The following is a 55,824-nucleotide window of genomic DNA, read 5'->3' as shown; positions in this document are numbered from 1 at the left end:
GCCGGAAGTTATTGAGCGTCGTGTGAGCGTGGGGTTTTTCGGTAAAAGGACAGTGGAAAATCCAAATTTGTAAGCAAGAGTCATGGCTGTAACCTAAACGGCTGTTATTGTCGCGATTGTGTAATTTTTGATGGTTCGTAATCTGTTGCAAAGCCTATCGCACCAATCACTACCCACCCGGCTCAATCCTGAGTTAACATGTGTGCCACATCACAAAACCTGCTGGCCGACGTTGCCAGCAGGGTCATCCTCAGACAGGAGTTCCTAAATGTCCAAGCAACAAATCGGCGTTGTCGGCATGGCGGTAATGGGCCGCAACCTCGCGCTGAACATCGAGAGCCGTGGTTACACCGTTTCCATTTTCAACCGTTCTGGCGACAAGACTGACGAAGTAATCGCTGAGAATCCGGGCAAAAACCTGGCGCCGTATTACACCGTTGAAGAGTTTGTCGAATCGCTGGAAAAACCGCGCCGCATCCTGCTGATGGTGAAAGCGGGCGAAGCGACGGATAAAACCATTGCCTCGCTGACTCCGCATCTGGACAAGGGCGATATCCTGATCGATGGCGGCAACACCTACTATCAGGACACCATCCGTCGTAACCGCGAACTGTCCGATCAGGGCTTCAATTTCATCGGCACCGGCGTTTCCGGCGGTGAAGAGGGGGCGCTGAAAGGGCCTTCCATCATGCCTGGCGGCCAGAAAGAAGCTTACGAGCTGGTGGCGCCGATCCTGGAGAAAATCGCTGCGGTTGCGGAAGGCGAGCCTTGCGTGACTTACATCGGCGCTGACGGTGCAGGCCATTATGTGAAGATGGTGCACAACGGCATCGAATACGGCGACATGCAGCTGATTGCCGAAGCCTATTCTCTGCTGAAGCAGGCGCTGAACCTGAGCAACGAGCAGCTGGCCGAAACCTTCGCCGAGTGGAACAAGGGGGAGCTGAACAGCTACCTGATCGACATCACCAAAGACATCTTCACCAAGAAAGACGAAGAAGGTAAATACCTGGTCGATGTGATCCTGGACGAAGCCGCCAACAAAGGCACCGGCAAGTGGACCAGCCAGAGCTCGCTGGATCTGGGCGAACCGCTGTCGCTGATCACCGAATCGGTGTTCGCACGCTACCTGTCCTCGCTGAAAGATCAGCGCGTTGCCGCGTCTAAAGTGCTGACCGGGCCGAAAGTGGCACCGTTCACCGGCGACAAAGCCGAGTTCATCGAGAAAGTGCGTCGCGCGCTGTATCTGGGCAAGATCGTATCCTACGCGCAGGGCTTCTCTCAGCTGAAAGCCGCGTCCAAAGAAAACAACTGGGATCTGCACTACGGCGAAATCGCCAAGATCTTCCGTGCCGGCTGTATCATCCGTGCCCAGTTCCTGCAGAAGATCACCGACGCTTACGCGGCGGACGCCGATATCGCCAACCTGCTGCTGGCGCCATACTTCAAGCAAATCGCCGACGAGTACCAACAGGCGCTGCGTGATGTTGTGGCCTATGCCGTGCAGAACGGTATCCCTACGCCAACCTTCTCCGCCGCGATCGCCTACTACGATAGCTACCGTTCAGCGGTGCTGCCGGCTAACCTGATCCAGGCGCAGCGCGACTACTTCGGCGCTCATACTTACAAGCGTACGGATAAAGAAGGTGTATTCCACACCGAATGGTTAGACTAACGTACTGTAATCATTAAATATTTTAAACCACCATGCTACTGGCATGGTGGTTTTCTTGGCTTTCATTAATTATTCCTACTAGCCGTTTCTGCATTAATTGTTACTACTTCATTTGGCGTCATTCCCTCTGTCTTCAATATTGCGAAATTATCAAGACAGCATATATATGCTGACTCTTTACGACACTATTAGATAGAGAGAAAGGTTCATATTAAGGTTTTTATGAAAAAAATAACCTATCTTGAAGGTTTACGGGGTATATGCTGCTTTATTGTTATTATTGATCACTGCGTCAGTATCTATAAACCAGATATTAGATATACATCGTTTAGCGATATTGGAGGAATGCTGCGGCGGTTAATTGCATGGACACCATTAAATATAGTTTACAGTGGAATTGCACCTGTTTGCATTTTTTTCATTCTAAGCGGTTTTGTTCTTTCGATTAAGTTCAATAAAACCCACGAGGGTAGTGCCATATTCAATGGCGTTGTAAAGAGATACCCAAGGCTGGTTCTTCCTATTTTAGCCTCTATGCTGATGAGTGCATTGCTATATTATATATTGAAGTATACAACTGGCCATGTGATTGAACTCGGTTTTATTCCAGCGATTCTTGAAGCGGTGTATTTCGCGCCTTTCCAACATGTGCCTTTGCATAATTATGCTCTGTGGACTATATCTTTCGAGTTTTATGGATCTTTTATTGTTTTTGGTCTGCTTGCGTTCTTCGGTATGCACCGTAGGCGACTAATATTTTATGCATTGGTCTTCTCTTTCCTTTATGCATGGGGCTCCTTTTATTGTCTCTTCGTCTTTGGAATGATTTTAAACGATTTATATATCGACAATAAATTCAAAATCCATGGAGTGCTGCGTGCACTTATGTTTTTGATCGGCATTGTGCTGGCAACTTCGCCGTATGAACGGGATGGCGTGTATTTATATGGAGGTATCTATAAATACATTGAATACATTTCCGTTGGCTCATATCGAGATACTTATCAAATGCTTATGTTGACAGGAAGTATGCTGATTTTTATGTCGATTTTAGGCAGTAGTTTGAGTGAAAAGTTGCTCGAAAACAAGCTGGCGCAGTTTTTGGGACGTATCTCTTTCCCGTTATATGTCGTACATGTCTGTATACTTAATATTATTGCTGCAATAGCGAAGAGTTATTATGGTGACATACACATGTCTACGTTCATAATGCTATTGTTAGTTACCGTATCAGTGTGCCTGTTGCTTTCTTACTATTTTGAAAAGTATATTGACTTGCCATCAATTAAAATGGCAAATGTATTCGCTAAAAAAATAGCATGATTTTCGCAACCATCAAATATATGGCTGACATTTTTAAGTGGATTCAATGAATGAATAAGGATGCTATGATCGACGTTAATAGTAATACTTCCGCAGCAAGCGAAAGTGTTAAGATTTCGATAATAATCCCGGTATACAATGCTCAGAATTCCATTGTCGCAACCCTGGATTCTATTTTACGTGCGATTAAGAGTACACATGAAATCATCCTCGTCGATGATTGCTCTACTGATAATACTATCTCGGTGATCGAGGGTTATCTTGCTCAGAGAGGAAATATCAAGCTCATTAGGCAAGAGAAAAATCAGGGGCCGGGTGTTGCCAGAGATGTAGGCTTGGCGTCAGCGAGCGGTGAGTATACGATCTTCTTTGACAGCGATGACTTTATGCTGCCTAATGTGGCCGATAATGCCATCGCCAAGCTTGAAAAAGAAAAACTGGACGTTGCCGTAACTCAGTACAATATCGTTTATGGCAAAGCCAAAGAAAGTATTGGCATGTGGGAAGGCGATGAGAAGTTGTTTGAGGAAGTGCGAGTAAAATATGGTGATATCCTTTCTCTGCAAAAGCTACCCGATTTCCTGACGCTAACAAACTATCCTTGGAATAAAATCTGTAGAACACGGTTTTTAAAGGATAATGACATAAAGTTTGGCAGTTTACGTTTACATGAAGATATTTTTCCGCACTGGAAAATATTGATGAATGCAGAGAGAGTTGCCATTCTGAACGATGCAATATGTAATTATATGCTTTGTCCTGAAGGCAGTAATGTGACTAATAATAAAAGTCAGTTACGTATGCAGTGCGTAGATGCTATTGCTGAATTATATGACTATATTAAGTCAGATAAGCGCTATGATGTTTATACAACGAGTTTCTTCTTGTTTAGCGTAAATCTGATTGATTGGGCAAAAGAAAATATAGTTATTGACTTCAAATCAGCACTAGTCTCCAAAGTGAGAGACGTTTTCCTGCAGAGCAGTTACAGTGATCTGCAAAAGGTTTTCCACACAAATAAATATATTCATTCTAAAGTGTGTGAGTATTTAGTTAATAAAAAGGTTTTTTGAGATGACTGCAAAATTATCTATCATTGTCACGTCCTATAACATCGAAAAATACATTGGCGAATGTTTGGACAATGTTCTAGCTCAAACGCTAGAAGATATTGAAATCATTGTAGTGGATGATGGTTCTAAAGATAGCACGCCGAAAATTATCGAGTCTTATGCCGAGAAAGATAAGCGTATCATTCCTATTTTGATGAAAGAGAACTCACCTGGCGGGGTTGCTACCGTTGCTAATATTGGCATGGAAGCCGCTACGGGCGAATTTATTGGTTTTGCCGATGGTGACGATCTTTACGATCCGACAATGTTCGAGAAGCTTTATAACATTGCAGTGGCTGAAAATGCCGATGTCGCGATGTGTAACTTCCTCGAGTTTGAGACAGAAACCGGCATCGAGAATGCGCCGTATGAACCTGCCTGGGCAACATTAGCGAACAAACCCGTTTGGGATATTCGCAGCGTTGAGAACAAGAAGAAAGTTCTCGAATTGTTGCCTGTGCCATGGCGTAAAATTTACAAGCGGAAGCTCATTACCGACAATAATCTGAAATTCCCTGTTGGGAAATACTTCTTCGAAGATAATGGGTTCCATTGGTTTGTCACGTTAACGTCAGATAAAGTCTGCTTTATCGATGAAGTGCTCTGCTATCACCGCCGTAACCGTGCTGGCCAGACGATGATGGCCGGCGGGGATCGGTTACTCGGTGTTTTCCTGCAGCACCAGGTTATTTTTGACTATCTTGAAAAGTCAAAAATGCTGGCGCAATACCGCGAGTATTCACTCAACTGGCTGGTTGGCCATATTGCTTGGGTAAGCCAGGTTCTTACGCCTACGTTTTCCACAGAGTTCTACGAAACACTGTTGCCGCACGTAAAACGCTATCAGAAAGGTGAGATCCAGTCTTACTTGTCTACGCGCTTCTATGACAGAAAAACGGTTGGTCTCGTTATTGCACTGATGAAAGAAAGCAGTGCAGATTTTTCAAAAGTCATGAATGGTTGGGTAGCGAAAACGAAGGCTGAAAAATTACGCTTCAACTACGATAAACTGGGGCCTGGTGGGTTGCTGCATATGCTGGTGCGTATAGGCAAGCACAAGTTTATCGAACGCGGACTACATCGTAAGAGTACGCGGGCTTTGTTGATTGAAAATAATGCAAGATTGGACTCCATTCATTGGCGTTTGTCAGAGTTAGAGAGAATGATCGAGTCTGGGTTTATTCTGCAAGAGCAGAGAATTGCGGAAATAAAAAAGCAGGTTGAAGAGATTAAATAATCAGAAATAGGCCTTATGCGGTAGCATAAGGCTTTTTTCATTTAATCTCCTTCGATTATATGATTATAGGATCAAGCGCGGGAGGTTTCACTGGGGGCCAATGTCATTCTAAAAGTTGGCTTTATTACAATGAACATGGTGGAATAATAATGTCTGAAGTTAAAACGATACCCTATGTTTCGGTAGTTATGCCAGTTTTTAATGCCGAGATTTATATTTTTGATGTCATTGATAAAGTCAGAAAGCAAACGCTGAAAGAACTCGAGATTATTATCGTTGACGATAATTCTACGGATGGTACCAAGGCGATCCTGGAGCGTATTGCCGCCGAGGATGACAGGGTTATATTGCTTTCCGGCATTGAAGGTGGTGGGGCCGGTGCTGCACGCAATGTTGGTTTAAGCCATGCCCGAGGTGAGTTTGTTGTTTTCCTCGATGATGATGATTTCGTTGATGAAAACCTGATGGAAAAAGCCTATTCAATGGCGAAATCGCATGATGCCGATGTTGTCATTTATAGAAGCCAGTTTTACAACGTTCAGCAGGATAAGCATCTGTCGATTCCCTGGTCGATACGCACAGATCTGCTGCCACAAAAAAACGTGTTCTCTTCCATTGAGATCGAGAGGGATTTTTTCAACGCTTTTATTTGGTGGCCTTGGGACAAAATGTTGAAGCGTGAGAGGATATTAGCTGAAAATTTGCAATTTCAGCAAATAAGAACCTCAAACGATCTCTATTTTATTTGTGCGTTCGTTTTGTTATCTGAAAGAATATGTATTCTTGATGATGTATTAATTGATCACACGGTTTCCAGAGAGACATCTCTGTCTAATACCCGCGAAAAGTCCTACCACTGTGCAATTGATGCGTTGGAAGCATTGAGATCCTTAATGATTGAGAGAGGGATCTATGATGGACGAAAAACCGATTTTATCAACTATTCGGCTTCATTTCTCGAGTGGCATTTAAATACCTTGTACGGTAAGGCTTATTTCACATTATATGATGATGTCAGAAGTTATCTGAATAAGCTCGGTGCTAAGTTCGAGGATTTTTACGAAGAAAGAACACAAGTTTTTTTCGACAGTCTTTATCGTTTGTCAGCGGATGAGTACCTCTTTTATTTAAGCCGACGTTTGCAGAATGAAAACGATGAGTTGGTTTCTGCTAATTATGATCTCTCTTCTGCCAATCGTGAGGCCGAGTCGTCTTATCAGATGTTATCTACCTCTTACCAAGACGTTTGCGCCGAGTTCAAACGAAAAGAGGAAGCGGAACATAAGCTACATGCTGAACATCAAGCTATGGAGGCTAAGCTGAGTGCTCTGGAGGCTCGACTCAAAGCCCATGAAGGGGTGATTCTCGAGAAAGGCCACCAATTGAGAGCCGCTGAAAGCGAGATAGAGTCGCTTACGCATCAACTCAGAGAGTGCGAAATGCGCAATCGTGAGATAGTAAATTCTTGGCCATGGCGGCTGATGGCCCTGTTCCGGCCTTCGCGCAAAAACGGAAAAAATTAAGAATCACGTAGTGGGGGCTGGGCTTTGATTCTCTTCTGCTGCTGTTTTCGATGCTTGTGAACAAATAAAAAGCCGCCGAGGTTAACGCCCGGCGGCTTTTTTATTGCGCGTGATTCAGCGTCACGCTTTTTTCTGATGCCGCTCGCGCAGCCGGCCGATCACCGCGCTCAGATCCAAATCCTGGTCCTGCAGTAGCACCAGCAGGTGATAGATCAGATCCGAGGCCTCGTTGGTCAGCTCTTCGCGATCGTTGACCGTGGCGGCCAGCGCGGTTTCCACGCCTTCTTCCCCGACCTTCTGCGCGATGCGTTTGGTGCCGCTGGCGTACAGGCTGGCGGTGTATGAGCTGTCCGGGCTGGCATGCTTGCGCTCCGCCAACAGCTGTTCCAGCTGATAGAGGAACGTCCAGTCGCTGGCGGCCGGGTGGAAGCAGCTGCTGTTGCCCAGGTGGCAGGTCGGGCCGATCGGGTTGGCCAATACCAGCAGCGTGTCGTTATCGCAGTCCGGCGTGATGCTGACCACCTTGAGGAAGTGGCCGGAACTTTCGCCTTTGGTCCACAGGCGTTGCTTGGTGCGCGAGAAGAAGGTGACATTGCCGCTCTGCTCGGTGGTCGCCAGCGCTTCCGGCGTCATGTAACCCAGCATCAGCACTTCGCCGGAAACGGCGTGTTGCACGATGGCCGGCATCAGGCCGTCGGTTTTCTCCCAGTCCAGCTGGTTTCTCTGTTGTTCTGTCAGCACACGCGAATCTCCACGCCTTGTTCGACCAGGAACCTTTTCAGTTCGCCGATATTGATGATTTGTTTGTGGAACACCGATGCCGCCAGCGCGCCGTCGACGTCCGCATCGCGGAACGCTTCCAGGAAGTGCTCCATCGTGCCCGCACCGCCGGAGGCGATCAGCGGCACTTTGCAGACCTCGCGCACCCGACGCAGCTGCTGCAGATCGTAACCGTTGCGCACGCCGTCCTGGTTCATCATGTTCAGCACGATCTCACCGGCGCCGCGGCGCTGCACTTCCTGCACCCAGTCGAGGGTTTCCCACTGGGTGACGCGGGTGCGGCTCTCGTCGCCGGTATATTGATTGACGTGATACTTGCCGGTTTCACTGTCGAACCAGGTATCGATGCCCACCACGATGCACTGCACGCCAAAGCGATCCGCCAGGCGGCTAATCAGATCGGGATCGGCCAGCGCCGGTGAGTTGATGGAGATTTTGTCGGCGCCGAAAGACAGGATCTGGCTGGCGTCCTCGGCGCTTTTAATGCCGCCGGCGACGCAGAACGGAATATCAATCACCTCCGCCACGCGCGACACCCAGCTTTTGTCCACCACCCGGCCGTCGCTCGAGGCGGTGATATCGTAAAACACCAGCTCGTCCGCGCCTTCTTGCGCATAGCGCTGCGCCAGTGGCACGATGTCGCCGATGATTTCGTGGTTGCGGAACTGCACGCCTTTCACCACTTGCCCGTCTTTAACATCCAGACACGGGATTATCCGTTTTGCCAGCATGCAATCGCCTCCTCAACGCTAAATTTACCTTCCAGCAGGGCGCGCCCGACGATCACGCCGGCAACGCCGCTGCCGCGCAACTGGGCGATGTCGTCCAGATTGCCGATGCCGCCTGAGGCCTGGAAGGCCACTTGCGGATAGCGGCGGCTGATCTCCTGATACAGCGCCACGTTGGAACCGGCCAGCGTGCCGTCGCGCGAAATGTCGGTGCACAGCACGTGTTTCAGCCCGTAGGGCAGGAACTGCTCTACCACCTGTTCAAGCGTGGCGTCGGAGTCTTCCTGCCAGCCGCTGATGGCTACGCGCTTCACGCCCTGCGCGTCGATGCGCACATCCAACGCCAGTACCAGCGCGTCGGCGCCATAGCGTTCGAACCAGCTTTGCACCAACTGCGGCTGTTTCACCGCGGTGGAGCCGATCACCACGCGCGTGGCGCCGGCCTCCAGCAGGGCGCTGACGTCTTGCTCGTTGCGGATGCCGCCGCCGACCTGCACCGGCACGTTAACCCCCGCCAACAGCTTGCGCAGCAGCGGGATCTGGCGCGCCGCCGGATCTTTGGCGCCGGTCAGATCGACCAGGTGCAGCACCTGGGCGCCCTGTTGTTGATAGTCCTGCAGGCGCAGCAGCGGATCGTTGCCGTAGTCGCGCTGTTGGCCGTAATCGCCCTGATGCAAACGCACCACGTTGCCGTCGATCAAATCCAAAGCCGGAATAATCATGCTGCCTACATCTCCAGAAAGTTTTTCAACAGTTGCGCGCCGGCCGCTCCAGATCGTTCTGGATGAAACTGCACGCCGAAGAAGTTGTCTTTTTGCACGGCGGCGGTGAAGGGCTCGCCGTAGTTCGCCTGAGCGATGGTGCTGGGGCATATCGGCATCGCATAGCTGTGAACGAAATAGAAGTAGGCGCCGTCATCGATGCCGCGGAACAGATGGTGGCCCGCCTGCGCGGATACCTGGTTCCAACCCATGTGCGGCAGCGGCAGGCCGAAGTCTGTCATCTGCTTTACCGGCGTATCGATGAGGCCGAGCGTCGTTATGCCGCCGTTCTCTTCGCTGCTGGCCGCCAGCAGCTGCATACCGAGGCAGATGCCCAGTACCGGCTGAGTGCAGGCCCTGATCAGTTCGATCAGATCGCGTTCGCGCAGCTGATCCATCGCCGCCTGCGCGGTGCCGACGCCCGGCAGGAACAGCTTGTCGGCGCGCAGCACGATCTCCGGATCGCGGCTCACTTCCGGCTGATAGCCCAGGCGCCGCACCGCATAGGTGACGGAGGCCAGGTTGGCGCAGCCGGTATCCAAAATCACCACGTTCATCACAGCACTCCTTTCGAGCTCGGCAGGGTATTGCCCTCGACGCGGATCGCCTGGCGCAGCGTGCGGCCAAACACTTTGAACAGGCTTTCGACCCGGTGGTGGTCGTTTTTGCCTTTGGTCTTCAGGTGCAGCGTGCAACCCATGGTGTAGGAGAGCGAGCGGAAGAAGTGCTCGACCATTTCGGTGCTGAGATCGCCGACGCGCTGATAGTTGAACTCGGCCTTGTACTCCAGGTGCGGGCGGCCGGAGATATCCAGCGCGCAGCGCGCCAGACACTCGTCCATCGGCAGCACGAAGCCGAAGCGGGCAATGCCGCGCTTGTCGCCCAGCGCCTTGTTCAACGCTTCGCCCAGCGCCAGGCCGGTGTCCTCTACGGTGTGGTGATCGTCGATATACAGGTCGCCTTTGACATCGATCTCCATGCGGAAGCCGCCGTGGGTGGCGATCTGATCCAGCATGTGGTCGAAGAAGCCGACGCCGGTTTTGATTTTGCTGCCGCCTTCGCGATCCAGCCAGACGTTGACATCGATCTGCGTCTCTTTGGTCACGCGGTTAACCCGCGCATGACGGTCGCGCAGGGTCAGCTGACGCACGATCTCTTTCCAGCCCAGCACGCCGCGCTGGTAGCGCAGCCCCTGAATGCCCATGTTTTCCGCCAGCTGCACGTCGGTCGGCCGATCGCCGATCACGTAGCTGTGGGCGGTATCGAGCACGCCGGGTTCGAGGTAACCCTTCACCAGCGCGGTCTTCGGCTTGCGGCAGTCGCAGTTGTCCGCCGGCAGGTGCGGGCAGATCAACACGTCGGCGAACTGAATGCCCTGCGAGCTAAGGATCTGCATCATCAGGTTGTGCGGCGGATCGAAGGTTTCCTGCGGGAAACTGGCGGTGCCGAGCCCATCCTGATTGGTGATCATCACCAGCTGATACCCCGCCTGTTGCAGCGCCAGCAGGGAAGGGATCACGTCCGGCTCGAGCGCCAGCTTGTCCAGGCGGTCAACTTGGAAATCTTCCGGTGGCTCGGCGATCAGCGTGCCGTCACGATCGATAAAGAGGATTTTTTGGCTCACATTGGCTCCTGGCGAGTCTGGTTGGCGCCGGGCAGGGCGGACAAGGCGTCCACCACGCGTTGACATTCTTCGCGGGTGCCTATGGTGATGCGCAGGCAGCCGGACAACCCGGGCTGTTTGTTTTGGTCTCGTAAGATAATGCCCTGATCCCATAAGCTTTTAAACACATTACTTGAGGCGGTGAAGCGGGCCAGCAGGTAATTGCTGTCGCTGGCGAAAACCTGCTCGACGCAGGCGCATTTTTCCAGCTGTTGCTGCAGCCAGCGGCGGGTGGCGGCGATGTCGGTGACGCGCTGGCGCATGGTGCGGATGCCTTCTTCGCTCAGCGCCTGCGCGGCGATATCCGCCACCGGCGTCGAGAGCGGGTAAGGCGCGATCACCTTCAGCAGCAGGGCAATCAGATCTTCGTTGGCGAGCGTAAAGCCGCAGCGCAGGCCGGCCAGCGCAAAGGCCTTCGACAGCGTGCGCAGAATAGCCAGGTGCGGATAGTCGCTCAGCCACCCGGCCACCGAGGCCTGCGGGCAAAACTCGATATAGGCTTCGTCCACCGCGACGATCGCTTTGCCTTTGGCCAGCTCCAACAGGCTGCGTAGAGAGTCCGGGTCAATCAGGTTACCGGTCGGGTTGTTCGGGCTGCAGACGTAGATCAGTTTCACGTTGTCCAGGCTGTCCGCGATGGCCGGCAGATCCAGCTGCCAGTCCTCTTTGGCGGCCACGGTGCGGCGCTCCACGCCAAAGGTTTCGGCGCTGACGGCGTACATGCCGTAGGTCGGCGGGCAGAACAGAATGGCGTCTTTGCCCGGCTCACAGAAGGCGCGGATCAGCAGCTCGATGCCTTCATCGGCGCCGCGGCTGACCAGCACCTGCTCTTTCTTCACCCCGGCATAGGCGGCGTAGCGTTCGATCACCTGCGCCGGCTGGCACTCCGGATAGCGGTTGAAGGTTTGCGCGGTCAGCTGGAATTCCGGGGCGATCGGGTATTCGTTGGCGTTCAGCCATACGTCGCCCTTGCCGCCGAGGCGGCGCGCCGATTGATAAGGGGTCAGCTCGCGAACGTTGGCGCGCGCCAGTTTTTCGATGCTCATGCTTGCTCCTTCAGGGCGGCGACGCGCAGGGTCACGGCGTTCTTGTGGGCGATCAGCTGCTCGGCGGCAGCCAGCGTCTCGATGGTGGCGGCCAGGTTGCTGAAGCCCTGCGGCGTCAGCTCCTGCACCGTCATGCGTTTTTGGAAATCGGCCAGCCCGAGGCTTGAGCAGGTGGCGGTGTAGCCGTAGGTCGGCAGCACATGGTTGGTGCCGGAGGCGTAATCGCCGGCGGACTCCGGCGACCAGTCGCCGAGGAACACCGAACCGGCGCTGGTGATGCCGTCCACCAGATCGCGCGCATTGCGGGTCTGAATGATCAGGTGCTCCGGGCCGTAACGGTTGCTGATGGCCACGCACTCCGGCAGATCGCGCGCCACGATCAGGCGGCTGCTCGCCAGCGCCTGGCGGGCGGTGTCGGCGCGCGGCAGCTCGGCCAGCTGGCTTTCCACCGCGTCGGCCACCGCCTGCGCCATCGCCGCGTCCGGCGTCAGCAGGATCACCTGCGAATCCGGGCCGTGCTCGGCCTGCGACAGCAGATCGGAAGCGACAAACGCCGGGGTAGCGCCGGCGTCGGCGATCACCAGCACTTCCGAAGGACCGGCCGGCATGTCGATGGCCGCGCCGTCAAGGCGCTGGCTGACCTGCCGCTTGGCTTCGGTCACGAAGGCGTTGCCCGGCCCGAAGATCTTCGCCACGCGCGGCACGCTTTCGGTGCCGAACGCCAGGGCGGCGATCGCCTGCGCGCCCCCGACCTGAAACACTTCCTGCACGCCGCACAGCTGCGCCGCATACAGGATCTCATCGGCGATCGGCGGCGGCGAGCACAGCACTACCCGGCGGCAGCCGGCGATGCGCGCCGGCGTCGCCAGCATCAGCACGGTGGAGAACAGCGGCGCCGATCCGCCGGGAATATACAGGCCCACCGAGTCGATTGGGCGGGTCACCTGCTGGCAGCGCACGCCCGGTTGCGTTTCGACGTCCACCGGCGGCAGTCGCTGCGCGTTGTGGAAGGTTTCCACGTTGGCGACGGCCACCGCCATCGCCTGTTTGATGTCGTCGCCCAACCGCGCGGCGGCGGCGGCGATCTGCTCGGCGCTGACGCGCAGCGCCGAGACTTCCGCCTTGTCGAAACGGGCGCTGTAGTCGCGCAACGCCCGATCGCCGTTGGCCTTCACGTTGTCGAGGATCTCGTTCACCGTGCGGGTGATGCTGTCGGAAGCGGCGATCGCCGGACGCATCAGCAGCTCGGCCTGGCGTTCGGCGCTGCACGTCGCCCAATCGATCGGCGTGTTGAAGGTCGACATGGCGTTACTCCATCATCTTTTCAATCGGCAGCACCAGAATCGAGCTGGCGCCGAGCGCTTTCAGTTTTTCCATGGTTTCCCAGAACAGGGTTTCGCTGCTGACCATGTGCATCGCCACGCGGTTCTGCGCGCCGGCCAGCGGCAGAATGGTCGGGCGTTCGGCGCCCGGTAGCAGCGCGACGATCTCGTCCAGTTTCTCGCTCGGCGCGTGCAGCATGATGTATTTGGATTCGCGCGCCTGGATCACGCCCTGAATGCGGGTCATCAGGCGGTCAATCAGCTGCTGTTTGGCTTCAGGCATTTCGCCGTCGCGCTGGATCAGGCAAGCTTTGGAGCGGTAGATCACCTCCACTTCGCGCAGGCCGTTGGCCTCCAGCGTGGCGCCGGTAGAGACCAGATCGCAGATGGCGTCGGCCAGGCCGGCGCGCGGCGCCACTTCCACCGAGCCGTTCAGCAGGCAAGATTTGAAGCGCACGCCCTGTTTGTCGAGGTATTGCTTCAGCAGGTGCGGGTAAGAGGTGGCGATGCGGGCGTCCTGCAGGCTTTGCGGGCCAGCGTATTCGGCGTCGAGCGGGGTGGCCAGCGACAGGCGGCAGCCGCCGAAATCGAGGCGGCGCAGGGTGAAGTAGCGCGGGTCTTCACCCTGTGCGCGGCGGCTGAGCAGTTCTTCTTCCAGCACGTTCTCGCCGATGATGCCGAGATCGACCACGCCGTCCATCACCAGACCCGGAATGTCGTCGTCGCGCACGCGCAGGATATCGATCGGCATGTTTTCGGCGAAGGCGATCAGACGCTGCTGCTGCAGGTTGATCTTGATGCCGCAGCGCGCCAGCAGTTCCTGGGATTCATCGCTCAGGCGGCCCGACTTCTGCATTGCGATCCGTAAACGTGTCTTGTCCAGCATGGTAACCTCTGTTTAATCTGTAATTTTATGAATTTATTGTAAAAACTATTCTTTTCTGTCTGTCCGGAGCCAAAAAAAAACCCTCGGAAGAAATCTTCCGAGGGCTCTCTCTTGCGTTCTGCGCGCCACTGGAAGATTAACAAACCGTCTTCCAGCACACATCGCCTGAAAGACTAGTCAGGGTGATGGTGATGATGGTGGTTGAACTGAACGCGTGTCATGGTGTTTTCTCTCAGCAAAAGTCGGTAAAAAACCGTATGGCAATTAAGCTAAACTATCCGCTGTCCGCCGTGCAACTCTTTTTTATCGTCATAAATTTAATTTATTGAAACAGGTTGAGTTATTAGCCACACACGGCTTTACCTAACCTTAAGCCGGTCAGATTGTATCGCCGCGCGCAGTGGCGTAGCCTTAAGGGCAGGGCGCTGCGATCTTCAGGAGAGGAAGAGGATGAAAAAGGTAGCCATTATTGGTCTGGGTTGGTTGGGCATGCCGCTGGCGTTGTCGCTGATGGGCCGCGGGTACGACGTGGTCGGCAGCAAAACCACGCCGGACGGCGTCGAGGCCGCGCGGATGAGCGGCATCGAATGTTATCAGTTGGAGCTGACGCCGGAATTGATCTGCGATCCGGACGATCTGGCGTCGTTGCTGCGCGTGGATGCGCTGGTGGTCACGCTGCCCGCGCGCCGCACCGTCGAAGGCAGCGAGAACTATTTTAATGCGGTGCGCATGCTGGTGGACAGCGCAATGGCTTTCGGCGTGCCGCGGGTGATCTTCACCAGTTCCACCTCGGTGTATGGCGAAACCGCCGGCACGCTGCGCGAAGAGTCGCCGCTGCGGCCGGTCTCGCCGTCCGGCCGGGTATTGGCCGAGCTGGAGCGCTGGCTGCACGAGCTGCCGAATACCTCGGTGGACATTCTGCGCCTGGCGGGGCTGGTGGGCGCCGATCGCCACCCAGGCCGCTTCCTGGCGGGAAAACTCGATGTGAAGGGGGGCTCGCAGGGGGTGAATCTGGTGCATCAGGACGACGTCATCGCCGCCATCCAACTGCTGCTCAAGCTGCCGAAGGGCGGCCACGTGTACAACCTGTGCGCGCCGCGTCATCCGGCCAAGCGCGATTTCTATCCGGCCCTGGCCGAGCAGCTGCACCTGGAGCCGCCGCAGTTTGCCGACGAAGCGGAACAGGATGAGCGGCTGGTGGACGGCAACCGCATCTGCAACGAGCTGGGTTTTGAATACCAGTATCCCGATCCGGCGCGCATGCCGGTCAGTTAAGACGGTATATGTCGTTTAAAGCGGGAAAAGGTGGCTCGTCACAAAGTCGACGAATAACCTGATTTTGACTGACAGGTGGCGGCCCGACGGCCAGAGGACATGAAAAACCATGTTCTCGCGGTTGTAGTCATCCAAAACCGTTACCAGGCTGCCCTGTTCCAGCTGTCTGCGCACGGCGATCTCCGGCAGATAAGCGATGCCCAGCCCTTGTTCCGCGAAGCACACCTGCGGATCGAGGGTATTTGTCACCATGCTGGCTCGCCGTTCGGGGATCATCTCCGTCTTGTCTCCCAGCGGCCAGACATCCAGTTTGCCGGTGCTGGGAAAGCGATAATGCAAACGAGCATGGCTTGTCAGATCCTCGGGCTTGCGCGGCATACCCACTTTGCTGAAATAACCCGGCGCGCCAACGAAAACCTTGCGGCAGGTACCCAGCCGGCGGGCAACCAGCCGTGAGTCGCTCGGGGTTCCGCTGCGGATAACGGCATCGAAACCTTCCTCAATCACGTCAACCAGCCGATCCGAATAATCAATATCCAGCTCGATCTCAGGATAGCGGCGCTTGAAGTCTCCCAGTTTTGGCATGAAAAGCGTGCCCAGCGACGGGAGACTGATGCGCAGCTTGCCCTGAGGCGTTCCCCGCGTTTGCAACAGCTCGGCTTCAGCCTCTTTCACCTCACTCAAAATTCGTCGACACCTTTCCAGAAACAAGGCCCCTTCAGGCGTCAGGTTGACCGTGCGGGTAGAACGGTGAAACAGGCGCACGCTGAGCCGTTCCTCCAGCCGGGCAATGGTTTTGCTGACCGCCGAGGCGGAGATCCCCAGCTGTTGCCCGGCCGCCGTAAAACTACGGCTTTCACTGACCCGGACGAAAACGTCGAGAGAACCCAAGCTTTCCATAGGCTTCCATTTTATTGATGACTTTTTAGTCATGAGTGTTGTTCACTTTAGCCTATTTTTCTTTTATCGGCGAGTGGGCAGCATGATGCAACCGTCATCCGCGATGGGCGGAAACATCTTTGAATGGGGAGTGATTGATGAATCAAACGACGATATCTGCGCCTGCCGGGAGCATCGAGCGGTTGCCGCTGGGGGGCCTGTTGGCATTGGCAATGGCCGCTTTTATCACGCTGCTGACCGAGATCATGCCGGCGGGCGTGTTGTCTTCGATCGCGGGCGATTTGAACGTATCTGAAAGCCTGGCGGGGCAGTTCATCACCGCCTATGCCGTGGGCGCGTTGGTCGCCGCTATTCCGCTCACCGCATTGACGCAAGGCATGCGGCGCCGCCCCTTGCTCTTGAGCGCGATCTGCGGTTTTGCCATCGTTAACTTCGTCACGGCGCTGTCGAACGATTATCACGTCTCATTGGCGACGCGTTTCTTCGCCGGCGTTTTCGGCGGCATCGTTTGGTCTTTGCTGGCTGGTTATGCGGTACGCATGTCACCGGCCCACCTTGGCGGCCGCGCTATTGCGATCTCCGGCGCCGGCGCCACTCTGGCGCTGGTGCTTGGCGTACCGCTCGGCACGTTGCTTGGCCGAGCCATCGGCTGGCAGGGCGCTTTTGGTCTGATGACGTTGATGGCGCTCGTGCTCGTGGCGTGGATCATCGCCATCGTGCCGGATTTCCCCGGTCAGGCTAAGGCGCATCGGCCGTCTCTGAGCGGCGTATTCTTGCAACGGGGGATCCGCGCCGTGCTATTCGTGGTGTTCACCTTTATCGTTGCCCATAACATTCTGTATATCTACCTGGAGCCTTTTCTCAAACCGTCGGGGTTGTCCGAACGGGTCGATATCGTTCTGTTTATCTTCGGGCTGGGCGCGATTGCCGGATTGGGCGTCGCCGGGATGCTGGTCGATCGGCGAGTCCAATCTCTTACGGTGATGAGTATCGTCATCTTTGCTCTCGCTGCCGTGCTGCTGGAGAGTGGGGGACGGATGATCCCGATGGTCTATCTCTCTGTCGCTTGTTGGGGCTTGGCTTTCGGCGGCTTCGCCACCCTCACGCAGACGGCGTTGTCACGCCTTTCCGGCCGTGCGGCCGACGTTGCGCAGTCCATGTATACGACGGGCTGGAATACGGCCGTAGCCGCCGGTGGCGCGTTTGGCGGCATGTTGCTCGATAAGGGCGGGGCACCCTCTTTCGCCTGGGCCATCATCGGATTACTCGTCCTGTCTTTAACCGGCACGCTGTTTGCCATGAATCGGGCGCTGGCCTCTCAGCGATGAGGTGATGGGCGTGCGGCGCGCGCCAAATCCTCCAGCAGCGCGTTCAACGCCTCATCGGGCTGGACGGGGCGGCTGACCAGGCTGAGCGTGGCGCGGTAAGAGAGCGCTGCGCCGCCCAATTGCCGCAGCAGCCCTTGCTCCACCCAGCGCGCCGCATAGTGGGTGGGCAGATAACCGAGACAGGTGCCGCTCAGCACCAGATGGGCGACGCTCTCCATGTGGTGGGCCACCGCGGCCAGATGCGGCGGGGCGATCGGGCACAGCTGCTGCGCCAGCAGGTAGCCGCGTTTGACCCAGCGCGCGTTTTCAATCTGCTCGCGCTCGGGTTCTTCCACCGCGAACAGCGGGTGATCCTCACTGCAATAGATCGCCTGCGTCTCCTCCAGCCACGGCTGATAATGCAACGCCTCCAGCTGCTGGCCAAAGTAGCCGATGCCCAGATCGAGCTGCCGGTGCAGCAGCCCTTGTTCAATCTCGTTCGGTGAACAGATGCGGCACTGCAATTGCACGTCCTGGTGGCGCCGCTGAAAGTGCTTGATGGCCTGACTGAACGGGTTGCCCGGCAGTGAAACCAGATTATCCACCAGGCCGATTTGCAGATCGCCGGTCAGCAGGCCGTTCAGCGACTGGCTGACCCGGGTGAAGTCGCGGGCGGCGTTGAACAAGGAGCGGCAGGCGATCAGCATGCGTTCCCCTTTTGGCGTCAGCCGGAAGCCGGAGCGCCCGCGCTGGCACAGGCGAAAACCCAGTCGCGTTTCCAGCGAGGCCAGATGGGTGCTGATGGTGGATTGGTTCATCAGCAGCGTTTCCTGTGCGGCGCTGACGCCCTGGGCTTCCGCCACCGCGACGAACACCCGCAACAGCTTCAGATCGATATCGCTTAGGTTAGTGAGCATCGCCCCTCCGCAGAACGTCGGCCGCTTAACCCATTTTTAACATCAAAGAAATAGGTGCGGCGCTGAAGATATGGCCTTTCTTATGGCATGAGATTGAAATAAAAATCAACGCTTCAATGGGTTAGTTACATCGTGTTTTTCGATGTTTACATGCAAAAGCGGGAATGGTAGCCGGTGCGGTCAACGGGGTAGTCTGCGAATGTTGCTTAAATGTTTCAATTTATCGCAAGCCCAAGACAAGGAAACGCCATGCTGAACCAACCCCAAAGCGGCAACGACATGCCGCGCTTTGCCGGTCTCCCCACCATGATGCGCCTGCCCGCCGCCGATCAGGCGCGTGGTCTGGACGCCGCCTTTGTCGGCATTCCTCTGGATATCGGCACCTCCAATCGCAGCGGCACCCGCTATGGCCCGCGCCAGATCCGCCAGGAGTCGGTGATGATCCGCCCCTACAACATGGGCACCGGCTCCGCCCCATTCGAACGGCTGCAGGTGGCCGATCTGGGGGACGTCGCCATTAACCCCTACAGCCTGGCGGACAGCGTACGGCGCATCGAGGCGGCTTACCGCGAGATCCTGGCGCACGGCTGCACGCCGTTGACGCTCGGCGGCGACCACACCCTGACGCTGCCGGTGCTGCGCGCCATCGCCCATCGACATGGCCCGGTCGGGCTGATCCACGTCGATGCGCATTCTGACACCAACGAGGAGATGTTTGGCGAACAGCTGGCACACGGCACCACCTTCCGCCGCGCGTTTGAGGAGGGGCTGCTGGCACCGGAAAAAGTGGTGCAGATTGGTCTGCGCGGCAGCGGCTATGCGGCGGATGACTTCGATTGGTCACGGCGCCAGGGCTTCCGCGTGGTGCCGGCCGAAGCCTGCTGGCATCGGTCGCTGACGCCGCTGATGGCGGAGATCCGCGAGCAGATGGGCGATGCGCCGGTTTATCTCAGTTTCGATATCGACGGGCTGGATCCGGCCTTCGCGCCGGGCACCGGCACGCCGGAGGTCGGCGGACTGTCGGTTTGGCAAGGGCTGGAGATCGTGCGCGGCTGCCGTGGGCTGAACCTGATTGGCGGCGACGTGGTGGAGGTGTCGCCGCCTTACGATCGTTCCGGCAATACGGCGCTGCTGGCGGCCAATCTGCTGTTTGAAATGCTGTGCGTGCTGCCGGCCCGCTGAGGCCGGCGTACTGACCCTGCCGGCGGAGCGGTTGCGTCGGGCCCCCTGATAACAATAACAACGGAGTGGAGGTACCCATGAATCTCGATCTGCTGGTTGTGGTGATTTACTTTCTGGTGATAGGCGCGGTGGGGTGGATGGGCATTCGCCGCGCCAACTCCAAAGAGGCGTATCTGGTGGCCGGGCGCAACCTGGGGCCGGGGCTGTATCTGGGCACGCTGTCGGCGGTGGTGCTCGGCGGCGCGTCGACCATCGGCAGCGTCAAGCTCGGCTACACCTACGGCATCTCCGGCGTCTGGCTGTGCGGCGCGCTCGGGCTGGGCATTGTGGTGCTGAGTCTGGTGCTGGCCAAACCGCTGCTCAAACTGAAGCTGTATACCGTCAGCCAGGTGCTGTCGCGGCGGTATCACCCGGCGGCGCGGGTCACCAGCGGCGCGATCATGCTGGCGTATGACCTGATGGTGGCGGTGACCTCGATCATCGCCATCGGCAGCGTGATGCAGGTGATGTTCGGCCTGTCGTTCAGCGCGTCTATCCTGCTCGGCGGCGGGCTGGTGGTGCTGTATTCGACGCTGGGGGGCATGTGGTCGCTGACGCTGACCGACATCATTCAGTTCATCATCATGACCGTCGGCATGATGCTGGTGCTGATGCCGATGAGTATCGTCAAGGCCGGCGGCTGGGAGGCGTTCACCAGCCTGCTGCCCGCCGGTTACTACCAGCTGTCGTCGATCGGGCTGGATACTATTCTGGTATTTTTCCTGATCTACTTCTTCGGCATTTTGATCGGTCAGGACATCTGGCAGCGGGTGTTCACCGCCCGTAGCGCCAATGTGGCGCGCTTCGCCGGGCTGGGGGCGGGCGTCTATTGCGTGCTGTACGGCGTGACCGGCGCGCTGATCGGCATGGCCGGCAAGATCGTGCTGCCGTCGCTCAGTAATACCGACGGCGCCTTCGCCGCCATCGCGCAGGCGGTGTTGCCGGTTGGCGTCAGCGGGCTGGTGGCCGCGGCGGCCCTGGCGGCGCTGATGTCCACCGCCAGCGCCTGCCTGCTGGCGTCTTCGACCATCGCGCTGGAGGACGTGCTGCCGGTCATCCGCCGTAAACCTTCTGGCGGGCTGGCCGCCGGGCGCTTCACCACGCTTTTCATGGGCGCGGTCATGCTGGGGCTGGCGTTTGTGGTGCGCGACGTGCTGGCGGCGCTAACGCTGGCTTACAACCTGTTGGTGGGCGGCATGCTGATCCCGTTGGTGGGGGCTATTTTCTGGCCGCGCGCCACCAGCGCCGGCGCCATCGCCAGCATGCTGACCGGCAGCCTGTGCGTGGTGGGGCTGATGATCTGGCACGGCATCGACGCCAACAGCCCGATCTACGGCGGTCTGCTGGGCGGCGGCGTCGCCTTCGTGCTGGGCAGCCTGCTGAGCCGCCCGGCGCCGCAGCTGCAGACCCAAACCGAGCGTTGAAACGACGAGGTGGGACATGCACAATCGCAATGTGGCGCCACGCCCAAAAATTGAAGTGCGCTCGATAGACTATGTGCCCCGTCACGAGCGGCATGGCAAGGTTTGGCATCAGGCGCCGTTTTGGTTCACCGGTAATTTCGTTTTGACGACGATGGTGGTCGGTTTCACCGGCCCGGCGTTGGGGTTGGGCGCGCTTTATTCGATGCTGGCCATTGTCGTCGGCGTGGGGTTCGGCACGTTCTTCATGGCGTGTCATGCCAATCAGGGGCCGCGCATGGGGCTGCCACAGATGATCCAGTCACGGGCCCAATTCGGCCTGCGTGGCGCCATCGTTCCCTTTGCCGCCGTGGTGTTTGTTTACATCGGTTTCAACGTGTTCAACGTTATTCTCGCGACCGATGCGATCAACACGGTATTGCCGGGTCACCGTCCGCCTTGGTATGCGTTACTGATCGCGGTGGCCGTGCTGTTGGCGATCGTCGGCCACGATATGCTGCATGCGGTGCAGCGCTGGCTGACCTATGTGATGATGGCGGTGTTCGGCGTGTTGACGGTCGGCGCCGTGTTGTCGCTGCGGATGGACGCTGTCGTCGGCGCCGGGCATTTCTCGTGGGCGGCCTTTTTGATTCAGCTGTCGGCCGCCGCCGGCTACCAGATCAGCTACGCGGTGTACGTTTCCGACTACTCGCGCTATTTGCCGCATGAAACGCCGTCGGCCAACGTGATCTTTTGGACTTATCTGGGGGCGGCCGGATCGGCGCTTTGGCTGATGTCGCTGGGCGCGTTTCTGGCCTCAGCCTTACCGGCTCCCGATGCGATCGGCAGCGTACAGGCGGTGGGGAATGGCATCTATCCGGGGTTCGGCACGCTGGCTGTGCTTATCGCCGTGCCTTCGCTGGTCGGCATCATGGCGGTCAACTGTTATGGCGCAATGCTGACCAGCCTCAGCGCGATTGACGCGTTCCGTAAAGTGACGCCAACGTTGAAATTACGCATGGCCGGCATCGGCGTCGTCGCTCTGACGGTGTTCGCGGTGGCGTTGGCTATCCCGGCGAGCTATCTCGCCAGCTTCAATACCTTCGTGCTGCTGATGCTGTATTTCCTGGTGCCCTGGACGGCGGTGAATCTGATGGACTTTTACGTGGTGCGCGGCGGGCATTACGCGATCGGTGAAATCTTCAACCCGGCGGGGATCTACGGCCGTTGGGGCGGCTCCGGTCTGACGGCCTACGCGATCGGCCTGCTGGCGATGGTGCCGTTCATGACGTTGGGCTTTTACACCGGCCCCTTTGCTGTTTTACTGGGCGGCGCGGATATCGCTTTTCTGATCGGTCTGCTGGTGGCCGGGAGCGTTTATGTCGTCATGTGCCGAAAGCTCGATCTTGAGGCCGAACGGCGGGTGGCGTTGCGCTGCGAGGGGTTATTGGAAGGAGAACAGGAGTGAAGGAAAAAATCAGCGTCGCATGCTGCCAGTTGGCGCTGCGGGTAGGGGAAGCGGAACATAATCGGGCGCTGTCCGCCCAGGCGATCCGCCGGGCAACGCAGCGCGGTGCCAACGTCATCGTGTTGCCGGAGTTGGTGAACAGCGGCTATGTGCTGCGCGACAAGGCGGAGGCGCGGGCGTTGGCCGAAGCCGAAGATGGGCCCAGCCTCAGCCTGTGGTGTGCCCTGGCGCGCGAGCTGGATGTGGCGATCGTCGCCGGTTTTTGCGAGCGCCTGCCCGAGGGTGAGGTGGCCAACAGCGCGGCGTTGATCGATGCGCAGGGAGTGAGGGCGATTTATCGCAAAGCGCACCTGTGGCATGAAGAGAGTTCGATCTTTACCGCCGGCGATCGGCCGCCGCCGGTCGTCGAGACGCGCTTTGGCCGGTTGGCGGTGATGATCTGTTACGACCTCGAGTTTCCGGAGTGGGTGCGCTTGCCTGCGTTGGCCGGTGCTCAGCTGCTGTGCGCGCCGGTCAACTGGCCGCTGGCGCCGCGCCCGCAGGGCGAACGGCCGGCGGAGATGGTGAAGGCCCAGGCCAACGCCGCCGTCAATCGGCTGTTCATCGCGGTGTGCGATCGTTGCGAAACGGAGCGCGGCGTTGCGTGGATCGGCGGTTCGGTGATCGTCGACGCCGACGGCTATCCGTTGACGCAGAGCCTGACAGGCGAAGGCATGGTGCTGGCATCGATGGATATCGGCGCGGCCGATGACAAGCACATCGGCCGCCACAATCACGTGCATCGCGATCGGCGGCCGATGCTGTATTGAAGCGGCGGGGCGGCCGGTGATCCCAGCCGCCCCGCGATCGTTTTCGTCGGCGGGAAAAGCGCCGTTCAGGCGCTTACAGCCAGCCCGATTTCTTCAGTTTCTGATACAGGAAAATGCAGCCGACGGCGGTCACTCCCAGCGTGGCGTGATAGGCCCACGGGAACTTCAGTTCCGGCATGTCGGCGAAGTTCATCCCGTACAGGCTGAAGACCACCGTCGGGATGGCCAAGATTGCCCCCCAACCCGCCAGCCGTTTCACCACTTCGTTTTGTTTGACCGTCACCAGCGCCAGGTTGACGTGCATGGCGTTGGTCAGCATTTCGCGCATGTCGTCGATATTGCTGACCACCTGATGGGCGTGATCTTGCACGTCGCGCACGTAGGCGCGCAGCTCTTTCGGGATCACCTCTTCGTGCAGGCGGATCAGCTGGTTGCAGATTTCATCCATCGGCAGCGCGGCGTTGCGCAGCGCCAGCAGATGGCGGCGCAGGGTATAGACGTTCTCGATCGCCGCCTGATCGAATTCAGACTGAAACATGTTGGCTTCAATGTTCTCGATGGTGCTCTCGAAGCGTGCCACCACGCTGCGGTAGTTATCCACCACGAAGTCCAACACCGAATAGAGGGCGAAGCCCGGCCCGCGGCACATCTGCTTGTGGTTCTCTTCCGCCTTGGCGCGGATCGGCGCGTAACTGGGCGAAGCGCCGTGGCGCACCGTCACCAGAAAGTTTTTGCCGACGAAGAAGTGGGTTTCGCCATATTCGATTTCGTCGTGCTCGCCCCACTGCGCGGTTTTCACCACGATGAACAGCGAGTCGCCGTAGGTCTCCAGCTTCGGCCGCTGGTGCGCGCACAGCGCGTCTTCGATCGCCAAATCGTGCAGCCCGAACTCCTCCTGCACCTTGCGCATAAACGCCGGCTCCGGCTGCCTTAATCCCAGCCAGATGAAGGTGTCGGGCTGTTTGACCACCTCGCTGATATCGTCGATGGTCACTTCGCCCAGCCGTTGGCCGGCTTTGTACGCCACACAGTTCACCACCATGCTTTTGCTGTCCATCCGTCCATCCATTAATCAGTCAGCGTTTTGGTAAGTAAATAACACTCATGTTCTACCGGATACTCTTTCAGCGTCATTTGCAGCTGATAGCCGAGCTTTTCGTAGAACGGCCGCGCCTGAAAGCTGAAGGTGTCGAGGCGGGCGTAGCGGCAGCCGCGCGCCTGCGCCTCGTGCTCGGCGGCGCGCATCAGCCGACCGCCGAGGCCGCTGCCGCGCTGGGTATCCGCCACCCATAGCCACTCGACGCTCAGCCAGTTGCCCCAGGTTTCGGCGGTCAGGCCGCCGATCACCGTACCGGCCTCGTCGCGCGCATAGACGCTGAGCGGCTTGCGGTGGCTGGCGTCGATATGCGGCAGGTTGTAAGCGCGCAGGCCTTGCCTGATCGCATCGAGGGTGTGTTCGTCAATCGCGTCGGTAACGGTAATGTCCATTTTTCCTCCTGAGTAATGGATTAACTTAAGCACATGGCGGCTAAAAGGCAATCCGTTGAAATGTAATGTAAACGTCCATTCCGACGGACTGGACTACACTAAACGGGTCATTTTATCTTCAGGAGGACGCCATGCCCCGATTGACTCTGCTGACCTGTTTGCTGCTGTGCAGCGGCCTGCTGCACGCCGCGCCGACGGTCAGCCAATTGCAGGACGGCCTGGAACACCCGTGGTCGCTGGCCTTTTTGCCGGCGGAACAAGGCCTGCTTATCACCGAGCGGCCCGGCCGGCTGCGGCTGTGGCAGCAGGGCAAAGGCCTGTCGCCGCCGATCGCCGGCGTGCCGCAGGTTTACGCCGAGGGGCAGGGCGGTCTGCTGGAGGTGTTGCCGGCCCCCGACTTCGCCGCCAGCCGCCGGGTGTACCTCAGCTTCGCCGAACCGGGCGAGGGCGGCAAAGCCGGCACGGCGGTCGGCTATGGTCGTCTGAGCGACGATGGCGCGCGGCTGGAAAACTTCAAGGTGATCTTCCGCCAACTGCCCAAGCTGTCGGTCGGCAATCACTTCGGTGGCAAGCTGGCGTTCGACCGGCAGGGCTACCTGTTTATCGCGCTGGGCGAAAACAACCAGCGGCCGACGGCGCAGGAGACCGACAAGCTGCAGGGCAAGCTGGTGCGGTTGACCGCCGAAGGCGCAGTGCCGCCGGACAACCCCTGGGTCGGCCAGGCCGGCAAACGGCCGGAAGTTTGGTCCTACGGCCACCGCAATCCGCAAGGGCTGGCGCTGAACCCGTGGAGCGGTGCGATCTGGGAACACGAGCACGGCCCGCGCGGCGGCGATGAGCTCAACCTCCCGCAGCCGGGTAAAAACTACGGCTGGCCGCTGGCCACCTACGGCATCAACTATTCCGGCCAGCCGATCCCCGAGGCGAAGGGGGAGCGGGTGCCCGGCACCGAACAACCGCTCCACTATTGGCGGGTTTCGCCCGGCCTCAGCGGCATGGCGTTCTATGATGGGCAGCGCTTCCCCGCCTGGCGGCACTCGCTGTTCATCGGCGCACTGGCGCAAAAGGCACTGATTCGCCTGACGCTGAAGGGGGACAAGGTGGTGGCGGAAGAGCGGCTGCTGGGCGATCGCGGCGAACGCATCCGCGAGGTGCGCAGCGGGCCGGATGGCTACCTGTATCTGCTGACGGACGAACGGGACGGCAAGCTGCTGAAGGTCGGGGCGTCGTAACGCCCCGCACACGTCAGGTGAGTGCGCTCATCACGCCGCGCTGGTAGGCCGGGCGTGCGCGCAGTTGCTGATACCAGCGCTCCATGTTCGGCCGCGGGCGGCGGGCAATCGGCATTTCGAACCAGGCGTAGGCGAAGCTGCCGAGCGGGATATCGCCGAAACCGAACGCGCCGCCGGAGAGGTAAGGCTGGTGCGCCAGCGTCTGTTCGATGACGTCGAAGTGTTTTTCCAGCGTGGCGATCGCCGTTTCGATTTTCGCCATGTCGCGCAGCTCCGGCGCGGTGCGTATCAGGCCCCAAAAGACGATGGTGAAGGCCGGGACAATCGTCGAGGTGGTCCAGTCCATCCATTTCTCGGCGGCGGCGCGCGCCTGCAGATCTTGCGGATAGAACGTCGCGTCGCCGAATTTCGCCGCCAGGTAGCGCACGATGGTATTGGACTCCCACAGCACGAAGTCATCGTCCTGCAGCAGCGGCACCAGGCCGTTCGGGTTCAACGCGCGGTAACTCTCTTCGTTGACTTTGCCGAACGCCCCGCCGGCGTTGATGTGGGTGTAGTTGAGCCCCAATTCGGCGGCGCACCACAGCACCTTCCTGACGTTGTTCGAATTCTCACGACCCCAAATGGTCAGCATGGGATAACTCCGTTAGCGGATAATAAGGACCCTCTATACCTACGCCACAACGCGCTTTTTGTCACACCGCAGGGCACTTTTTGTCTGCCGCTCAGCGTTCCCAGCGGCACACTTCCCAGCCGCGCTCCGCCGCCAGCGCGCTCAGTTCGCTGTCGGGGTTGATCACCGTGGCGCTGTCGACGAATTGCAGCATCGCCTTGTCATTGAGAGAGTCGCTGTAGCCGTGGCTGTGCTCGAACTTCAGGTGCGGGTGCTGCGCCAGCCAGTGCTGCAGGCGGATCACCTTGCCCTGTTGATAGGTCATGGTGCCGTAGGTGTTGCCGGTGAAGCGGCCATCGCTGATTTCCACGCCGATCGCCAGCGCATCGTCGGCGCCGAGCTGTTCGGCGATCGGCGCCACCAGATGCTCGCCGGTGGCGGAGATCACCAGGATGCAGTCGCCGCGTTCGCGGTGCCACTGCAGGCGTTCGCGGGCGGCGGGATAGACGCGCGGCAGGATATCGCGACGGATGTAACGCTGCACCCAGCCGGCCACGGTTTGCACGCTCAGGCCGGCCAGCGGCGCCAGCGTGGCCTGCATGTAGTCCTCCATCGACAGTTTGCCCTGATAATAGAGCTGCATCAGCTGCTGCTCCTGCAGTTCCAGCTCCGCCGGCGCGAACCCCTGGCCGACCAGCCAGCGGATCCACAGGCTGGCGCTGTCATCGTCAATCAGGGTTTCATCCAGGTCGAATAAGGCTAAATCCATCAGTATTTCTCCGGCAGGCAGGGTATGAGGTCGTTTACAGGATAGCGGATAGCGCACGTCGCCAGCCAGCGGCGTCGGCGAAATTGCGCAGAGCATAAGAAACATTGATGACGGTTTTGCGACAGTTTGTTGAACGTTTGCATAACTTAGAACGCAACAATATTGGCCGCTCCGGCGAGCGCGGTGATAACTATGAAGCAAATGCAGCTACCCGCTGGGGAGTGACAATGTTGATTATTCGCCTGTATGGCAGCCCGATCGTGATCGGGGAAGAAGAGGAACCGCATGATGACGCACCTGACGACGCTGAAGACGCTGCCGCTGCTGGATCTTTCGCAGCTTGACGGCGATGCGCGCCGGCGGCGCGCCTTTCTCGACGATCTGCGCGCGGCGGCCCGCGACGTCGGTTTTTTCTATCTGCGCGGCCATGGCGTGGACAGTGCGCTGAATGCGCGGCTGCAGCAGGGCGCGCGGCAATTTTTCGCGCTGCCGGAAGCCGACAAATTGGCGGTGCAGATGGTGCATTCGCCGCACTTTCGCGGTTACAACCGGGCGGCGGCGGAGCTGACGCGTGGCCAGCCGGACTGGCGCGAGCAGTTCGATATCGGCGCCGAACGCCCGGCGCTGACGCTGTCTGACGACACCCCGCGCTGGGCGCGCCTGCAGGGGCCAAACCAGTGGCCGGCGGCGCTGCCGACGCTGAAACCGCTGCTGCTGCAGTGGCAACAGGTGATGACCGCCATGTCGCTGCGGCTGCTGCGCGCTTTCGCTTTGGCGCTGTCGCTGCCGGAGCAGGCGTTCGATCGCTTGTACGGCGAGAAGCCCAACGAACACATCAAACTGATTCGCTACCCGGGGCGGGACGCTACCGGCAGCGCACAGGGCGTCGGCGCGCACAAGGACTCCGGCTTTCTCAGCTTCCTGCTGCAGGACGCGCAAAAAGGGCTGCAGGTGGAGGTGAGCGAAGGGCGGTGGATTGACGCCCAGCCGCGTGAGGATACCTTTGTGGTGAACATCGGCGAGCTGCTGGAACTGGCGACCAATGGCTACCTGCGCGCCACGGTGCACCGGGTGGAAACGCCGCCTGCGGCGCGCGACAGGCTGTCGATCGCGTTCTTCCTCGGCGCGCGCTTGGACGCAGTGGTGCCGCTGTATCAACTGCCGCCGCAGCTGGCGGCGCAGGCTCGGGGTCCGGCCAGCGATCCGCTCAACCCGCTGCTGCGCGACGTGGGGTATAACTACCTGAAAGGCCGCATCCGTTCCCACCCCGATGTGGCACAGCGCTTTTATCGGGACGTCATCGGCGTCTGAACATCCGGCACAAAAAAGCCCGGCGCGTCGGCCGGGCTGATGGCGATTGATTCGGGCGATTATTCCGCCAGCGCCTGCTGCAGATCGGCGATCAGATCTTCCACATCCTCAATCCCCACCGACAGGCGCACCAGCTGCGGCGTGATGCCGGTTGCCAGGCGCTGTTCCAGCGGAATGGAGGCGTGCGTCATGCTGAACGGCTGGCTGATCAGGCTTTCCACGCCGCCCAGGCTTTCCGCCAGGGTGAACAGGCGCGAACGCTGGATGACCCGGCGCGCATAGGCGTCGTCGCCTTTCAGCCGTACCGAGATCATGCCGCCGAAGCGCGTCATCTGGCGTGCCGCCAGCTCATGCTGCGGATGGCTCGGCAGGCCGGGGTAATAGACGTTTTCCACCTGCGGTTGGCTCTCCAGCCACTGGGCGATGCGCAGCGCGCTGTCGCTGTGGCGCTGCATGCGCAGCGCCAGAGTGCGAATGCCGCGCAGCGTCAGGAAGCTGCTGAACGGATCGAGAATGCCGCCGACCGCGTTTTGCAGGAAACCGAGCTGTTCCGCCAGCGCCAGGTTATTCCCCACCGCCGCGACGCCCGCCACCACATCGGAGTGGCCGTTAAGGTATTTGGTGGCGGAGTGCACCACAACGTCAAAGCCCAGATCCAGCGGACGTTGCAGATACGGCGAGGCGAAGGTGTTGTCCGCCACGCTGATGAGCTGATGCTTTTTGGCGATCGCGGCGATGGCGCTCAGATCCGCCAGCTTGAGCAGCGGGTTGGTCGGGGTTTCGACCCAGATCATTTTGGTATCCGGCTCGATCGCCTGTTCCAGCCCGGCGAGATCCGCCGGCGACACGTAAGTCACGCGCAGGCCGGCGGTGCGGCTGCGCACTTTTTCCAGCAGGCGATAGGTGCCGCCGTACAGGTCGTCTACCGCGATCAGGTGGCTGTCTTTATCGAGCAGCTCCAGCACCGTGGAGCAGGCCGCCAGACCGGAGGCGAAGGCGTAGCCGCGGCTGCCGCCTTCCAGTTCGGCGATGGCGCTTTCCAGCGCGGTGCGCGTCGGGTTGGCGCTGCGGGAGTATTCGTAGCCGGTATGTTCGCCCGGCGCCGGTTGGGCGTAGGTGGAGGTGGCGTAAATCGCCGGCATCACTGCGCCGGTCACGTCCGGGGTGTAACCGGCGTGAACGGTCAACGTATCAAACTTGGCCATAATGGATCCTTATTAACGTAATTTTTGGCGCCAGGCGTTAAGCACGTCTGTGCGGGTAATCAGGCCGAGGAAGCGCTCGCCGTCGAGCACCACCGCGACGTGGCCATGGTTGAAGGTGGCCTGTAATTCCTCGTAGCCGGCTTCCTTTTGCAGCGTCTGGACCTGCTTGGTCATCGCGCTGCCGGCCGGCAGGCTGAAGTGGGCGGCGTCGGCCTGGACGGCGTTCAGCAGATCCCACTCATCGATCAATCCGACCACCCGATCGCCTTCCAGCACCGGTAGCTGCGAGATGTCGTACAGCCGCATGCGGGCGTGCACGATCGCCAGCGTGTCGTCCGGCGCGGCGGAAACGGCGGCGCCTTCGTCGTGGCGATAAGCGATCAGATCGCGCAGATCGCCGTGCTGCGGTTTGCTCAGCAGGCCCTGCTCCAGCATCCAGTGGTCGTTATACATTTTAGACAGGTATTTGTTGCCGCTGTCGCAAACGAAGGTCACGACCCGCTTGGGTTCGGTTTGCGCGCGGCAGTAACGCAGAGCGGCGGCCAGCAGGGTGCCGGTGGAGGAGCCCGCCAGCACGCCTTCCTTGCGCAGCAGATCGCGCGCGGTGGTGAAGGCTTCTTCATCGTCGATGCGGTAAGCGTGGCGCACCTGGTCAAAGTCGCTGAGCGGCGGGACGAAGTCTTCGCCGATGCCTTCCACCAGCCAACTGCCCGCTTCGCCGATTTGGCCGTGGTCGAGATAGTCCGCCAGGATAGAGCCGGCAGGGTCGGCCAGCACGAATTCCGTCTGCGGCGAAACCTCGGAGAAATAGCGGCTCAACCCGCCCAGCGTGCCGCCGGAACCGACGCCGACCACGATGGCGTCCACGTCATGATCCATCTGCCGCCACAGTTCGGGCGCGGTGGTGGTGGTATGGGCCGCCGGGTTGGCCGGGTTGTTGAACTGATCGATATAAAAGGCGCCGGGGATCTCCCCAGCCAGGCGTTTAGCGTAATCCTGATAATAAGCCGGGTGCCCCTTGCCGACGTCCGAACGGGTCAGCAACACCTCTACCCCCAGCGCGCGCAGGTGGAAGATCTTTTCGCGGCTCATCTTGTCCGGCACCACCAGCAGCAGCTTATAGCCTTTCAGCGCCGCCACCAGCGCCAACCCCAGGCCGGTATTGCCGGCGGTGGCTTCGATGATGGTGCCGCCCGGCTGCAGTTTGCCGTCGCGCTCGGCCTGCTCGATCATCGACAGCGCCACGCGGTCTTTGATCGAACCGCCGGGGTTTTGGTTCTCCAGCTTGACGAACAGCCGGCACGGGCCGGTATCAAACTGGGTCAGTTCCAACATCGGGGTATTGCCAATCATCTCGATGACGGAATGGGGGATCGCCATGACTCATCTCCAGGATTATTCGGTATAAAAGTCGTTGTGCGGATGATAGCGCTGAGGATAAGCGCTTTAAAAAGAACAAATAACGGTTCTATATGCCATTATGGAATATATTAATCTTTTTTAGACGTATGGAAGCGCAGATGTTTAGCGGTGCAGATGCTTGGCCGTTTAGCCGTGGATGGGGGCGAAAGTGCGCGTCTCGATGCTTTTTTGAACGATAAGTGCGTGCCTGCGTACAGTTATGTAAAAATGCTGAAAATTCACGCTAAACCCTGCAAAAATAAGATAAATCACATAAACTCACAGCAAGGGCATTTTCGGTGTGTTGTGTTACCCGCTACGGGCGCCGCAGGGGGTTGCGGCCGGCACGCGCGCACCGGGCCACTCTCGCTGGTTGGCTTAAAACGTGAACATGTTTGAAAGTTAACGCTATTTCAATGGTTTTGAATGGACACTCTGGCGACGTCATGATGAAAAAAAACTTATCCACTTCCCTGAAAAAATTGACCTTCAGCGTAGGCATCCTGTTGCTGGCCGCCCCGGCCGTACACGCGGCCGAGCCGCCGGCGCCGCCGCAGGTAGACGCCAAGGCCTTCATTCTGATGGACTACAACAGCGGCAAGGTGCTGACCGAAGGCAATGCCGACACCCGTCTCGATCCCGCCAGCCTGACCAAGATCATGTCCAGCTACGTGATCGGCCAGGCGATCAAGGCCGGCAAGATCAAGCCGGAAGACATGGTCACCGTCGGCAAAGACGCCTGGGCGCCCGGTAACCCGGCGCTGCGCGGCTCTTCGCTGATGTTCATCAAGCCGGGCGATCAGGTGCCGGTGCTGGAACTGAATAAGGGCATCGTGATCCAGTCCGGCAACGACGCCAGCATCGCGCTGGCGGACTACGTGGCGGGCAGCCAGGATTCGTTCGTCGGCCTGATGAACAACTACGCCAAATCCCTGGGCCTGCAGAATACCCACTTCCTGACGGTGCACGGCCTGGATGCGGAAGGGCAGTACAGCACCGCGCGCGACATGGCGCTGTTGAGTCAGGCGCTGATCCGCGACGTGCCGGACGAATACGCGCTGCATAAAGAGAAAGAGTTCACCTTCAACAAGATCCGCCAGATTAACCGCAACCGTCTGCTGTGGAGCAGCAACCTGAACGTTGACGGCATCAAGACCGGCTACACCAGCGGCGCCGGTCACAACCTGGTGGCGTCCGCCACCGACGGCCCGATGCGCCTGATCTCGGTGGTGCTGGGCGCGCCGAGCGATCGCGTGCGCTTTAGCGAAAGCGAAAAGCTGTTGACCTGGGGCTTCCGCTTCTATGAAACCGCGACGCCGATCAAGGCCGATAAACCGTTCGTCACCCAGAAAGTGTGGTTCGGCGACGTCAGCGAAGTGCCGCTCGGCGTGGCGAAAGACGCCTCGGTCACCATTCCGAAAGGGCAGATGAAAAACCTGAAGGCCAGCTACAAGCTGACCCAACCGACGCTGGAAGCGCCGCTGGCGAAAAACCAGGTGGTCGGCACCATCGATTTCCAACTGGACGGCAAAACCATCGAGCAGCACCCGCTGGTGGTGATGCAAGAGGTGAAAGAGGGCAACTTCTTCAGCCGCATCTGGGATATGGTGATGATGAAGCTGAGCCAGTGGTTCGGCGGGATCTTCGGCTGAATAGCCTGATGTGAGGAGCGCCCCGGGCGCACCATCCTCGACCAAGCCGCAACGGAGACGTTGCGGCTTTTTTTATTTTCAGTATCCGGCCGAAGCGGCGCTATTAAAAATAGTCCACCAGCATGGTGGCGCCGCTGGAGAAGTCGCCTTCCGCCAGGGTGACGGCGCTGTTTTTCACCGGCACTGCATCAAGCGTCGGCGGATTGGCGTAGTCGATGTTCAGCGGCGTATTGATGGCGAAGGCCTTACCGTTGGCCAACAGCTTGATGCCCAATCCAGTGACGCTGCTGGTCAACACGCTGTTGTCAAAGGCCGCCGCGCTGCCCATGATCTTCATTTTCAACTGGCGGCTGTTATCCAGAAACTCGCATTTGATGCTGTAATCGATGCGTTGCATATAGCGGCTGCCGTCGATGCGTTTGATGCCGACCTTGCCGAAGTCGATATCGATGGTGCGCCCGTCGTTGATCACGCAAGGCGGAGGCGCCACCACGGTGGCGGTGATGTTGACTTTGGTGCCCTGATCGGCGGCCTGAGCGGCCGAGCTAATCAATTCCAGCGCCAACAGCAGGGCGCAGCCCGTTTTTATCGTCATGTTCATTCTGGCTCCCGTCTCAAGGTGCGCTGAAGATCAGCGTGGCCGAGCCCGACAGCGGACCGGTGGCGATGCTGGTGTAAGGGACATTGTTCTTCACCGGCACAAAGGTGACGGTGTCGTTGCCCAGACCGTTGACGATGCGCGTTCTGAAGGCATTGTTGGGCTTTACCACCGCGCCGTTGTGCACCATTGCCACGCCGACGTTAGGGTTGGTGGTCTTGATAAAATCGCTGGAGAAGCCGCTGGCGTCGCTGACCATCCGGATCAGAATATCCTGCGTCGCACTCTGATCATCGCACTGGTAGCTGAGCGCTTTGTCCTGTTTGATCTGGGCGTCGTTGGCGCTCTGGGTCAGGAAGTCCTGGCGGATCTGACCAAAATCAACATTAATTTGCTGGCCGTTGTTGATGGTGCAACTGGTGGTGACGAAGTAGGCGTCGTTGTCGGCGATCAGGCGCCAGCGATAAACGCCGCACTGTGGGCAGCCCGGTTGATCGTTGGTCTGAATAAAGTTGATTTGGCCGATGACGTCACCCTTATTCACCTTGATGTCCGGCGTTGGGAAACGGTTCAACACGATATAGACCCGGATGGCGACAGACTGGGTCTGCAAGCCGGTGAGGCTGAGTACGCTGATGCCGGCAGGCACCGGGGAGTTATAGTCGCTGCCGTTGATGGTCGTGCCGCTGCCGATCGAGCCAAAAATCGCGCCGTTCATCGACAGCGCCGGGCTATCGGTTTTGAGATAGTCGTACCAGCTCGCGACGTCGTTTTTACAGGTGACCTGGCTGACGTTGACGATTTCGTTTTTGCCATAAGAAAGCTGCGGCCCGATGCGAACCCGGACGTCAACCGGCGTGGCCGATCCCCCCGGGGGAATAAGTCCGCCATCGGACGTGCGGCAAGTAAATGCGTTGGCGTTGCCAAACAGCAGGAAGAAAGAGAGTGCCAGGCAGCAACGTAAAAATAGCAGGGCTGTTTTTCTCACGATAATATCCCGATATATATAAATGGTGTGCGGCGTTACTCCGCAATGAAATATTGCCAATCAGGCCGGCTGGCCATATTTATTCCGTTAAAGGAGAGTGAGATGCATCTTTGTTGGGTATGCCGTTGTTATCGCCACCGTCCAGCAACGCGGTGGGATACCACCTCAACGAGTTGTTGATGGAGCCGTCCGTCACAATCACTTCTTGTCGGGCGACAAGATCCAATAACAGCCGTCGAGCCCGGTAAACACCGACGTTGACGGCATTGGCCAGTTGCCGTGTCGAGAGCCACTGCTGCTGTGGCGGCGGCCCGGCGACGGGACATTGACGGGGCGATTGCGCGAATAATGTTTGCAGCAGATCGTGCTGCAATTGCCGTATTTCCTTTTGTTTCGGAGATAACGCTTCCATAGCACTTCCTCTGTATTCCGATTGCCGTATTCCTAAGAAAAAACAAACATTCGCCGTCTACCAACAACGAGGTAAAACGCGAACAAAGAAAATTCCTATCTATTTATCAGGATTGAAAAAAAAGGCGTTGCCCGCCCCGTTTTTACCTATGTTCAGGCAGGGGGGCGTCACGCAGAAACCTAAAATTTTGGTTTATTATATTCACAAAGTGCCACTTTGCGATCTGATTACTTGTGAATCTCGCAAAAACAGGATATTGCTCTATAAAAGTATTTTTTACGATCTATGAGCCTAAAAATAACAGTAAATTAACTTTAATTAGGAAATAAATTGCGAATGTTCGCCTTGATCAAAAAAAGCCTTTTTTTGCTGAGAGGCATTTGCCAGAATATTCATCGCCGGACAAGAAGGGCGGATTAGAAAGTATTGGCCCCTGCTCGTTGTGATTTCGTTTATTTTTATAGGACGAATTCATTAATGGGTGGGCCGCTGCAGACTTACCGTTATCGACTTTTTATTGTCGGTGCCTTTGGGTTTTGGCAGTTAACCAACTAGCAAGATGCTAAAGAATCAGGGCTGCGCACATATAAGCGCGAGCAGGTTTCCTGTTGCTCTTTTTCTTGATTGGAATATGCATTTTTTCTTATAAGGAATATAGGTTCTATGAAACTTAACAAAATCATGATGGCTGCAGTGATTGCATTTGGCGCAAGTTCTTTTGCACAGGCAGCCGATCAGGGACACGGTAAGGTCACCTTCACGGGCTCTATTATTGATGCGCCATGCTCTATTGCGCCTGAGTCGATCGATCAGACCGTAGATCTGGGCCAAGTGTCCAACGTGGCGTTGAAAAACGGCGGCAAATCCAACCCGCGTCCGTTTGAAATCAAGCTGGAGCAGTGCGACATCACCACCCTGAAAACCGTTAAAACCACCTTCAGCGGCGTAGCATCGTCTACCGATAAGGATCTGCTGGGCATCGCGGGCACCGCCAGCGGCGCCGGCGTAGCCATCTCTTACAACGGCCAGCCGATCAAACTGGGTGAAGCGACTACCGCGCAGACTCTGAACACCGGCAACAACACCCTGCATTTCGCCGCCTACCTGCAGGGCGAAGGCGCTTCCGCCGCCATCGTTCCGGGCGACTTCACCGCCGTAGCCGATTTCACCTTGGCTTATCAGTAAGTGAGTCCGAAGGCTTAATCAACCAGGCATGGGGTTCGCCGCATGCCTGGTGAATCTCCCTGTCAAAGGAATGTCGCGATGTTTTTACCAAGGAATCGAGCGGGTGCCGTTCTTTTGGCGTCGTTGGCGTTTGCGCCCGGCTATGCAACTTCCGCCGCGCAGGGGTGGGGCAAGGTCAGCATGCACGGCGCCATTATCGACACCGCCTGCGCCATTGCCGCCGGCAGCCGCGATCAGACGATCGATATGGACACTCTTCCTCTCGGGCAGATCATTCGTGACGGCCAGGGGATGACCAAACCTTTCAGTATTGAATTGGTCAACTGCATTTTGGAACGGCCGGAAAATAAACCTGATTGGAAATTCTTTCAGGTCACGTTTGATGGTTATGCGGAAGGCGCTCTGTTTGGCGTACAGGGCGAGGCGCGCGGCGTCGCATTGAAGATAAAAGACAGCAACGGCACGCCGGTTATTCCAGGGAAACCCTTACCGATGGAAGGAATAATACCGGGGAATAGAGTGCTGAATTATTCCATGACGTTGATGCCGAATCATCAGCCGTTGAAGGCGGGAGCGTATTTTTCCACAGTGCGTTTTAAGCTGGATTATTTTTGATTTTTTCTCGTACTGACGGTTAATTCGTTATTGAAAGGACTTTTATTATGCTTTCACCGGCAGGGAAGTTATTTCGTCTTCAAGCTTTGGGGCTCTGTGTTGCCCTTTCTCTGGGAAATCCGATCGCGTTGGTCTATGCCGCCGACGTTATTCAATTCAATACTGACGTATTAGACATCAACGATCGTAAAAATATCGATCTGAGCCAATTTACGCGCAGCGGCTACATCATGCCGGGCGTTTATACCATGGTGGTGCACGTCAATAAGAACGACCTGCCGGAACAGCCGGTGACGTTTTTGGCGCCTGAGAACGATCCTAAAGGCAGTGAAGCCTGTCTTTCACCGGCATTGGTCAACCAACTGGGGCTGAAAGAAAAGCTGTTAAGCACGCTGAACTGGACACACGGCGGCCGCTGCCTTGACGCCTCCAGTCTGGCGGGGATGGAAGCGCGCGGCGATCTCGCCAGTTCCGCGCTGTATCTCAACATCCCACAGGCCTATCTGGAGTACAGCTCGGAAAACTGGGATCCGCCTTCGCGCTGGGATGACGGTATTCCCGGGCTGCTGTTTGACTATAACGTCAACGCCCAAACGCAAAAGCACCAGAAAGGCGGCAGCAGCTACAGCCTGAGCGGCAACGGCACCGGCGGCGCCAACCTGGGCGCCTGGCGCCTGCGCGCCGACTGGCAGGCCAACCTCAACCACCAGACCGGATCTTCTCAGCCGACTGACAAACAGTTCGACTGGAGCCGCTATTACGCCTATCGGGCGATCCCGGCGCTGCGTTCGCGGCTGACGATGGGGGAGGATTACCTGAACTCCGACATTTTCGACAGCCTGCGCTTTACCGGCGTCAGTCTGCGATCCGACGACAGCATGTTGCCGCCCAACCTGCGCGGCTATGCGCCGGAAGTGACCGGCGTGGCGAAAACCAACGCCAAGGTGGTGGTCAGCCAGCAAGGGCGCGTGCTGTATGAAACGCAAGTGGCGGCGGGGCCGTTCCGCATTCAGGACATCAACGACGCCGTTTCCGGCGAGCTGGACGTGCGCGTCGAAGAGCAGGACGGCAGCGTGCAGGAGTTCAAGATGAACACCGCCAACATTCCTTACCTGACGCGCCCGGGCACGGTGCGTTACAAGCTGGCGACGGGCAAACCGTCGGAGTGGGGGCATCACCTGCGCGGGCCGATGTTCGGCACCGGCGAGTTCTCCTGGGGCATCAGCAACGGCTGGTCGCTGTACGGCGGTGGCATCGCCGGCGGCGATTACAACGCGCTGTCGCTGGGGATCGGGCGCGATCTGATGGCGCTGGGGGCGCTGTCGTTCGACGCCACGCAGTCGCGCGCGCGTTTGCCGCAGGAGGGCACACTTACCGGCGGTTCGTATCGGTTGAGCTATTCGAAGAACTTCGATGAATACGACAGCCAGGTCACCTTCGCCGGTTACCGCTTCTCCCAGGAGGACTTCATGAGCATGGGGGACTATCTCGATGCGCGTTACGAAGGGGGACGCAGCGGCAAGAGCAAGGAGATGTACACCATCACCTTCAACAAACAGTTCCGCGATCTGGGGCTCAGCACCTATCTCAACTACAGCCACCAAACCTATTGGGATCGGGCGCCGAACGATCGTTACAACCTGATGGTATCGCGCTACTTCGATATCGGCGATTTCAAGAACGTCAGCGTATCGCTGTCGGCCTATCGTAACCGTTACAACGAGCGCAACGACGACGGGATGTACCTGTCGCTGTCGCTGCCCTGGGGCAGCGCCGGGACGCTCAGTTACAACATGACGCTCGATCGTGAAGAGAACGCTCATCGGGTCGGTTACTACAACCGGGTCGATGAACACAACAACTATCAGATCAGCGCGGGCGCCGCGCGCAGTGGGGCGACCGCCAGCGGGTATTACAGCCATCAGGGCGATATGGCGCAGATCAACGCCAACGCCAGCTACCAGGCCGGTCGCTACAGCGCCGTCGGCATCGGCGCGCAGGGCGGCCTGACGATGGCGGCGGAAGGGGCGGTGCTGCATCGCGTCAATACGCCGGGCGGCACGCGCTTGCTGCTCGATACCGAAGGCGTCGCCGGCGTGCCGGTGCGTGGCTACGGCAGTACGGTGCTGACCAACCGTTACGGCAAGGCGGTGGTGGCGGATGTGAACAGCTACTACCGCAACAAGGCCAGCATCGATCTCAACAGCCTGGGCGACAACGTCGAGGCGACGCGTTCCGTGGTGCAGGCCACGTTGACCGAGGGCGCCATCGGCTACCGCAAGTTCGAGGTGATTGCCGGCGAGAAGGCGATGGCGATCGTCAAGCTGGCGGACGGCAGTGAGCCGCCGTTTGGCGCCACGGTGCTGAATGCCCGCAAACAGGAGACCGGCATCATCAATGACGGCGGCAGCGTTTACCTGTCCGGCCTCAACCCCGGCGAGCGCATGAGCGTGCACTGGAACGGCGCGGCGCAGTGTGAAATCCAGCTGCCGGCGCCGTTGCCGGCCGAAATGCTGATGAACACGTTGCTGCTGCCTTGCCGTCCTCTCACCGGTAACAAGCCGGCGGAGAACGCCAACTGATACCCCCGGCGGAGCGTGCTTCGCCGCTAAACCGCCGGGGCGGAATCGCCCGCCTTCGGCTGACTGGAACCGTGAAGACATGATGAATCTGACTATGACCAGAAAGACCGTTTCCCTTTTGAGCTCGCTCGCCGCCGCGTTGACGATCGGCGCGATCGGCCTGCCCGCCCATGCGGCTATCGCGCTGGATCGCACGCGCGTGATTTTCGACGGCGACCAGAAAACGGTCAGCCTCAACATCAGCAATCAGAATAAGCAATTGCCCTATCTGGCCCAGGGGTGGATTGAAGACGATCGCGGCAACAAGATCCAAAGCCCTTTCACCGTGCTGCCGCCGGTGCAGCGGGTGGAGCCGGGCAAACCGAGCCAGGTGAAGATCCAGTCGCTGCCGGCGGCGCGTCAGCTGCCGCAGGACAGGGAGACGCTGTATTACTTCAACCTGCGCGAGATCCCGCCGCGCAGCAATAAGCCGAACACGCTGCAGATAGCGTTGCAGACGCGCATCAAAATGTTTTATCGCCCGGCGGCGCTCGCCCCGAAAAAGAACGCCGCACCGTGGCAGGAGCAGCTGACGCTGACCCGGCAGGGTGACAAGTACGTGGTGAACAATCCGACCCCGTATTACGTGACGATCGTTGAGGCGAGCGCTGGCAAGGGCGGGAAAGGGGCCGCCGGCTTTGAACCGTTGATGGTGGCGCCGAAGGCCAGCGCCTCGCTGAACGTCTCAGCCGCGAGCCTCGGCAGCGGCCCGTCGCTGGCGTACATCAACGATTACGGTGGTCGGCCGCAGTTGAACTTCCGCTGCGCCGGCAATGCCTGCCAGGTCGTGCCGGTCGCCAAATGACGCGCCGCGCGCAAGCAGGGAAGACCAAGTCATGAACACAGCGGAGTGAACGAATCATGCAACGAAAGAACCCCATGCTGTTGGGAAAGGCCTATGAACGTCATCAGCGACGCACTATTGGCCTGACGGTGTTGGCCGCGCTGATGGTGCCGCTGACGGCGGGCACGATGTTGATGCTGATGCCGCCGGCCCGCGCGGTGGATAACTGGGACGTTGAGGGGGCGAACGGCACGCTCCACGTCTACGGCGCGTTAACGGAAAGCGCCTGCAGCCTGGAAATGACCACCGCCCGCCAGGAGGTATGGCTGGGCGAGACGGGAACGGCGCACTTCCAGCGCCCGGGCGATCGCGGCACGCCGGTCGCCTTCGAGCTGACGCTGAAAGACTGCCTGCGGGCGCCGGCGAGCAACCGCGACGCCTGGACCGGGGTTCTGGCCTGGAGCGGCAGCCAGCCTGCGGTGTCCGTCGCGTTTTCCGCGCCGACGGATGACGACGCGCCGGGTCTGGTCAGGGTCGCCGGCGTCACCGGTTTGGGGTTGCAGTTGGCGGATGCCCGCGGTCTGCCGGTCCGCCTCGGCACGCGCAACAAACCGGTATTGCTGACGCCGGGACAAAACACCCTGACGTATACGGTGACGCCGGTGCGCACTCCGGCGACGCTGAGCGCCGGCGCTTACCGCGCGGCGATCGATTTCCGTCTTTATTACGACTAATACGCCGCTTGCGCCTGGCAGGCGCAAGCATAACCAAAGGGAGTGGCGTCATGCGCGCGACAGAGACGAACCGGCGCCGAAGCGCGCTGCTGGGAGCCGGCATGGTGATGCTGGCCGGCATGATGGCGCAGCCGGCGGCTGCGGCGGAAAACATGCGCTTTCACGGTACGCTGGTGGCCGAGCCGTGTGTCATACAACCGGGGGATGAGGACATCCAACTGGATTTCGGCACCATCGTCGACAAATACCTGTACCTGAACACCCGCACCCACAGCCAAACCTTCGCGTTGCACCTGACCGAGTGCGATCTCAGCCTGGGCAATACGGTGGCCATTACGTTTACCGGTACTGAGAACGCCAAACTGCCCGGCCTGTTGGCGTTGGATGGCGGCAGCCTGGCGTCGGGGATCGGCATCGGGCTGGAGGACAGCAGCGGCAAGGCGCTGCCGCTCAATCGCGCCAGCGATAAATTCCGTCTGAACGCCGGCAACACCACACTCACGCTGCAAGCCTATGTGCAGGGAGAGCCGGAAGCCATCCAGACGAAGTCCATCGGCCGCGGCACCTTCAGCGCGGTGGCCACCTTCACGTTGGAATACGAATAAGCGCCTACAAGGACAAGAAACGCAATGATGAGAAAGCACGTCAATCACGCCCTGCGCATGGGGATGCTGTGCCTGTTGGCGTTGAGCGCCGCCGCTTGCCAAAGCCAAAAGCCGGGCAAGCCTGCCGTGAACACCCAAAATCAGGCTGCGCAACCTCCGTCAGAAGAGGTGTTGCGCAAGCAGCGTGAGGCCGAGCAACTGCGCCAGTGTCAGGAGCAACTGGGCGCGTTGCGCACGATCAACGAGAAACAGTATCAGCGCTACAAACAGGCGTTCGACAGCCTGATGAGCGGCGCTTCCCAGTACGCCAACCTGCGCGCCCGGGTAAACGGTGACACGCAGGAGACGGTGGATGCGCTGTATCGCTACAAGGTCAACTATCTGTGCGCCGGGGTGAATCAGGCGGTGTTGACCGGGCTGGCGGATCGCGGGGAGCAGGTTAAATGAGGCTGCGTCTGCTGGGCTGTGTCGCTTTGCTGTTCACCGGCGTCGCGCAAGCGGACGACGGCGTGCCGGCGCTGCTGCAGTTTGCCGAGCAGTATCAACGGCAGAATATCGGTCCGGCGACCGAAAAAACGGCGCCGGACGACCGTGAGTCAGGGAAAAAAAAGCGTGAGCCGGCGAAGCGCCTGTCGGACAACAGCCAATCCGCCTCACCGGCCAAAACGTTTACGCTGAGCCAGGAATTATTGGCGCGCGATCAACAACTGGCGCGCCAGCGAATGGCGCTGACGGCGCTGCGCCAGGAGCTCGCCGCGCTGCGGGCGGAGAAAGCGGCGCCACCCGTCGCGGCGTTGCCGGACTCGTCAACGCTTCAACAGTGGATCGCCGGGCTGGGCGCCGCCTGGCGTGGTTCGCCCGACGCGCAGCGCGCCGAGGCGCTGTTGCGTCAGGCGACGCAGGAAACCGCCAAAAGCAGAGCGACGGCGGCGCAGGCCGAACGGCGCGTCACCGAACTTGAGTCTGCCGCGCAGGCATCGGCACAAACGCTTGCACAACGCCAACGCGAGCACCAGGAGGCGTTGCACGCTCTGCGCGCCGCGTTGGAAGAAAGCGAGCAGAAGCGGGCCGGTGAGCAGAAGGCGACTCAGCAGGCGCGCGAAGACCTGCTGGCGTTGCGTAAGCGGCTGCAATGGGAGATGACGCCGGAGCAGTTGAAGGATGAACGCAAGCGTTTGTCCTATGCGGCGGGCAGTGCGCTGGGGCGGGATATTCAGGGGTTGATGACGGAGCGTCAAAGCTGGGGCGTGCCGGTGGATCGCGACAGCCTGTTGGCGGGCGTTATCGACAGCGTGTCGGGACGTTTGCAGCTGTCGCCGCAGGAACTGAATACGTTGACGGCGCAGGCGGATGCCGCCGCCGTGGCCGCGCGTGAGAAACGCGTTAACCAGCAGCGGCGGCGCGATGACGATTACCTGACGCAGTTCAGTCAACAAAAGGGCGTAAAGCAGTCGGCGATGGGCTTCTGGTATCGGGTGGATTATGCCGGGGAGGGGGCGCTGGCGCCAACGGCGGTGGTCGATGTTGTGGTGAAAGAGAAGCTGACCGACGGCACGGTGATCCAGGATATGGATCTGAGCGGCAAGGTGCTGTCGCAACCGCTGTCCGAATACCCGCCGCTGTTCCGGGAGGCGATAAGTCATCTGCACAACCACGGCTCGTTGACGATGGTCGTGCCGCCGGCGCTGGCCTACGGTGAAACCGGCTACCCGCCGAAGGTGCCGCCCAACGCCACCATGGTTTATGAATTGCGCATCGACAACAGCCAGGCGCCGGCAAAGGGCGTCCAGGCGGTTAAACGGGAAGCCGACACGGCGGGAGGGCAGGGATGAACACGATGATAAAAATCGCGCTATTTGATGAGAATCGATACTTCAGCGCAGGTTGGCAAGAGGCTCTGGCGCTGCACTTCAGCACTTACGGCAAGCGCACGCTGTTAGTGGATGCGCGGCAGGCTCATGAAGCCGATCTGGTGTTCTGCTATTTTCCTCCCGGCGTGCAAAGCTGTTTTTGTCACCTCTCTGAGGCGCAGCCCGTGGGGCGTAAAACGCTGTATTTCTCGTTGCGAACGCCGGAGGGAAGGCATAAACGCACCGTCGGTAACCGCTGCTCGCTGGAGGCCGGCGTCATCTACCACGATATGCCGTTGGTTTCGGCGCTGTATCAGGTGAGCGCCGAGCTGGAGCGGCGTAGCAAATGGCCGGGCAGACTGAGCTGTGGCAGGAACTGCGCATGCCAACACCGGGGCTTGACGTTGCGCGAACAAGAGATCATGCGCTGCATGACGCGGGAGATGGGAGTCACGCAAATCGCCCGGATGCTGGATATTAGCGTGAAGACGGTCAGCAATCACAAGATGAGCGTCATGCGCAAAATGGGATTCCGGCGTAATGCCGAACTTTACGGCTGGCTGCGGCACAGCGCTCGTCCCGGGGCTGTGGGGCTTCGTGCGGGCATTCAGCCCGGCATTGCGGCAGGAAAGGATCGCTATTGAAACGGCGCCGGCCAAGTCACACCGGCCGGCGCCTTAAGTGCCTCGCCGTGGCGATCAGTTGCAGGCCACGACCTTGATCGCCAGCCCGCCCTGTGAGGTTTCGCGGTATTTGGCGTTCATGTCTTTGCCGGTCTCGTACATGGTTTCGATCACCTTATCCAGACAAACCCGCGGTTCGCTGGTCCGGCGCATCGCCATGCGTGCGGCGTTGACCGCCTTAACGGCGGAAATGGCGTTGCGTTCGATGCACGGCACCTGAACCTGGCCGGCGAGCGGATCGCAGGTCAGCCCCAAATGGTGCTCCATGGCGATCTCCGCCGCGATGCACACCTGCGCCGGGCTGCCGCCGAGCAGCTCGGTCAACCCGGCCGCCGCCATTGAACAGGCCACGCCCACTTCCCCCTGACAACCGACTTCGGCGCCGGAGATCGAGGCGTTCATCTTGTACAGCGCGCCAATCACGCCGGACGCCAGGAAATAGCGGGTGTAGGAGTTGGCGTTCACCGGGCGGATGAACTTGTCGTAGTAGGCCAGCACCGCAGGGATGATGCCACACGCGCCGTTGGTCGGCGCGGTGACCACGCGGCCGCCGGCCGCGTTCTCTTCGTTGACCGCCAACGCGAACATGTTGATCCAATCGACCACGTTCATCGGATCGATATTGTTCTTGTCTCCGGTCACCAGAATGCGTCGCAGCGCGGCGGCGCGGCGCGGCACTTTCATCGGACCGGGCAGCAGCCCTTCGGTGTTGATGCCGCGCTCGATACCGGCGCTCATCACCTGCCAGACATCGGCGAAATGCGCGTCGATATCCGCCTTGCTGCGCAGCGCCAGCTCGTTTTGCATCACCAGGCCGGACAAGGACAGCCCGGTCTCCTTGCAATGCTGCTGCAGATCGTGCGCTGATTTGAACGGATAGGGCACCGGCGTGGCGCCCTCGGCGGACTGGCCGAAGTGCTCTTCGTCGACGATAAAACCGCCGCCGATCGAGTAATAGGTTTTGCTGTGCAGCAGGCGTTCACCGGCGAAGGCGCGGATGCGCATGCCGTTTTCATGCAGCGGCAGGTTGTCGCTGTGGAAGTTCATGCCGCCGTGCAGCGGGAAATCCACCTCGCGGTGGCCGTTGGCCAGCGGCAGGCGGCCGCGTTGCTCAACGTCGCGAATAAAGCCCGGAATGCTGTCGATGTCCACATCGTGCGGCAGGTTGCCGGCCAGGCCCATGATGATGGCGATGTCGGTGTGGTGACCTTTACCGGTCAATGACAGCGAACCGTAGACGTCGACCACCACGCGGGTGGTGTCCTGCAACTGCTGGTGCGCGATCAGCTCGTCGACGAACTGTTTGCCGGCCTTCATCGGGCCAACGGTGTGGGAGCTGGATGGGCCGATGCCGATTTTGAAAATATCGAAAACGCTGACCATGGTCTCGCCTCCTTCTTCAGGTTTCAGGCGGTGAATACGGGAAATGGGGGAGTGCGGGAGGGCCGGCGCGCAAGCGGCGCCGGCCGGGCGTGATTAGCCGAGCAGGCTGAACACGATGGCAGAGATGGCGATCAGACCCATCACAACCACGAACACGTTGCTGATGTGGCCGCTGTACTTGCGCATGGCAGGCACTTTACGGATGGCGTACATCGGCATCAGGAACAGCAGCATGGCGATGATTGGGCCACCCAGGGTTTCGATCATGCCCAGGATGCTTGGGTTCAGGGTGGCGACGATCCAGGTGGTCACCAGCATGAAGATAGCGGTCATGCGGTTCAACTTGGCGGTGCTGACGGTTTTGCCGCGGCTCTTCATCGACTTGGCGACCAGGCCGTTGAAGCCTTCACGGGCGCCCAGGTAGTGGCCCAGGAACGATTTGGTGATGGCGACGAAGGCGATAACCGGCGCGATGTACTCGATCATCGGGTTGTTAAAGTGGTTGGCCAGGTAAGACAGAATCGAGATGTTCTGCGCCTTGGCTTCCGCCAGGTTTTCCGGTGTCAGGCTCAGCACGCAGCTGAACACGAAGAACATCACGGTCAGCACCATCATGATGTGTGCATAAGCCAGAATGCGGGAGCATTTCTTCTCGGCGTCTGCGCCGTACTCTTCGCGTTTGGCGACGGCGAAGGCGGAGATGATCGGCGAGTGGTTGAAGGAGAACACCATCACCGGGATTGCCAGCCACAGGGTCATGATCAGGCCGTGACCCATGCCGGTACCGCTGCCGGACAGCGACACGTTTTCGAAGATGGCGCCGGTCCAGTTAGGGATCAGGTATACCGCCAGCAGCATCAGCACCGCCACAAACGGGAAGACCAGGATGCTCATGGTTTTCACGATGGCCTGCTCACCGAAGCGCACGATGGTCATCAGGCCGACGATCAGGATCAGCGACAGGATGGCGCGCGGCGGCGACGTCATGCCCAACTGGTGGGTAATGAAGCTGTCGACGGTGTTGGTGATCGCCACGCTGTAAACCAACAGAATCGGGTAGATGGCGAAGAAGTACAGCAGAGTAATCAGTTTACCGGCGGTGATGCCGAAGTGCTCTTCTACCACGGCGGTGATGTCTTCACCGGGATTTTTACCGGACAGAACGAAACGGCACAGGCCGCGGTGGGCAAAGAAGGTCATCGGGAAAGCGATGATGGCCATGATGATCAAAGGAATCAAACCGCCGATGCCGGCGTTGATTGGCAAGAACAGGACGCCTGCGCCGATGGCGGTGCCGTACAGGCCCAACATCCACATGGTATCCGTTTTACGCCAGGTAGTGCTGGAACCCGAAGCCGCAGAGGCAATTGTGCCGGTCTGTGTAGTGTCCATAAATATCTCCGAAGTGAACACGAATTTAAAATTAAAAGGCAAAACTTAAGGTTAAACCGTCAAACGTCCTATTCAGGCAACGCTTGCGGTAAGAATCAGGTGTTGCTTGCGGGGATGTTTTGGCGTCCCCCTGGTTGTTTATTGTGTTCATTACCACAGGCACAGCGCCGGGTAATTCACCAAAGACTTTTCACCGCCACGGGGTGATAAAAGTCGTTACCGCTGCCGACAGGTCTTTGCCTGTCGATTTTTGTTGGCGGCAAGATAACGATTTACAGTAGAAACAACCGTGATCCTGCTCTCAAATGCGTAATGTGTGCAGTTATCTGCTTTTTCATCGATTTTTCGCGCATTTGTTGCACATTTGTGTAAGATTTTGTGCTGAGAACGCTCTCATAAAAATTTCTGCGATTATGCGGCTTGTACAATAATTAGCCGGATAAAGCGCTGTGCTCAGCAGCAAGCCGAGCAATATATTTTATGCGTGGTTTTGGATCTAGCTAAAAACCCGGATTAAGCAGTTTTAGTGACGTAGATCACATTGTATTTTTAAGTCAAATGAGCGGTATTGATTTGTTTTTAAATGATTTTAATTGAAAAACACCGCTAGTAACGAAGGGAAATTACTTACGTGGTTAGCGGATAAAAATGCGTAACCATTCATCATATAAATAACAGATAGCTAACAGGTATTGGCGAGATTTGCTGCAATAGCCTAACCGGCCGTTTATTTAAACATCCCGGTCTTTGGCGCGATTTATCATATAAAAGCCATAAATAGTCGTTAATTCATCCAGCCGAAAGCGGGTTTGACCAGAGAGAAAATAATCACTCGGGTGACCTGTTGCATTTTATTAACCTGATGTTGCGTGAGGATAAGCGAAAAATGCGTATCGATTGCGCATTATTTGTTCATCTCGGGCTGTGGGAAAAGAGAGATTTCAGCGGCGCGCCGTCGTTTCCGACGGCGCTGAAGGGGGATCAATAGCGGGTAGCGATGGCGTTATCGTTGAAGAACGCCATGAAGTCGGCGTCCGGCTGGCGATCGGTGATCACCCGATCGAACTGCGTCAGCGGGCCGATACAGGCCGGCTTGATTTTGCCGAACTTGCTGTGATCCGCCACCAGGATCTTTTGCTGCGCCATCGCCATCGCGCGATGCTTCATCTCCAGCTCGTCGAAGTTGAAGCAGGTGGCGCCGTGCCGCAGGCTGAGGCCGGCGGCGGAGATAAAGGCGATGTTCGGGCAGATGTGATCGAGCTCATTGCGGCCGCCGACGCTGGAAAAGATGTAGTTGTTCGGTTTGAACTCGCCGCCGCACAGGATCACCTTGCAATTCGGTTTGTCTTGCAGCGCCAGGAAGGTGTTCAGCGAATGGCACACGGCGGTGAAGGTCAGTTCGTCGGCAATGGCGTCGATGATCGTCGGGGTGGTGGTCCCGCAGTCGAAAAACACCGTGTCGTTTTCATTAATCAACGGCGCCGCCAGCAGGCCGATGCGCCGTTTCTCCGTGACCTGTTTGGCTTTTTGATCGGAAACGAAGTAGTTGGTCACGCCGTTGCTGCGCGGATCGGTCACCACATAGCCGCCGAGCAGCACCACCGCCGCCGGCTCGGCGCTCAGATCGCGGCGAATGGTCATCTCCGAGACCCCCAGCAGCGCGGCGGCTTCTTTCAGGTGGATCTTGTCAGCGCGTTTTAACGCCTGAACTAACCGGTTGATACGTTCTTCGCGCCGCGTTTCCATAGATCCGTCTTCCCACAGGTAGTAGAGGTAAAAAAGCGTGCCGCCGTTTCCGGCGCTAAACACAACGATGCGGGGCAATATCGGGCCGCATCGGCCGCCCGTATTGTCCCGCATCGGAGTGTATTGGCTGCGCCCGTCAAGGCGCGCCGACGATCAGTAGCTGCCAGCCGCCGCCTGCGCGCCGGATACGATGGCAACGCCGGAGCTGGTGCCGATACGCGTGGCGCCGGCTTTGATCATCTTCTCGGCGGTGGCGCGATCGCGCACGGCGCCGGAAGCTTTCACGCCCATTTCGCTGCCCACCGTCTCGCGCATCAGTTTGACGTGCTCCTCCCGAGCGCCGCCGGTGCTGAAGCCGGTGGAGGTTTTAACGAAGGCGACATCGAGTTCGCGACACATTTCACAAACCTGGACGATCTGCGCATCGCTGAGCAGGCAGGTTTCCAATATTACCTTCAACGGGATCGCCGCGCAAACCTCGCGCACGGCGGCGATGTCGGCTTTCACTTCGTCCAGCAGGCCGCTTTTCAGCCAGCCGACGTTGATCACCATATCGATCTCTTGCGCGCCGGCGGCGATCGCCGCTTTGGCTTCAAAGGCTTTGGCGACGGTCAGGCCGGCGCCCAGCGGGAAACCGATCACCGAGCAGACTTTCACGGTGCTTTCCTGCAGCAGCTGGGCCGCCAACGGCACGTAGCCGGAGTTGACGCACACCGCATAGAAGTTGTGCTGCTGGGCTTCTTCGCACAGTTTGGCGATCTGCATTTCGGTGGCGTCCATGGCCAGCAGGGTGTGGTCGACATAGCGGGCGTAATCGATGTTTTCGGAGGTCATCGCGGTTCCTTAATGAAGTTGAGAAAAGAGCGTTGATAGAGGATGTGAAAATAATAACATTACAATGCGGGTAAACCTAGCGGGATTTGAAAAATGTCGACGAGATCATAGTTATCTCACTGTTATATGTATAACTTAGGGGAGGTTTATTTGTTATTTAAATAACATTTTCAGCGGCCGCTCGCGGCCTGCGCGGGCGAAATGTCGAGGGAAAACGATGAAAATCAACATTGATCTGGTTCCTGCCGCGTTCGGGGCGCATCGGCAGGCGCTGTTCCGCAATGCGGATTTCGCGGTGAGCGCCCATCGCTGCGCAGAGCGCGGGCCAATGCTGACGCTGGCGAATCGGCGCGGCGCACTGACGGTCTTGCCGTATCAGGGCCTGGCGATTTGGGACGCTGAATTTGACGGTTACTCATTGAAATCGGGCCGCCGCAGCGGGCGGGGCGCCGGAAGAAAGCGCGATGATGTCGCCGCGTTCTGCCCCGCCTGGCCGAGTCACGACGGCGCATCGCTCCAGATGCAACGCGTGTGGCTGCAGCTGGCGGGCGACGAGCTGACGTTGCAGGGCGAAGGCGAGCGGTTGGGCGAGGGATGGCGCATCGGCCCGGCGCTGCGTTTGGCGGCGCAGAGCGCGCAGTTCGCCATTGAGATGAAAGTCACCAATCTGGCCGATCGGCCGCAGCCGCTGCGCTATGTGTGCCGCCTCAACTACGATTGCATTCCCGACGCGGTATTCCGCCAAAACTTGCCGACGCCGGCGCTGTTGGGGGAGGCGCTCGGGCAGGAACTGCTGTGTTCCGACGATCTGTCTCGCTACGTGGACCGAGCCGAATTCTTTATGCTGGCGCCGCAAGGCCGGCGCTATGTAACGCGTTTCGCCACCGGGCAATTCAACTATGGTCTCCGGCGCATCGCCGTTCAGGGCAACCGGCAGTTGCTTTCCTTTATCCAGCCGGCAAACTGCCGCCCGAATGCGCCAGAGGGTGAGGGAGTGATGCTGGGAGCGGGAAAAACGCGGGCGTTCTGCGTGACCACCGGCGTGGTGTGAAATAAGCAGGGGCGGTAACGCCCCTGTCATGTTGTGCGGTTACTCTTTCACCCAACCGCGGCGAATGGCGAAGGCGAACAGGAAACGATACAGGCGCGACAGCCTGTCGGCGATGACATCGCCGAACAGATTCCACACCAGTTGGGCGAACAGGCAGCCCACCAGACCGAGCAGGAAACCGCCGACCATATCCAGCGGCCAGTGCACGCCGAGGTAAACGCGTGACCAGGCGATGCCGACGGCGACGATCATCAGCAGCACGCCGGACCAAACGCGGTGCCAGAACAGGAACGCCAGCGCGAAGGTAAAGATGGCGGTGCCGTGATCGCTCGGGAACGAGCTGTCCGGCGCGTGTGGCAGGAAGGTATAACCGACGCCGGCGACGAACGGGCGCTCATGCGGCAGCAGCGCGCCGATAGCGGAAGCGGCAAGCATGGCGAACAGCAGCGCGATAGTGGTTTTCGCTACCACCTGGCGTTGCGAAACCAGCTGGCTTTGCGGCCCCCACAGCCAAAGACCGACGATCAGCAGCGGCACGATGATGATCAGGTCGCGCGCCAAAAAGGTGGCGAAATCGATCATCCATTCGGGAGACGCCGGAGTCGCATTGATCCAGGCGAAAAGAAAATGGTTCAACTGTTCCATAACCGTTACCTCGTCTTGCGGCGCCAATAGCCGCTAACCGTCCAATAAATAGCCAACTGGCTTAACCAAACCCACCAACCCGCCCACAGGTTATGGGTAAGAAAATGTGCGCCGCGCATGATCTGACCAAAGCCCATCACCATGCCTAGCGCGATGCTGCCGCACCAACACCACCAGGCGAGGCGCGGGCGCTGCGGATAAAACAGGAAAAACAACGCCATCACCGCGAAACCGCTCGAGGCGTGCCCGCCGGGGAAACAGCGGCCGGGGCCCGGCAGCGCCGGTACCGCGCCGAATAAAGGGAAGGACATCGCCTTGCCGCCGTACTCAATCAGATCCCACGGGCAGGAGTGCGCGCTGGTGGCTTTGAGAACGCCCACCACCAGCGGGCCGATGCCAATCAGCAGCATGGTCACGATCAGGCGCGCGCTGCGGCGATAGATGCCCCAAAACAGCGTCAGCACCGCGCCTACGATCACTATCTGCTTCAACAGGCGGTGATTGATCAGATCCAGCCAATAATTGTTTTGCCACGGGAAATGCCCGCTGGCGGCATCGTACCAATAGTTGCTGATCGCCCAATCCAGCTGTTCGTTGCGGGAGAGCCACAGAAACACCAGACCGCTGATCAGCAGGCCAAAAACCTGCCAACGGTAAAAGGATGTCGACAGGGAGTAAAGGGCGGTTGTCTTAATTTGCGGTGTCGTTGAGGATTGATTTAATGACGATTCTGGATTCACGCGCAGGCTCGGTGACAGGATTGAATGACGTCACTGTAATAATTCTGTCTTAAGAAAACCTTAGTCCGCCGGCAAGAAAACCCTATCTGATACACCCGCTTGTGCGAAGGTAATCGCTTGTTTTTCTCGTCTTAACCCGAGGGTGTGCTGGCTAATTGCTCCGCTTAACGGTTTATATCAGGCGATTGTCACTATTAATCACCTATTGTAAAGAAGATTAAACCTGTGGCGGGCTTGGCGGTAGTGTATTAGTTTATAGTCGGATTATTTGACAAAGTGTAGGGATAAAACATGAACAAGGCATCCGTTGTATTTTCCGGCCTGCTGATGGCCGTTTCCGCTGGCGCTATGGCGGCGACCTCTGGCGATGACGCAGACATGAGCAAACAGCCGCTGGAAAAAGTCGCGCCTTACCCGAAAGCCGAGAAGGGCATGAATCGCCAGGTGATCTACCTGCCGAAGCAAGAGCACGAAGAGAACTACAAGGTAGAACTGCTGATCGGCAAGACGCTGGAAGTGGACTGCAACCGCCATATGATTGGCGGCACGCTGGAGACCAAAACCCTGTCCGGCTGGGGTTATGATTACCTGGTGCTGGAGAAGCTGTCTGAACCGGCCTCGACCATGATGGCCTGCCCGGACAATACCAAGACCAAGAAATTCATCGCCGCTAACCTGGGCGACGCCGCGATGCAGCGCTACAACAGCCGCCTGCCGATCGTGGTGTATGCGCCGAAAGACGCGGAAGTGAAATACCGCATCTGGAAAGCCGAAGACACCGTAAGCCAGGCTGAGCAGAAATAACCGCCGCCTGACGCCGCTCCGCTGGCCATTCCCGGTTGGCGGAGCTTTCTCCTTCCTGTCTCCTTATCATTCCCGCATCTTTGACACTCGACTGATTGCTTTCGGACGTGGCTTTTAGGCGCGACATGGCAACGAAATACGCAATCCAATACCTCTTCACAAGGGCACAGGAAGCACGCAGCTGCATGGATGGGAGAGGATGCGCGCGTATAGAAATAGAGCAAAGAAATCTTTACTGAAGTGTGATAATTTTGCGCATGCCCTATTAATGGAATGACACAGAAGATAAGGATATCCAATGCGTTATCGTTCGCTAACGCTCGACGAGCCCCGTAACAGCCGCACACCTGGCGAGTTGCTTGATGATGGTGCGCCTGTGCCGACCACGGAACCCTGCGAGTGGGCAGGCACCGTATGAAACTGATTCATTTCTCCTCTGAACACACGGCGCCGGAAAGCTTTTCCAGGATACTTAACCCGACAGCAGCGCGGCATGAGCTGGAACGGCATTATTTGTTCGGCGGCGCAGCCGGCATATCGATAAGCAGCCGGTATCCGATTACCCGCAATACTCAATCCGGGATTGGCGTCACCGGTTATCGTGAGGACTTGGCTATGAAGCGCAGCGTACTCGATGAGATCAACCGGGGCGGCTTGCTGGCGATTGAACAGGGAATGGGCACCTGGACGCCGACGAAATATGCCTTTTACGTCGACGCGGAAGGCCGATTGCAGCGCTACCCAGGCAGCTCTCTTCCCGCCTTTTATCCTACCGGGCGCGTGATCGCCCGCTATGAAGAAATGGTCAGCCGCTATGGCCACCGGGCAAAACCGACGGTGCTGCCGGCGAGGCAGAATACGACCCGGAATCCCCCTCTGCAACAAGCCATTGCTACCGCAGTAGCAACCGTTGCCGCCACGGTGCAGGCCATCCGCCCAATGACCAAGGCAGAACGCTGGCAAGAACGCCAGTACTTGATAGGGCGAGGCAACCGCAGCATTTACCCGGATGCGCGCATGGCGGCACAGCGCCTGGCGGAGAACAACGTTGCGGTCGAAAAGGCGAAGTTGGCTGAGAATGTCTATAAGACCACTAACCCGCTCAAGGACACGATAGACATCCCTGAAGGCTGGAAGGATATCAGTAACAATGATGGGGCACTGGGTCGGCTAGGTTTGAGCAGTAACATGCTTTATGACAAACCAATGAATCCTGATTTTTTAGCCCGAGTTTATCAGCCAGACGAGAGTGTCTTTGGTAAGGCGATGAACCCGACGGTGGTGTTCCGCGGATCGCGCGCACCAGAATTCCCGGAGGGGATAAGCCACGCAGCCCAAAAAGCCTTATTAAGGGGGGACTTGTCAGGCGTTAAAAATCTCAGTGACTGGAAAAACAACGGTGCTCAAGGAATAGGACTTAATTCTGAATACTACAAAAAAGCGGTTGGTATTGGCGATAAAATTTCAAAAGTATCCAATATCGACGTTGCAGGTCATTCATTAGGAGGAGGTATGGCGTCCGCGGCCTCTATGGCCAGCGGCAAACCTGCTTGGACGTTTAATGCAGCAGGCCTGAATGCGGGAACCGTCGAAAAATACGGCGGCTCTATAATAGGCAGCGCCGATAATATTCAGGCGTATCGCGTAAAAGGAGAGCTGTTGACCAAGCTGCAGGAGGTTGATTTATGGGAGGATGCCAAAGACCTCAAATTTTATCCGCCTGCGGTGATGGCGAAAGAACGGTTGTCCATGTTGGCGCCTGACGCCGTGGGAGTAAAGCATACGCTTCCCGGTGGAACAGGTTCACTGCTGGATAAGCACGGTATAGACCAGGCGATACAATGCATTGAAAATGAGAAAGACGATGACATTGCCACAATCAAGGGACGAATATGAAAAAAATCATACTCATTATCACGATGCTAGTGTCTACGCTCATCATGCAGGGGTGCAAACAAGGTATGGATTTACAACCACAGGATTATTTTGACGGTCAGCAATTGGACATTGCCAAAGCCATTTATGATGGTGACAGGCCGCAGTTGGATAACTTATTGTCATCAGTAAACAAAGAGATCTTAAATCGTCCAGCTAAGGAAGAAATGACCTTATTGTTTTGGGCAATAAACAATGCCATCTATGACAAAACCACACCTGAAAGGCTGAAAATTATCACTGACTTGGTAAAAGCCGGAGCAGACCCTTTACAGCCTCAATCTAACACGCCGGGTAGTCCCGCTGAATTTGTTATGAAAGCGGATAAAGGCATCTGGATACAGGCTATGTTAGAGGGCGGACTCTCTCCAAATGCTAAGGATAAGGTTCATAATCAACCCATTATATTCAATAGCATCTTTGCAAAAAACACAGAGACATTAGAGGTCATGTTGGATTATGGCGCTGATATAAATATAAGAAATTCACTGGGTGATACGCTGCTCATCGATGCTTTAGATTATCACTCCTATGACCACGTCATTTTTCTATTAGAAAAAGGCGCCAATAGCGATATAAGAGGCAACTCAGGTTGGACGATGGGCAATCAACTGCAACGGCTGATTAATAGAAGTCAGGATGGCAGCGAGGCGAAAGCGTCTCTTGAGCGCATCAAAGACGAGCTAATTAAGCGTGGTGGGAAATGGCCGCCTGCTCCTGTCAGTCAATAAGCCGTTCTCAGTATCCCAAGGGTGTAGAGGGATACTGATACGGTAATAAAGCAAAGTTGGGCCGTGGTTATGTTAAAAACGGAGATGGCATGAGGCACAGCGCTCTTATCATTATCATGTTGCTGTCGATGCTCATGATGCAGGGATGCGAACAAGGTAGGGATCTACAGCCACAAGATTATTTTGAAGGGACGCAGCTGGACATCGCCACCATCATCTACGAGGGGGACAGGCAAAAGCTGGATAAGGTTTTACCGACGGTAAGCAAAGAAACGTTAAATCGGCTGGCTAAGGCGGATATGACGTTGCTATTCTGGGCGATCAATAACGCTATCTTTGACAAGAACACGCCAGAGCGGCTCAAGATCATTACGGATTTGGTCAAGGCGGGAGCAGACCCATTGCAGCCAAGGCCGGAAGGGAGAAGTAGCCCGGCTGAGTATGTCATGAAAGCGGATAAAGGC

General features: G+C 58.1%; 56 protein-coding genes and 1 other annotated feature (2 of these 57 running past the window's edge). Of the genes, 30 read left to right on the top strand and 26 right to left on the bottom strand.

All coding sequences use genetic code 11. The features are described from left to right. From ACSBQV_RS07290 to ACSBQV_RS07265, 6 genes are all read left to right on the top strand, one after another. Window positions 1–15 carry the final stretch of a glycosyltransferase family 4 protein gene (locus tag ACSBQV_RS07290; protein ID WP_033650622.1) on the top strand. It extends 1,128 nt beyond the left edge of the window, so only the last 15 of its 1,143 coding nucleotides appear in the window; its start codon lies beyond the left edge, outside the window; the stop codon is at window positions 13–15. Window positions 16–268: 253 nt separating this feature from the next. Next, complete coding sequence (gene gndA, locus ACSBQV_RS07285; protein ID WP_042784055.1) at window positions 269–1,675, top strand: NADP-dependent phosphogluconate dehydrogenase; 1,407 nt, start codon at window positions 269–271, stop codon at window positions 1,673–1,675. 222 nt (window positions 1,676–1,897) lie between these two features. Continuing rightward, window positions 1,898–2,998, top strand: a complete 1,101-nt coding sequence (locus ACSBQV_RS07280; RefSeq protein WP_099817909.1) for an acyltransferase family protein — start codon at window positions 1,898–1,900, stop codon at window positions 2,996–2,998. Between the two features lie 50 nt (window positions 2,999–3,048). Further along, window positions 3,049–4,071, top strand: coding sequence for a glycosyltransferase family 2 protein (locus ACSBQV_RS07275; protein ID WP_080280840.1), 1,023 nt, complete (start codon window positions 3,049–3,051; stop codon window positions 4,069–4,071). A 1-nt stretch (window position 4,072) separates the two neighbouring features. Next, window positions 4,073–5,347, top strand: coding sequence for a glycosyltransferase (locus ACSBQV_RS07270; protein ID WP_033650626.1), 1,275 nt, complete (start codon window positions 4,073–4,075; stop codon window positions 5,345–5,347). 149 nt (window positions 5,348–5,496) lie between these two features. Next, window positions 5,497–6,870 carry a glycosyltransferase gene (locus ACSBQV_RS07265; protein WP_158234566.1) on the top strand — a complete coding sequence of 458 codons (1,374 nt, stop codon included), beginning with the start codon at window positions 5,497–5,499 and terminating at the stop codon, window positions 6,868–6,870. Between the two features lie 120 nt (window positions 6,871–6,990). Here the strand turns inward: ACSBQV_RS07265 and hisIE are convergent, their stop codons facing one another. The 9 genes from hisIE to hisL form a co-directional block, all read right to left on the bottom strand. Then, complete coding sequence (gene hisIE / locus ACSBQV_RS07260; RefSeq protein WP_015377251.1) at window positions 6,991–7,611, bottom strand: bifunctional phosphoribosyl-AMP cyclohydrolase/phosphoribosyl-ATP diphosphatase HisIE; 621 nt, start codon at window positions 7,609–7,611, stop codon at window positions 6,991–6,993. Then, window positions 7,605–8,381, bottom strand: a complete 777-nt coding sequence (gene hisF, locus ACSBQV_RS07255) for an imidazole glycerol phosphate synthase subunit HisF (protein ID WP_033642483.1) — start codon at window positions 8,379–8,381, stop codon at window positions 7,605–7,607. The genes hisIE and hisF overlap by 7 nt, the downstream gene beginning before the upstream one ends. Next, window positions 8,363–9,100 carry a 1-(5-phosphoribosyl)-5-[(5-phosphoribosylamino)methylideneamino]imidazole-4-carboxamide isomerase gene (gene hisA / locus ACSBQV_RS07250; protein ID WP_033650627.1) on the bottom strand — a complete coding sequence of 246 codons (738 nt, stop codon included), beginning with the start codon at window positions 9,098–9,100 and terminating at the stop codon, window positions 8,363–8,365. Before hisA ends, hisF begins: the two co-directional genes overlap by 19 nt. 5 nt (window positions 9,101–9,105) lie before the next feature. Beyond that, window positions 9,106–9,696 (bottom strand): imidazole glycerol phosphate synthase subunit HisH, encoded by a 591-nt coding sequence (gene hisH / locus ACSBQV_RS07245; RefSeq protein ID WP_021504315.1) that lies wholly within the window; start codon window positions 9,694–9,696, stop codon window positions 9,106–9,108. Further along, the gene (hisB, locus tag ACSBQV_RS07240; RefSeq protein ID WP_015377254.1) at window positions 9,696–10,763 is read right to left on the bottom strand and encodes a bifunctional histidinol-phosphatase/imidazoleglycerol-phosphate dehydratase HisB; all 1,068 of its coding nucleotides are present in this window, start codon (window positions 10,761–10,763) and stop codon (window positions 9,696–9,698) included. The genes hisH and hisB overlap by 1 nt, the downstream gene beginning before the upstream one ends. Further along, entirely contained in the window at window positions 10,760–11,848 is a 1,089-nt protein-coding gene (hisC, locus tag ACSBQV_RS07235) for a histidinol-phosphate transaminase (protein ID WP_099783583.1), read from the bottom strand. The genes hisB and hisC overlap by 4 nt, the downstream gene beginning before the upstream one ends. Further along, on the bottom strand, window positions 11,845–13,152 hold the full coding sequence (gene hisD / locus ACSBQV_RS07230; RefSeq protein ID WP_033642486.1) for a histidinol dehydrogenase: 1,308 nt from the start codon (window positions 13,150–13,152) through the stop codon (window positions 11,845–11,847). The genes hisC and hisD overlap by 4 nt, the downstream gene beginning before the upstream one ends. A gap of 4 nt (window positions 13,153–13,156) precedes the next feature. Then, window positions 13,157–14,056, bottom strand: coding sequence for an ATP phosphoribosyltransferase (hisG, locus tag ACSBQV_RS07225; protein WP_015377256.1), 900 nt, complete (start codon window positions 14,054–14,056; stop codon window positions 13,157–13,159). A gap of 71 nt (window positions 14,057–14,127) precedes the next feature. Further along, window positions 14,128–14,254, bottom strand: a sequence feature (His leader region). Next, window positions 14,230–14,277 (bottom strand): his operon leader peptide, encoded by a 48-nt coding sequence (gene hisL / locus ACSBQV_RS07220; RefSeq protein ID WP_100396937.1) that lies wholly within the window; start codon window positions 14,275–14,277, stop codon window positions 14,230–14,232. (Overlaps the previous feature by 25 nt.) A 229-nt stretch (window positions 14,278–14,506) precedes the next feature. On the opposite strand from hisL, the gene ACSBQV_RS07215 reads away from it, so the two are divergent. Continuing rightward, a complete protein-coding gene (locus ACSBQV_RS07215; RefSeq protein WP_033642487.1) occupies window positions 14,507–15,331 on the top strand; it encodes an SDR family oxidoreductase in 825 nt (274 codons plus the stop codon). Window positions 15,332–15,346: 15 nt separating this feature from the next. On the opposite strand, the gene ACSBQV_RS07210 is transcribed toward ACSBQV_RS07215, so the two are convergent. After that, window positions 15,347–16,231 (bottom strand): LysR family transcriptional regulator, encoded by an 885-nt coding sequence (locus ACSBQV_RS07210; protein WP_099783585.1) that lies wholly within the window; start codon window positions 16,229–16,231, stop codon window positions 15,347–15,349. A 137-nt stretch (window positions 16,232–16,368) separates the two neighbouring features. On the opposite strand from ACSBQV_RS07210, the gene ACSBQV_RS07205 reads away from it, so the two are divergent. Further along, the gene (locus ACSBQV_RS07205) at window positions 16,369–17,559 is read left to right on the top strand and encodes an MFS transporter (protein WP_099783587.1); all 1,191 of its coding nucleotides are present in this window, start codon (window positions 16,369–16,371) and stop codon (window positions 17,557–17,559) included. On the opposite strand, the gene ACSBQV_RS07200 is transcribed toward ACSBQV_RS07205, so the two are convergent. Further along, window positions 17,550–18,455: a LysR family transcriptional regulator gene (locus tag ACSBQV_RS07200; protein WP_099783588.1), complete on the bottom strand. Its 906-nt coding sequence runs from the start codon at window positions 18,453–18,455 to the stop codon at window positions 17,550–17,552. The genes ACSBQV_RS07205 and ACSBQV_RS07200 overlap by 10 nt on opposite strands. A gap of 249 nt (window positions 18,456–18,704) precedes the next feature. Here ACSBQV_RS07200 and speB point away from each other — a divergent pair, with 249 nt between their 5' ends. The 4 genes from speB to ACSBQV_RS07180 all read left to right on the top strand — a co-directional run bounded on the left by speB (window position 18,705) and on the right by ACSBQV_RS07180 (window position 23,353). Next, window positions 18,705–19,637: an agmatinase gene (gene speB / locus ACSBQV_RS07195; protein WP_046686736.1), complete on the top strand. Its 933-nt coding sequence runs from the start codon at window positions 18,705–18,707 to the stop codon at window positions 19,635–19,637. Between the two features lie 77 nt (window positions 19,638–19,714). Then, a complete protein-coding gene (locus ACSBQV_RS07190) occupies window positions 19,715–21,100 on the top strand; it encodes a sodium:solute symporter (protein WP_099783590.1) in 1,386 nt (461 codons plus the stop codon). 16 nt (window positions 21,101–21,116) lie between these two features. Then, window positions 21,117–22,544 (top strand): purine-cytosine permease family protein, encoded by a 1,428-nt coding sequence (locus ACSBQV_RS07185; RefSeq protein ID WP_099783592.1) that lies wholly within the window; start codon window positions 21,117–21,119, stop codon window positions 22,542–22,544. Further along, entirely contained in the window at window positions 22,541–23,353 is an 813-nt protein-coding gene (locus tag ACSBQV_RS07180; RefSeq protein ID WP_099783594.1) for a nitrilase-related carbon-nitrogen hydrolase, read from the top strand. Before ACSBQV_RS07185 ends, ACSBQV_RS07180 begins: the two co-directional genes overlap by 4 nt. A 73-nt stretch (window positions 23,354–23,426) precedes the next feature. Here the strand turns inward: ACSBQV_RS07180 and ACSBQV_RS07175 are convergent, their stop codons facing one another. Next, a complete protein-coding gene (locus ACSBQV_RS07175; RefSeq protein ID WP_033642493.1) occupies window positions 23,427–24,410 on the bottom strand; it encodes a magnesium and cobalt transport protein CorA in 984 nt (327 codons plus the stop codon). An 11-nt stretch (window positions 24,411–24,421) separates the two neighbouring features. Next, window positions 24,422–24,841, bottom strand: a complete 420-nt coding sequence (locus ACSBQV_RS07170; RefSeq protein ID WP_099783596.1) for a GNAT family N-acetyltransferase — start codon at window positions 24,839–24,841, stop codon at window positions 24,422–24,424. 131 nt (window positions 24,842–24,972) lie between these two features. Here ACSBQV_RS07170 and ACSBQV_RS07165 point away from each other — a divergent pair, with 131 nt between their 5' ends. Further along, the gene (locus tag ACSBQV_RS07165; protein WP_099817911.1) at window positions 24,973–26,073 is read left to right on the top strand and encodes a PQQ-dependent sugar dehydrogenase; all 1,101 of its coding nucleotides are present in this window, start codon (window positions 24,973–24,975) and stop codon (window positions 26,071–26,073) included. A 13-nt stretch (window positions 26,074–26,086) separates the two neighbouring features. On the opposite strand, the gene ACSBQV_RS07160 is transcribed toward ACSBQV_RS07165, so the two are convergent. Then, a complete protein-coding gene (locus ACSBQV_RS07160) occupies window positions 26,087–26,707 on the bottom strand; it encodes a glutathione S-transferase family protein (protein WP_033642496.1) in 621 nt (206 codons plus the stop codon). A 91-nt stretch (window positions 26,708–26,798) separates the two neighbouring features. Then, entirely contained in the window at window positions 26,799–27,455 is a 657-nt protein-coding gene (locus tag ACSBQV_RS07155; RefSeq protein WP_033642497.1) for an HAD family hydrolase, read from the bottom strand. A 107-nt stretch (window positions 27,456–27,562) separates the two neighbouring features. On the opposite strand from ACSBQV_RS07155, the gene ACSBQV_RS07150 reads away from it, so the two are divergent. Further along, window positions 27,563–27,799: a hypothetical protein gene (locus ACSBQV_RS07150; protein WP_099789362.1), complete on the top strand. Its 237-nt coding sequence runs from the start codon at window positions 27,563–27,565 to the stop codon at window positions 27,797–27,799. Next, the gene (locus ACSBQV_RS07145) at window positions 27,744–28,766 is read left to right on the top strand and encodes an isopenicillin N synthase family dioxygenase (protein WP_434991442.1); all 1,023 of its coding nucleotides are present in this window, start codon (window positions 27,744–27,746) and stop codon (window positions 28,764–28,766) included. Before ACSBQV_RS07150 ends, ACSBQV_RS07145 begins: the two co-directional genes overlap by 56 nt. Window positions 28,767–28,825: 59 nt before the next feature. Here ACSBQV_RS07145 and ACSBQV_RS07140 read toward each other — a convergent pair whose 3' ends face one another. Continuing rightward, window positions 28,826–29,971: a trans-sulfuration enzyme family protein gene (locus tag ACSBQV_RS07140; RefSeq protein WP_099783602.1), complete on the bottom strand. Its 1,146-nt coding sequence runs from the start codon at window positions 29,969–29,971 to the stop codon at window positions 28,826–28,828. A 12-nt stretch (window positions 29,972–29,983) separates the two neighbouring features. Then, window positions 29,984–31,351 carry a pyridoxal-phosphate dependent enzyme gene (locus ACSBQV_RS07135; protein WP_099783604.1) on the bottom strand — a complete coding sequence of 456 codons (1,368 nt, stop codon included), beginning with the start codon at window positions 31,349–31,351 and terminating at the stop codon, window positions 29,984–29,986. A gap of 467 nt (window positions 31,352–31,818) precedes the next feature. Between ACSBQV_RS07135 and ACSBQV_RS07130 the strand changes: the two genes are divergently transcribed. Continuing rightward, on the top strand, window positions 31,819–33,024 hold the full coding sequence (locus ACSBQV_RS07130; RefSeq protein WP_033633487.1) for a serine hydrolase: 1,206 nt from the start codon (window positions 31,819–31,821) through the stop codon (window positions 33,022–33,024). A gap of 103 nt (window positions 33,025–33,127) precedes the next feature. On the opposite strand, the gene ACSBQV_RS07125 is transcribed toward ACSBQV_RS07130, so the two are convergent. From ACSBQV_RS07125 to ACSBQV_RS07115, 3 genes are all read right to left on the bottom strand, one after another. Then, window positions 33,128–33,619, bottom strand: a complete 492-nt coding sequence (locus ACSBQV_RS07125) for a fimbrial protein (RefSeq protein WP_226772988.1) — start codon at window positions 33,617–33,619, stop codon at window positions 33,128–33,130. Between the two features lie 19 nt (window positions 33,620–33,638). After that, window positions 33,639–34,457, bottom strand: coding sequence for a fimbrial protein (locus ACSBQV_RS07120; protein WP_033633691.1), 819 nt, complete (start codon window positions 34,455–34,457; stop codon window positions 33,639–33,641). A gap of 232 nt (window positions 34,458–34,689) precedes the next feature. Further along, window positions 34,690–35,022, bottom strand: coding sequence for a hypothetical protein (locus tag ACSBQV_RS07115; protein ID WP_025302211.1), 333 nt, complete (start codon window positions 35,020–35,022; stop codon window positions 34,690–34,692). A 663-nt stretch (window positions 35,023–35,685) separates the two neighbouring features. On the opposite strand from ACSBQV_RS07115, the gene ACSBQV_RS07110 reads away from it, so the two are divergent. The 9 genes from ACSBQV_RS07110 (at window position 35,686) to ACSBQV_RS07070 (ending at window position 44,060) form a co-directional block, all read left to right on the top strand. Further along, window positions 35,686–36,207, top strand: a complete 522-nt coding sequence (locus ACSBQV_RS07110) for a fimbrial protein (RefSeq protein ID WP_025302212.1) — start codon at window positions 35,686–35,688, stop codon at window positions 36,205–36,207. Window positions 36,208–36,285: 78 nt separating this feature from the next. Continuing rightward, window positions 36,286–36,822, top strand: coding sequence for a fimbrial protein (locus tag ACSBQV_RS07105; RefSeq protein WP_033642500.1), 537 nt, complete (start codon window positions 36,286–36,288; stop codon window positions 36,820–36,822). A 47-nt stretch (window positions 36,823–36,869) separates the two neighbouring features. Beyond that, the gene (locus ACSBQV_RS07100; protein WP_074446877.1) at window positions 36,870–39,404 is read left to right on the top strand and encodes an outer membrane usher protein; all 2,535 of its coding nucleotides are present in this window, start codon (window positions 36,870–36,872) and stop codon (window positions 39,402–39,404) included. A 79-nt stretch (window positions 39,405–39,483) separates the two neighbouring features. Next, entirely contained in the window at window positions 39,484–40,248 is a 765-nt protein-coding gene (locus ACSBQV_RS07095; RefSeq protein ID WP_089191437.1) for a fimbria/pilus periplasmic chaperone, read from the top strand. Window positions 40,249–40,322: 74 nt separating this feature from the next. Then, window positions 40,323–40,961 carry a fimbrial protein gene (locus tag ACSBQV_RS07090; protein WP_033650638.1) on the top strand — a complete coding sequence of 213 codons (639 nt, stop codon included), beginning with the start codon at window positions 40,323–40,325 and terminating at the stop codon, window positions 40,959–40,961. A gap of 50 nt (window positions 40,962–41,011) precedes the next feature. Further along, window positions 41,012–41,566 carry a fimbrial protein gene (locus tag ACSBQV_RS07085; protein ID WP_033642504.1) on the top strand — a complete coding sequence of 185 codons (555 nt, stop codon included), beginning with the start codon at window positions 41,012–41,014 and terminating at the stop codon, window positions 41,564–41,566. A 24-nt stretch (window positions 41,567–41,590) separates the two neighbouring features. Continuing rightward, entirely contained in the window at window positions 41,591–42,013 is a 423-nt protein-coding gene (locus ACSBQV_RS07080; protein WP_046686746.1) for a hypothetical protein, read from the top strand. Then, the gene (locus ACSBQV_RS07075; RefSeq protein ID WP_047024964.1) at window positions 42,010–43,398 is read left to right on the top strand and encodes an FKBP-type peptidyl-prolyl cis-trans isomerase N-terminal domain-containing protein; all 1,389 of its coding nucleotides are present in this window, start codon (window positions 42,010–42,012) and stop codon (window positions 43,396–43,398) included. The genes ACSBQV_RS07080 and ACSBQV_RS07075 overlap by 4 nt, the downstream gene beginning before the upstream one ends. Further along, window positions 43,395–44,060, top strand: a complete 666-nt coding sequence (locus ACSBQV_RS07070; protein ID WP_069100894.1) for a response regulator transcription factor — start codon at window positions 43,395–43,397, stop codon at window positions 44,058–44,060. Before ACSBQV_RS07075 ends, ACSBQV_RS07070 begins: the two co-directional genes overlap by 4 nt. 54 nt (window positions 44,061–44,114) lie before the next feature. Here ACSBQV_RS07070 and ACSBQV_RS07065 read toward each other — a convergent pair whose 3' ends face one another. The 4 genes from ACSBQV_RS07065 to deoC all read right to left on the bottom strand — a co-directional run bounded on the left by ACSBQV_RS07065 (window position 44,115) and on the right by deoC (window position 49,454). Further along, window positions 44,115–45,482 carry an L-serine ammonia-lyase gene (locus ACSBQV_RS07065; protein WP_099783606.1) on the bottom strand — a complete coding sequence of 456 codons (1,368 nt, stop codon included), beginning with the start codon at window positions 45,480–45,482 and terminating at the stop codon, window positions 44,115–44,117. A 93-nt stretch (window positions 45,483–45,575) separates the two neighbouring features. Beyond that, window positions 45,576–46,874 (bottom strand): HAAAP family serine/threonine permease, encoded by a 1,299-nt coding sequence (locus tag ACSBQV_RS07060; protein WP_033650641.1) that lies wholly within the window; start codon window positions 46,872–46,874, stop codon window positions 45,576–45,578. A 981-nt stretch (window positions 46,875–47,855) separates the two neighbouring features. Then, complete coding sequence (deoR, locus tag ACSBQV_RS07055; protein WP_042784074.1) at window positions 47,856–48,620, bottom strand: DNA-binding transcriptional repressor DeoR; 765 nt, start codon at window positions 48,618–48,620, stop codon at window positions 47,856–47,858. Between the two features lie 153 nt (window positions 48,621–48,773). After that, entirely contained in the window at window positions 48,774–49,454 is a 681-nt protein-coding gene (gene deoC / locus ACSBQV_RS07050) for a deoxyribose-phosphate aldolase (RefSeq protein ID WP_033642510.1), read from the bottom strand. 217 nt (window positions 49,455–49,671) lie between these two features. Here deoC and ACSBQV_RS07045 point away from each other — a divergent pair, with 217 nt between their 5' ends. Beyond that, on the top strand, window positions 49,672–50,505 hold the full coding sequence (locus ACSBQV_RS07045) for a hypothetical protein (RefSeq protein WP_033650643.1): 834 nt from the start codon (window positions 49,672–49,674) through the stop codon (window positions 50,503–50,505). Between the two features lie 39 nt (window positions 50,506–50,544). Here ACSBQV_RS07045 and ybjG read toward each other — a convergent pair whose 3' ends face one another. Then, window positions 50,545–51,150: an undecaprenyl-diphosphate phosphatase gene (gene ybjG / locus ACSBQV_RS07040; protein ID WP_033642512.1), complete on the bottom strand. Its 606-nt coding sequence runs from the start codon at window positions 51,148–51,150 to the stop codon at window positions 50,545–50,547. 5 nt (window positions 51,151–51,155) lie between these two features. After that, window positions 51,156–51,890: a phosphatase PAP2 family protein gene (locus ACSBQV_RS07035; RefSeq protein ID WP_099783608.1), complete on the bottom strand. Its 735-nt coding sequence runs from the start codon at window positions 51,888–51,890 to the stop codon at window positions 51,156–51,158. A gap of 291 nt (window positions 51,891–52,181) precedes the next feature. On the opposite strand from ACSBQV_RS07035, the gene eco reads away from it, so the two are divergent. From eco to ACSBQV_RS07015, 4 genes are all read left to right on the top strand, one after another. Then, window positions 52,182–52,694, top strand: coding sequence for a serine protease inhibitor ecotin (gene eco / locus ACSBQV_RS07030; protein ID WP_033642514.1), 513 nt, complete (start codon window positions 52,182–52,184; stop codon window positions 52,692–52,694). Window positions 52,695–53,108: 414 nt separating this feature from the next. Then, window positions 53,109–54,590 carry a phospholipase gene (locus ACSBQV_RS07025; RefSeq protein ID WP_099783610.1) on the top strand — a complete coding sequence of 494 codons (1,482 nt, stop codon included), beginning with the start codon at window positions 53,109–53,111 and terminating at the stop codon, window positions 54,588–54,590. Further along, window positions 54,587–55,360, top strand: coding sequence for an ankyrin repeat domain-containing protein (locus ACSBQV_RS07020; protein ID WP_099783612.1), 774 nt, complete (start codon window positions 54,587–54,589; stop codon window positions 55,358–55,360). The genes ACSBQV_RS07025 and ACSBQV_RS07020 overlap by 4 nt, the downstream gene beginning before the upstream one ends. Before the next feature lie 89 nt (window positions 55,361–55,449). After that, on the top strand, window positions 55,450–55,824 hold the 5' portion of the coding sequence (locus tag ACSBQV_RS07015; protein ID WP_099783614.1) for an ankyrin repeat domain-containing protein. 369 nt of this gene lie beyond the right edge of the window; only the first 375 of its 744 coding nucleotides appear in the window; the start codon lies at window positions 55,450–55,452; the stop codon falls past the right edge of the window.

It is taken from the genome of Serratia sp. B501 (assembly GCF_051172315.1).
Classification (GTDB): domain Bacteria; phylum Pseudomonadota; class Gammaproteobacteria; order Enterobacterales; family Enterobacteriaceae; genus Serratia; species Serratia ureilytica.
The sequence above is the reverse complement of the archived record's forward strand: the minus strand, read 5'-3'. Positions and strand labels throughout refer to the sequence as shown.

What these genes read in the sequence shown, in the direction of transcription:
- ACSBQV_RS07115 (WP_025302211.1), bottom strand. Translation starts at nt 35,022, where the DNA reads ATGGAAGCGTTATCTCCGAAACAAAAGGAAATACGGCAATTGCAGCAC.
- ACSBQV_RS07085 (WP_033642504.1), top strand. Translation starts at nt 41,012, where the DNA reads ATGCGCGCGACAGAGACGAACCGGCGCCGAAGCGCGCTGCTGGGAGCC.
- ACSBQV_RS07065 (WP_099783606.1), bottom strand. Translation starts at nt 45,482, where the DNA reads ATGGTCAGCGTTTTCGATATTTTCAAAATCGGCATCGGCCCATCCAGC.
- ACSBQV_RS07080 (WP_046686746.1), top strand. Translation starts at nt 41,591, where the DNA reads ATGATGAGAAAGCACGTCAATCACGCCCTGCGCATGGGGATGCTGTGC.
- hisA (WP_033650627.1), bottom strand. Translation starts at nt 9,100, where the DNA reads ATGATTATTCCGGCTTTGGATTTGATCGACGGCAACGTGGTGCGTTTG.
- ACSBQV_RS07265 (WP_158234566.1), top strand. Translation starts at nt 5,497, where the DNA reads ATGTCTGAAGTTAAAACGATACCCTATGTTTCGGTAGTTATGCCAGTT.
- gndA (WP_042784055.1), top strand. Translation starts at nt 269, where the DNA reads ATGTCCAAGCAACAAATCGGCGTTGTCGGCATGGCGGTAATGGGCCGC.
- deoC (WP_033642510.1), bottom strand. Translation starts at nt 49,454, where the DNA reads ATGACCTCCGAAAACATCGATTACGCCCGCTATGTCGACCACACCCTG.
- ACSBQV_RS07125 (WP_226772988.1), bottom strand. Translation starts at nt 33,619, where the DNA reads ATGACGATAAAAACGGGCTGCGCCCTGCTGTTGGCGCTGGAATTGATT.
- ACSBQV_RS07175 (WP_033642493.1), bottom strand. Translation starts at nt 24,410, where the DNA reads ATGGACAGCAAAAGCATGGTGGTGAACTGTGTGGCGTACAAAGCCGGC.
- ACSBQV_RS07215 (WP_033642487.1), top strand. Translation starts at nt 14,507, where the DNA reads ATGAAAAAGGTAGCCATTATTGGTCTGGGTTGGTTGGGCATGCCGCTG.
- ACSBQV_RS07070 (WP_069100894.1), top strand. Translation starts at nt 43,395, where the DNA reads ATGAACACGATGATAAAAATCGCGCTATTTGATGAGAATCGATACTTC.
- ACSBQV_RS07045 (WP_033650643.1), top strand. Translation starts at nt 49,672, where the DNA reads ATGAAAATCAACATTGATCTGGTTCCTGCCGCGTTCGGGGCGCATCGG.
- ACSBQV_RS07095 (WP_089191437.1), top strand. Translation starts at nt 39,484, where the DNA reads ATGATGAATCTGACTATGACCAGAAAGACCGTTTCCCTTTTGAGCTCG.
- eco (WP_033642514.1), top strand. Translation starts at nt 52,182, where the DNA reads ATGAACAAGGCATCCGTTGTATTTTCCGGCCTGCTGATGGCCGTTTCC.
- ACSBQV_RS07155 (WP_033642497.1), bottom strand. Translation starts at nt 27,455, where the DNA reads ATGGATTTAGCCTTATTCGACCTGGATGAAACCCTGATTGACGATGAC.
- ACSBQV_RS07075 (WP_047024964.1), top strand. Translation starts at nt 42,010, where the DNA reads ATGAGGCTGCGTCTGCTGGGCTGTGTCGCTTTGCTGTTCACCGGCGTC.
- ACSBQV_RS07200 (WP_099783588.1), bottom strand. Translation starts at nt 18,455, where the DNA reads ATGCTCACTAACCTAAGCGATATCGATCTGAAGCTGTTGCGGGTGTTC.
- ACSBQV_RS07150 (WP_099789362.1), top strand. Translation starts at nt 27,563, where the DNA reads ATGACGGTTTTGCGACAGTTTGTTGAACGTTTGCATAACTTAGAACGC.
- ACSBQV_RS07280 (WP_099817909.1), top strand. Translation starts at nt 1,898, where the DNA reads ATGAAAAAAATAACCTATCTTGAAGGTTTACGGGGTATATGCTGCTTT.
- ACSBQV_RS07210 (WP_099783585.1), bottom strand. Translation starts at nt 16,231, where the DNA reads ATGGAAAGCTTGGGTTCTCTCGACGTTTTCGTCCGGGTCAGTGAAAGC.
- ACSBQV_RS07275 (WP_080280840.1), top strand. Translation starts at nt 3,049, where the DNA reads ATGAATAAGGATGCTATGATCGACGTTAATAGTAATACTTCCGCAGCA.
- ACSBQV_RS07140 (WP_099783602.1), bottom strand. Translation starts at nt 29,971, where the DNA reads ATGGCCAAGTTTGATACGTTGACCGTTCACGCCGGTTACACCCCGGAC.
- ACSBQV_RS07190 (WP_099783590.1), top strand. Translation starts at nt 19,715, where the DNA reads ATGAATCTCGATCTGCTGGTTGTGGTGATTTACTTTCTGGTGATAGGC.
- hisF (WP_033642483.1), bottom strand. Translation starts at nt 8,381, where the DNA reads ATGCTGGCAAAACGGATAATCCCGTGTCTGGATGTTAAAGACGGGCAA.
- ACSBQV_RS07110 (WP_025302212.1), top strand. Translation starts at nt 35,686, where the DNA reads ATGAAACTTAACAAAATCATGATGGCTGCAGTGATTGCATTTGGCGCA.
- ACSBQV_RS07060 (WP_033650641.1), bottom strand. Translation starts at nt 46,874, where the DNA reads ATGGACACTACACAGACCGGCACAATTGCCTCTGCGGCTTCGGGTTCC.
- ACSBQV_RS07270 (WP_033650626.1), top strand. Translation starts at nt 4,073, where the DNA reads ATGACTGCAAAATTATCTATCATTGTCACGTCCTATAACATCGAAAAA.
- hisH (WP_021504315.1), bottom strand. Translation starts at nt 9,696, where the DNA reads ATGAACGTGGTGATTTTGGATACCGGCTGCGCCAACCTGGCCTCCGTC.
- ybjG (WP_033642512.1), bottom strand. Translation starts at nt 51,150, where the DNA reads ATGGAACAGTTGAACCATTTTCTTTTCGCCTGGATCAATGCGACTCCG.
- ACSBQV_RS07090 (WP_033650638.1), top strand. Translation starts at nt 40,323, where the DNA reads ATGCTGTTGGGAAAGGCCTATGAACGTCATCAGCGACGCACTATTGGC.
- ACSBQV_RS07145 (WP_434991442.1), top strand. Translation starts at nt 27,744, where the DNA reads ATGACGCACCTGACGACGCTGAAGACGCTGCCGCTGCTGGATCTTTCG.
- ACSBQV_RS07025 (WP_099783610.1), top strand. Translation starts at nt 53,109, where the DNA reads ATGAAACTGATTCATTTCTCCTCTGAACACACGGCGCCGGAAAGCTTT.
- deoR (WP_042784074.1), bottom strand. Translation starts at nt 48,620, where the DNA reads ATGGAAACGCGGCGCGAAGAACGTATCAACCGGTTAGTTCAGGCGTTA.
- hisD (WP_033642486.1), bottom strand. Translation starts at nt 13,152, where the DNA reads ATGTCGACCTTCAACACGCCGATCGATTGGGCGACGTGCAGCGCCGAA.
- ACSBQV_RS07185 (WP_099783592.1), top strand. Translation starts at nt 21,117, where the DNA reads ATGCACAATCGCAATGTGGCGCCACGCCCAAAAATTGAAGTGCGCTCG.
- ACSBQV_RS07105 (WP_033642500.1), top strand. Translation starts at nt 36,286, where the DNA reads ATGTTTTTACCAAGGAATCGAGCGGGTGCCGTTCTTTTGGCGTCGTTG.
- ACSBQV_RS07160 (WP_033642496.1), bottom strand. Translation starts at nt 26,707, where the DNA reads ATGCTGACCATTTGGGGTCGTGAGAATTCGAACAACGTCAGGAAGGTG.
- ACSBQV_RS07205 (WP_099783587.1), top strand. Translation starts at nt 16,369, where the DNA reads ATGAATCAAACGACGATATCTGCGCCTGCCGGGAGCATCGAGCGGTTG.
- hisC (WP_099783583.1), bottom strand. Translation starts at nt 11,848, where the DNA reads ATGAGCATCGAAAAACTGGCGCGCGCCAACGTTCGCGAGCTGACCCCT.
- speB (WP_046686736.1), top strand. Translation starts at nt 18,705, where the DNA reads ATGCTGAACCAACCCCAAAGCGGCAACGACATGCCGCGCTTTGCCGGT.
- ACSBQV_RS07100 (WP_074446877.1), top strand. Translation starts at nt 36,870, where the DNA reads ATGCTTTCACCGGCAGGGAAGTTATTTCGTCTTCAAGCTTTGGGGCTC.
- ACSBQV_RS07020 (WP_099783612.1), top strand. Translation starts at nt 54,587, where the DNA reads ATGAAAAAAATCATACTCATTATCACGATGCTAGTGTCTACGCTCATC.
- ACSBQV_RS07170 (WP_099783596.1), bottom strand. Translation starts at nt 24,841, where the DNA reads ATGGACATTACCGTTACCGACGCGATTGACGAACACACCCTCGATGCG.
- ACSBQV_RS07165 (WP_099817911.1), top strand. Translation starts at nt 24,973, where the DNA reads ATGCCCCGATTGACTCTGCTGACCTGTTTGCTGCTGTGCAGCGGCCTG.
- ACSBQV_RS07130 (WP_033633487.1), top strand. Translation starts at nt 31,819, where the DNA reads ATGATGAAAAAAAACTTATCCACTTCCCTGAAAAAATTGACCTTCAGC.
- ACSBQV_RS07135 (WP_099783604.1), bottom strand. Translation starts at nt 31,351, where the DNA reads ATGGCGATCCCCCATTCCGTCATCGAGATGATTGGCAATACCCCGATG.
- hisG (WP_015377256.1), bottom strand. Translation starts at nt 14,056, where the DNA reads ATGCTGGACAAGACACGTTTACGGATCGCAATGCAGAAGTCGGGCCGC.